The organism is Paraburkholderia sediminicola (genome assembly GCF_046027825.1).
In the GTDB taxonomy this organism is placed as follows: domain Bacteria; phylum Pseudomonadota; class Gammaproteobacteria; order Burkholderiales; family Burkholderiaceae; genus Paraburkholderia; species Paraburkholderia sediminicola_D.
Map to the genome: position 1 here is coordinate 1 of NZ_JAQQDU010000044.1, position 57114 is coordinate 57114.

The 57114-nt window shown below is 61.5% G+C and carries 51 protein-coding genes (1 of these 51 only partly in view); 27 read left to right on the forward strand and 24 right to left on the reverse strand.

The features are described 5' to 3' along the window. Positions 1-135 precede the first annotated feature (135 nt). The gene (locus PQQ96_RS23000) at positions 136-1008 is read left to right on the forward strand and encodes a DUF5677 domain-containing protein (protein ID WP_408296966.1); all 873 of its coding nucleotides are present in this window, start codon (positions 136-138) and stop codon (positions 1006-1008) included. Between the two features lie 226 nt (positions 1009-1234). Here the strand turns inward: PQQ96_RS23000 and PQQ96_RS23005 are convergent, their stop codons facing one another. From PQQ96_RS23005 to PQQ96_RS23015, 3 genes are all read right to left on the reverse strand, one after another. After that, positions 1235-1936 carry an HAD family hydrolase gene (locus PQQ96_RS23005; protein ID WP_408296968.1) on the reverse strand — a complete coding sequence of 234 codons (702 nt, stop codon included), beginning with the start codon at positions 1934-1936 and terminating at the stop codon, positions 1235-1237. A gap of 123 nt (positions 1937-2059) precedes the next feature. After that, positions 2060-2374: a hypothetical protein gene (locus PQQ96_RS23010; RefSeq protein ID WP_408296969.1), complete on the reverse strand. Its 315-nt coding sequence runs from the start codon at positions 2372-2374 to the stop codon at positions 2060-2062. A gap of 105 nt (positions 2375-2479) precedes the next feature. Further along, positions 2480-3049 (reverse strand): carboxymuconolactone decarboxylase family protein, encoded by a 570-nt coding sequence (locus tag PQQ96_RS23015; protein WP_408296971.1) that lies wholly within the window; start codon positions 3047-3049, stop codon positions 2480-2482. A gap of 63 nt (positions 3050-3112) precedes the next feature. Here PQQ96_RS23015 and PQQ96_RS23020 point away from each other — a divergent pair, with 63 nt between their 5' ends. Continuing rightward, positions 3113-3427: a winged helix-turn-helix transcriptional regulator gene (locus PQQ96_RS23020; protein WP_408296973.1), complete on the forward strand. Its 315-nt coding sequence runs from the start codon at positions 3113-3115 to the stop codon at positions 3425-3427. A gap of 126 nt (positions 3428-3553) precedes the next feature. Here PQQ96_RS23020 and PQQ96_RS23025 read toward each other — a convergent pair whose 3' ends face one another. From PQQ96_RS23025 to PQQ96_RS23035, 3 genes are all read right to left on the reverse strand, one after another. Further along, on the reverse strand, positions 3554-3946 hold the full coding sequence (locus tag PQQ96_RS23025; protein WP_408296975.1) for an RcnB family protein: 393 nt from the start codon (positions 3944-3946) through the stop codon (positions 3554-3556). Positions 3947-4234: 288 nt separating this feature from the next. Beyond that, entirely contained in the window at positions 4235-5875 is a 1641-nt protein-coding gene (gene groL / locus PQQ96_RS23030) for a chaperonin GroEL (protein ID WP_408296977.1), read from the reverse strand. Positions 5876-5893: 18 nt separating this feature from the next. Beyond that, positions 5894-6184 carry a co-chaperone GroES gene (locus tag PQQ96_RS23035; protein ID WP_007177123.1) on the reverse strand — a complete coding sequence of 97 codons (291 nt, stop codon included), beginning with the start codon at positions 6182-6184 and terminating at the stop codon, positions 5894-5896. A 290-nt stretch (positions 6185-6474) separates the two neighbouring features. On the opposite strand from PQQ96_RS23035, the gene PQQ96_RS23040 reads away from it, so the two are divergent. Then, a complete protein-coding gene (locus PQQ96_RS23040; protein WP_408296979.1) occupies positions 6475-7692 on the forward strand; it encodes an acyl-CoA dehydrogenase family protein in 1218 nt (405 codons plus the stop codon). 53 nt (positions 7693-7745) lie between these two features. Then, positions 7746-8090, forward strand: coding sequence for a DUF3088 domain-containing protein (locus tag PQQ96_RS23045; protein WP_408296981.1), 345 nt, complete (start codon positions 7746-7748; stop codon positions 8088-8090). A gap of 102 nt (positions 8091-8192) precedes the next feature. Here the strand turns inward: PQQ96_RS23045 and PQQ96_RS23050 are convergent, their stop codons facing one another. After that, positions 8193-9422 carry a porin gene (locus PQQ96_RS23050; protein WP_494478206.1) on the reverse strand — a complete coding sequence of 410 codons (1230 nt, stop codon included), beginning with the start codon at positions 9420-9422 and terminating at the stop codon, positions 8193-8195. 311 nt (positions 9423-9733) lie between these two features. Between PQQ96_RS23050 and PQQ96_RS23055 the strand changes: the two genes are divergently transcribed. The 5 genes from PQQ96_RS23055 (at position 9734) to PQQ96_RS23075 (ending at position 16941) form a co-directional block, all read left to right on the forward strand. Further along, positions 9734-11368: an ABC transporter substrate-binding protein gene (locus PQQ96_RS23055; RefSeq protein WP_408296984.1), complete on the forward strand. Its 1635-nt coding sequence runs from the start codon at positions 9734-9736 to the stop codon at positions 11366-11368. 187 nt (positions 11369-11555) lie between these two features. After that, positions 11556-13160: an ABC transporter substrate-binding protein gene (locus tag PQQ96_RS23060; protein WP_408296985.1), complete on the forward strand. Its 1605-nt coding sequence runs from the start codon at positions 11556-11558 to the stop codon at positions 13158-13160. A gap of 13 nt (positions 13161-13173) precedes the next feature. Next, the gene (locus tag PQQ96_RS23065; RefSeq protein WP_408296987.1) at positions 13174-14154 is read left to right on the forward strand and encodes an ABC transporter permease; all 981 of its coding nucleotides are present in this window, start codon (positions 13174-13176) and stop codon (positions 14152-14154) included. A 43-nt stretch (positions 14155-14197) separates the two neighbouring features. Then, positions 14198-15169: an ABC transporter permease gene (locus tag PQQ96_RS23070; protein WP_408296989.1), complete on the forward strand. Its 972-nt coding sequence runs from the start codon at positions 14198-14200 to the stop codon at positions 15167-15169. A gap of 32 nt (positions 15170-15201) precedes the next feature. Then, positions 15202-16941 carry an ABC transporter ATP-binding protein gene (locus tag PQQ96_RS23075; RefSeq protein ID WP_408296991.1) on the forward strand — a complete coding sequence of 580 codons (1740 nt, stop codon included), beginning with the start codon at positions 15202-15204 and terminating at the stop codon, positions 16939-16941. A gap of 131 nt (positions 16942-17072) precedes the next feature. Here PQQ96_RS23075 and PQQ96_RS23080 read toward each other — a convergent pair whose 3' ends face one another. The 13 genes from PQQ96_RS23080 to PQQ96_RS23140 all read right to left on the reverse strand — a co-directional run bounded on the left by PQQ96_RS23080 (position 17073) and on the right by PQQ96_RS23140 (position 33103). Then, on the reverse strand, positions 17073-18599 hold the full coding sequence (locus tag PQQ96_RS23080; RefSeq protein ID WP_408296993.1) for an amidase: 1527 nt from the start codon (positions 18597-18599) through the stop codon (positions 17073-17075). Between the two features lie 25 nt (positions 18600-18624). Continuing rightward, a complete protein-coding gene (locus PQQ96_RS23085; RefSeq protein ID WP_408296995.1) occupies positions 18625-20259 on the reverse strand; it encodes an ABC transporter substrate-binding protein in 1635 nt (544 codons plus the stop codon). 2 nt (positions 20260-20261) lie between these two features. Further along, on the reverse strand, positions 20262-21311 hold the full coding sequence (locus tag PQQ96_RS23090) for an aldo/keto reductase (RefSeq protein WP_408296997.1): 1050 nt from the start codon (positions 21309-21311) through the stop codon (positions 20262-20264). A 38-nt stretch (positions 21312-21349) separates the two neighbouring features. Beyond that, positions 21350-22969: an ABC transporter substrate-binding protein gene (locus PQQ96_RS23095; protein WP_408296999.1), complete on the reverse strand. Its 1620-nt coding sequence runs from the start codon at positions 22967-22969 to the stop codon at positions 21350-21352. A gap of 41 nt (positions 22970-23010) precedes the next feature. Beyond that, entirely contained in the window at positions 23011-24072 is a 1062-nt protein-coding gene (locus PQQ96_RS23100) for an ABC transporter substrate-binding protein (protein WP_408297001.1), read from the reverse strand. Between the two features lie 27 nt (positions 24073-24099). After that, complete coding sequence (locus PQQ96_RS23105; protein ID WP_408297067.1) at positions 24100-25305, reverse strand: LLM class flavin-dependent oxidoreductase; 1206 nt, start codon at positions 25303-25305, stop codon at positions 24100-24102. 312 nt (positions 25306-25617) lie between these two features. Continuing rightward, positions 25618-26859 carry an SfnB family sulfur acquisition oxidoreductase gene (locus PQQ96_RS23110; RefSeq protein ID WP_408297003.1) on the reverse strand — a complete coding sequence of 414 codons (1242 nt, stop codon included), beginning with the start codon at positions 26857-26859 and terminating at the stop codon, positions 25618-25620. Between the two features lie 47 nt (positions 26860-26906). Beyond that, positions 26907-27854 (reverse strand): TauD/TfdA dioxygenase family protein, encoded by a 948-nt coding sequence (locus PQQ96_RS23115; RefSeq protein WP_408297005.1) that lies wholly within the window; start codon positions 27852-27854, stop codon positions 26907-26909. A 32-nt stretch (positions 27855-27886) separates the two neighbouring features. Beyond that, positions 27887-29263, reverse strand: a complete 1377-nt coding sequence (locus tag PQQ96_RS23120; protein ID WP_408297007.1) for an LLM class flavin-dependent oxidoreductase — start codon at positions 29261-29263, stop codon at positions 27887-27889. Positions 29264-29309: 46 nt separating this feature from the next. Continuing rightward, entirely contained in the window at positions 29310-30176 is an 867-nt protein-coding gene (locus PQQ96_RS23125; RefSeq protein WP_408297009.1) for an ABC transporter ATP-binding protein, read from the reverse strand. A gap of 64 nt (positions 30177-30240) precedes the next feature. Continuing rightward, positions 30241-31122 carry an ABC transporter permease gene (locus PQQ96_RS23130; RefSeq protein WP_408297011.1) on the reverse strand — a complete coding sequence of 294 codons (882 nt, stop codon included), beginning with the start codon at positions 31120-31122 and terminating at the stop codon, positions 30241-30243. A gap of 42 nt (positions 31123-31164) precedes the next feature. Beyond that, a complete protein-coding gene (locus PQQ96_RS23135) occupies positions 31165-32019 on the reverse strand; it encodes an ABC transporter permease (protein WP_408297013.1) in 855 nt (284 codons plus the stop codon). 16 nt (positions 32020-32035) lie between these two features. Then, positions 32036-33103: an ABC transporter substrate-binding protein gene (locus PQQ96_RS23140; RefSeq protein WP_408297015.1), complete on the reverse strand. Its 1068-nt coding sequence runs from the start codon at positions 33101-33103 to the stop codon at positions 32036-32038. A gap of 277 nt (positions 33104-33380) precedes the next feature. Between PQQ96_RS23140 and PQQ96_RS23145 the strand changes: the two genes are divergently transcribed. From PQQ96_RS23145 to PQQ96_RS23175, 7 genes are all read left to right on the forward strand, one after another. After that, complete coding sequence (locus PQQ96_RS23145; RefSeq protein WP_408297017.1) at positions 33381-34880, forward strand: MFS transporter; 1500 nt, start codon at positions 33381-33383, stop codon at positions 34878-34880. A 236-nt stretch (positions 34881-35116) separates the two neighbouring features. After that, a complete protein-coding gene (locus PQQ96_RS23150; protein WP_408297019.1) occupies positions 35117-36565 on the forward strand; it encodes a SidA/IucD/PvdA family monooxygenase in 1449 nt (482 codons plus the stop codon). 60 nt (positions 36566-36625) lie between these two features. Next, positions 36626-37684: an ABC transporter permease gene (locus PQQ96_RS23155; protein ID WP_408297020.1), complete on the forward strand. Its 1059-nt coding sequence runs from the start codon at positions 36626-36628 to the stop codon at positions 37682-37684. Then, positions 37678-38508, forward strand: coding sequence for an ABC transporter ATP-binding protein (locus tag PQQ96_RS23160; RefSeq protein WP_408297021.1), 831 nt, complete (start codon positions 37678-37680; stop codon positions 38506-38508). Before PQQ96_RS23155 ends, PQQ96_RS23160 begins: the two co-directional genes overlap by 7 nt. 41 nt (positions 38509-38549) lie before the next feature. After that, positions 38550-39590 carry an ABC transporter substrate-binding protein gene (locus tag PQQ96_RS23165; RefSeq protein ID WP_408297022.1) on the forward strand — a complete coding sequence of 347 codons (1041 nt, stop codon included), beginning with the start codon at positions 38550-38552 and terminating at the stop codon, positions 39588-39590. 116 nt (positions 39591-39706) lie between these two features. Then, entirely contained in the window at positions 39707-40975 is a 1269-nt protein-coding gene (soxC, locus tag PQQ96_RS23170) for a sulfite dehydrogenase (RefSeq protein WP_408297024.1), read from the forward strand. Then, on the forward strand, positions 40968-41546 hold the full coding sequence (locus PQQ96_RS23175; protein ID WP_408297026.1) for a c-type cytochrome: 579 nt from the start codon (positions 40968-40970) through the stop codon (positions 41544-41546). Before soxC ends, PQQ96_RS23175 begins: the two co-directional genes overlap by 8 nt. Positions 41547-41741: 195 nt before the next feature. Here the strand turns inward: PQQ96_RS23175 and PQQ96_RS23180 are convergent, their stop codons facing one another. Then, positions 41742-42668, reverse strand: a complete 927-nt coding sequence (locus tag PQQ96_RS23180) for a LysR family transcriptional regulator (protein ID WP_408297028.1) — start codon at positions 42666-42668, stop codon at positions 41742-41744. Positions 42669-43112: 444 nt separating this feature from the next. Here PQQ96_RS23180 and PQQ96_RS23185 point away from each other — a divergent pair, with 444 nt between their 5' ends. From PQQ96_RS23185 to PQQ96_RS23195, 3 genes are all read left to right on the forward strand, one after another. Beyond that, complete coding sequence (locus PQQ96_RS23185) at positions 43113-44333, forward strand: amidohydrolase (protein ID WP_408297030.1); 1221 nt, start codon at positions 43113-43115, stop codon at positions 44331-44333. A gap of 101 nt (positions 44334-44434) precedes the next feature. Further along, positions 44435-45853, forward strand: a complete 1419-nt coding sequence (locus PQQ96_RS23190) for a purine-cytosine permease family protein (protein WP_408297032.1) — start codon at positions 44435-44437, stop codon at positions 45851-45853. A 131-nt stretch (positions 45854-45984) separates the two neighbouring features. Continuing rightward, entirely contained in the window at positions 45985-47127 is a 1143-nt protein-coding gene (locus tag PQQ96_RS23195; protein WP_408297034.1) for a porin, read from the forward strand. Between the two features lie 84 nt (positions 47128-47211). Here the strand turns inward: PQQ96_RS23195 and PQQ96_RS23200 are convergent, their stop codons facing one another. Then, positions 47212-47736, reverse strand: a complete 525-nt coding sequence (locus tag PQQ96_RS23200) for a GlcG/HbpS family heme-binding protein (protein WP_408297036.1) — start codon at positions 47734-47736, stop codon at positions 47212-47214. Positions 47737-47991: 255 nt separating this feature from the next. On the opposite strand from PQQ96_RS23200, the gene PQQ96_RS23205 reads away from it, so the two are divergent. The 4 genes from PQQ96_RS23205 (at position 47992) to PQQ96_RS23220 (ending at position 50764) form a co-directional block, all read left to right on the forward strand. After that, positions 47992-48285, forward strand: coding sequence for a GYD domain-containing protein (locus tag PQQ96_RS23205; protein WP_408297038.1), 294 nt, complete (start codon positions 47992-47994; stop codon positions 48283-48285). 62 nt (positions 48286-48347) lie between these two features. Beyond that, the gene (locus PQQ96_RS23210) at positions 48348-48557 is read left to right on the forward strand and encodes a hypothetical protein (RefSeq protein ID WP_408297039.1); all 210 of its coding nucleotides are present in this window, start codon (positions 48348-48350) and stop codon (positions 48555-48557) included. An 81-nt stretch (positions 48558-48638) separates the two neighbouring features. Then, the gene (glnA, locus tag PQQ96_RS23215) at positions 48639-50144 is read left to right on the forward strand and encodes a type I glutamate--ammonia ligase (protein ID WP_408297041.1); all 1506 of its coding nucleotides are present in this window, start codon (positions 48639-48641) and stop codon (positions 50142-50144) included. Between the two features lie 149 nt (positions 50145-50293). Next, positions 50294-50764 (forward strand): universal stress protein, encoded by a 471-nt coding sequence (locus tag PQQ96_RS23220; protein WP_408297042.1) that lies wholly within the window; start codon positions 50294-50296, stop codon positions 50762-50764. Positions 50765-50834: 70 nt separating this feature from the next. On the opposite strand, the gene PQQ96_RS23225 is transcribed toward PQQ96_RS23220, so the two are convergent. Then, a complete protein-coding gene (locus PQQ96_RS23225) occupies positions 50835-51146 on the reverse strand; it encodes a hypothetical protein (protein ID WP_408297044.1) in 312 nt (103 codons plus the stop codon). Between the two features lie 348 nt (positions 51147-51494). Here PQQ96_RS23225 and PQQ96_RS23230 point away from each other — a divergent pair, with 348 nt between their 5' ends. Further along, positions 51495-52871 (forward strand): tetratricopeptide repeat protein, encoded by a 1377-nt coding sequence (locus tag PQQ96_RS23230; RefSeq protein WP_408297046.1) that lies wholly within the window; start codon positions 51495-51497, stop codon positions 52869-52871. Next, positions 52868-53962 (forward strand): 3-phosphoserine/phosphohydroxythreonine transaminase, encoded by a 1095-nt coding sequence (serC, locus tag PQQ96_RS23235; protein WP_408297048.1) that lies wholly within the window; start codon positions 52868-52870, stop codon positions 53960-53962. Before PQQ96_RS23230 ends, serC begins: the two co-directional genes overlap by 4 nt. Before the next feature lie 51 nt (positions 53963-54013). Here serC and PQQ96_RS23240 read toward each other — a convergent pair whose 3' ends face one another. Beyond that, entirely contained in the window at positions 54014-54784 is a 771-nt protein-coding gene (locus PQQ96_RS23240) for an AraC family transcriptional regulator (RefSeq protein ID WP_408297069.1), read from the reverse strand. A gap of 176 nt (positions 54785-54960) precedes the next feature. On the opposite strand from PQQ96_RS23240, the gene PQQ96_RS23245 reads away from it, so the two are divergent. Both PQQ96_RS23245 and PQQ96_RS23250 read left to right on the forward strand, forming a co-directional pair. Further along, complete coding sequence (locus tag PQQ96_RS23245; RefSeq protein ID WP_408297050.1) at positions 54961-56403, forward strand: efflux transporter outer membrane subunit; 1443 nt, start codon at positions 54961-54963, stop codon at positions 56401-56403. 60 nt (positions 56404-56463) lie between these two features. After that, positions 56464-57114 carry the 5' portion of an HlyD family secretion protein gene (locus PQQ96_RS23250; protein ID WP_408297051.1) on the forward strand. The gene runs 492 nt beyond the window's last position, so the window shows 651 of its 1143 coding nt (coding positions 1-651); it begins with the start codon at positions 56464-56466; its stop codon lies beyond the right edge, outside the window.

Consider the following 57114-nt stretch of genomic DNA (forward strand, 5'->3'; position numbering starts at 1 on the left):
GGCCGCCAGGAGGAGACCTGGGCAATCTGCGTACACACCGAATAGTGCTTGTGGTCAGTGAGTCCGTGCTAGACGTTAGACTGCGTTATTCTCGTCACTCTAATGTACTGTCTTGGCTCACGCAGAATGTCCAGCATGACGACCAATCACATCACCGCATTTCGCAAAGCCTTCAAGATCGACAAGACTCTCAACCTCAGCGAAGCCGCACCGTTGATTGAGGCAATATACGACGCTCAGAGCGAGGCGTACGCGGCGGTTTGGGGCATCGACTGGGACACCCCAGCGGTTGGTTTTCGGGCGCAGACGCTGTTTAATCTGCTCTCCCGCACGTACGAGCATGCGCAGGCAATGCTGGTCGCCAGTGTAACGGGGTCACCTGCTAGCTCAGAAGTCCTGGGTCGCACCGTCATTGAGGGCGCCATCAACGTGACCTACCTTGCTGCGAAAGGGAATCCAGGAATGCTGCTCAACTTTCTTCATTCGTGGGTATCCGAGCACAACAAGAAGCTCACCGACTGGAAGCAGCTAATCGCAGATCGAGCTCCGCCTGAAGTGCTCGATCGCATCGATATCCGTCAGAGCCTGCTTGAACCGCTAACCAGGTACATTGAAGGCGCCGAAGCCCACTGCGGGTTGGCAGCGGAGCGATCCAGCTCCCCTTGGCCAAAGCAATTGTTCCAGCGATTTCAGGCTTTGGGTCGCGAGGAGGCCTACTTCGAGTGCTACCACCGCCTCAGTGGTGCATTTCATCTAACCGGCGAGGACACGATCAACTACCTCATTTCCCAGGAGATGCCGCAAGATATGCAAGTGCGCATGGGAAGGGAGGCTTGGGCTTACTCCCGAATGATGACGATGTTCTCGAGCCTGTTTTTCCTCGATGCCGCCGAGGCATGTGCTCAAGCCTTCGGTGGCACGATTCCGTCCCTCGATGCGCATCACATACGTATCGTGCGAGAAATCGCGAAGATCGCCCCAGCCGCCGGTGTACCCAACGCCGCGTAGGTGCGTCTTTCGGGTGAACAAGGGTGTTCGAGCGCAAATTTCGAACGTCTGAATCCCGCCAAAGCGGTCAACCAAGAAAATGCATCGAACGGCTGCTTCTTGGCCGAACCGAGCCGAATGACCACGGTCGCTGCTCGACCCGCTCCAGTCCTTGGTCCGCTCCAGAGCGGCCACTCATATGCCGCATTCCCCGTCTCCTCCATCACTTCAGATCTTCCGGATAGCGTCACGGGCGGTGCCCATCAGCGACTGAAACCCCAGCGCGTTCCGATCCGCGTACCAACTGGGCCAGTTCGCCGACATGCGCCTTGACGCAACGCTCGCCTCTCGCGGACCAATGTTCGGCCGACATTGTGCCGGTCAATACGCCAACAAAACTCACACCAGCAGCCCGCGCCGCTTCGGCATCAACAGGATGGTCACCGACATACATGGCTGAAGCGGCTGGCACGCGCAGATGCGTCAATGCCAGCACAAGCGCGTCGGGGTGGGGTTTGCGGCGCTGCACGTCCTCTCCACCGACGATCAGATCCACCAGCGGGCGCAAGCGGGCGGCGTCCAGGATCGACTCAATGCGGTAGCGGAACTTGCTCGACACGATCGCCACATTGATACCCTGGCCCCGCAACTGTTCGAATAGATCAGGTACTTCCCGATAGATCTGGGTCGATGAGACCATGACTTCATCGGCCCGCTCGACAAACAGACGTGCGAATTCATCAGCGCGTTCTGTCTCTCCGTTTCCGGTCAGCGTTTGAAACATTCCCTGTAAGGTTAGGCCAATAACGGAGTGGATTCGTTCGCGTTCGGCTTCCGTGATTCCCATCGCTCGTAATGCGTACCGTGTACATTCCACGATTCCGTTAGAGGAGTCAGCCAACGTCAGATCGAAGTCGAACATGATGGCTTTGACGTGTCCACCTGCCATTAAAAGGCTCCCGGTTTTAGTTGAGACAGCGAAGGGTTTCCGCAGCACAGCGGACAAGATTTTATTCGGACGAAGGTATGCGTTTGCGTTGCTGTTGCGAGCATCGGAACGTAAAGATCCAGCTTACTCATCAGAGAGAATTTCGTGGGTAACGTTATCAACCACGACGGGGCTCTCAAAGTACGTGACCGAGGGATCTGCACCGTACGTCTCCCGCGCGGATGCTCTCCAACTCTCGGTGTACATCGCCTCAGCTTCGGCGCGGGAGTTCCAGAGATAGACTCCGCCGGCCGCGCTCCCGTCTTGCGACAGGACATAACACTTACGGAGAAGCCCGGCTACGCCCCGATACTTCGGGGCCTTGCTCAGGAAAAGGCTTCGTGCCTCTTCACGTGTGATCGGCTTTGACAACTTGAACGACGTGATGACGGTGATCATCGGAGCGCTCCCTCCGTTGTGAAAACTGTTAGGAATCTTGCTCCTGTTTTTAAAATCTGCGAGCGCGCCTGAGTTGCCGTGTGCTCTTGCCGCTCGGCGGACAGATCATTGCGGCTCTCGGGTCGCCACGCGTAGAGGAAAGCGCATCGCATAAGATTCGAGCGGCAATCGCAGTGCGTTGGTGAGATAGCTTACGGTTCGATAGAAGCCCGCCAGCATCAACATCTCAAGGATCGTTTCCTCAGCGAAGTGTGCGCGCAACGCCTGCCATGCGTCTTCGTCGACACCGCAGTCACGATGCAGTGCATCGCATATTTGCAGGACAGCTGAGTCTTCGGCCGACCAGCATTCGTCTTGAGGGGTGCCGTGTACCAGCGCCTCGATCTGCCCAGCCGAAAAACCGGCGCGTTCGCCAAAGAACGCCATGTGCACACCCCACTCGTACTCGGATCGACACAGCGCGGTGGTCCGATCGATGATCAACTCGCGTTGCCGCAGCGTCAGGTGGCCACGATCCAGCAAGCTGGCAGCGAAGAATTTGCCAAACAGGCGTTCGTCGCGAGCCATCGTCGTGAAGAGGCTAAGCGGCGGCACGCCAGGCGGCATGATCTTCTCCAGGGTCTCCTGGACGGCTGGCGCGAAGGGCGGCTGAGCGGGCGAGATACGAGCGGGCATGTCGAATCCTTGTGCTATATTTTCAATAGCAAATCCTAGTCACAACGCTATGAAAAGTAAAGCATGAAGATACCGAAAGTTGGTACGCCGGTGCGCGGGTCAACGACGGGCCGTCCCATCATGGTCGCGCTCGATCTGCTGGGGCGACGGGCGGCGCTACGTATCCTGTGGGAATTGCGGGGCGAGCCGCTGACGTTTCGCGCACTGCTGGAAGCAGCCGACACCAATCCCAGCTTGCTCAATACCCGGCTTAAGGAATTGCGGGAGGCGGGGCTCATCGATCATGCGGGGCAGGGATACTGTCTGACCGAGGCAGGGGTGGCGTTACGGATGGCGTTACGGCCGCTAAACGATTGGGCGGAGAGCTGGTGCAAGTGATGCCGGACGGGCGCCGTCTCACTCTGCAGCAGCGCAAAGGCCCGCAACTGCGGGCCGCCGCGCCCACAATCCTCAGAACGAAGATCGCTTGTCAGTACGGAAAGCAATCGCTTCCGGTTCGGTTGGTTACTGCGCGTTAAGCAGGACGTTTGCGATCACACCGGTCGCGATGGCGGCGAGTACATAGTCGCCGTTCACGCCTACCCATTGATATCCGCGCGGTGGCGCTTGCAGGCCGTGTTCGTGCCAGTTGTCGACAACGTAATTACGATCCCGGTACTCTGCCGGAAGCCGCTCCCCCTTGTGCCAATCGTTGTGGGGAACAGGGCCGCCCGGGCCGCCCAACGACGCTTCGTGCGGCGCAGGGCCGCGACCATGCTGGTTGTTGTGCCCCGGATTGGGTCTGTGTTGCGGGGGCTGGCCGCCGCCGTGATTGTCCTCGTGTTGCTGCGCGAAAACGGCAACGGGTGTGCCGAGTAACGACATGATCAAAAGCGGTGCGACGATGCTCGACTTCATGGCCTTGCCTCCGAAAGAATGACAGGGTGATGACTGTTCGGCGTTCGAGGATCTGTCTGCCTCGAAGCACGTGCTGCATTTTGACTGTCCAGCTACGCGACGTCGTTTGCCTATGATCGTTCGCGACGTCTGCGCTGGCAAATAATGTCATAAGAACGTTAGTTCGCCAAAACCGCGCGTGACTGCTTCACTTTTGATCGGAGGGAATGGAATGGAACTGCACGCCGCCATGCTGCCGAAAAGCATGCCGGCGTGCGTGACCAGCTAAAGCGCTGACGCCTGGAATGCCTAGAAATCCAGTCCTGGCCCACCTGCGCCCGGACCGCCAGGCTGGCCTGCTGCCGGCGCATCCTTCGGTGCTTCATGCACTGTGGCATCGGTGGTCAACAACAGACCCGCCACCGAGGCCGCGTTTTGCAGTGCCGTACGCGTGACTTTGGTCGGATCGAGCACGCCCGACTCGACGAGGTCGCCGTATTGGCCGGTCTGCGCGTTGTAGCCAAAGTTGCCCGTACCCTCGGCCACTTTCGCGACCACCACGCTGCCTTCTTCACCGGCGTTGGTCACGATCTGGCGCAGCGGCTCTTCGAGCGCACGCAGTACGATCTTGATGCCCGCGTCCTGATCGGCATTCACGCCTTTGAGTCCGCTAATGGCCTGCTTCACGCGAATCAGCGCGACGCCACCGCCTGGCACGATACCTTCTTCGACAGCAGCGCGCGTGGCATGCAGCGCGTCGTCGACGCGGTCTTTCTTTTCCTTGACTTCGATCTCGGTTGCGCCGCCCACCTTGATGACCGCCACACCGCCCGCCAGCTTCGCGACGCGTTCCTGCAGCTTCTCGCGGTCGTAGTCGGAGGTCGCTTCTTCGATCTGGGTGCGGATCTGCTTTACACGCGCTTCGATGTTCTTGCTGTCGCCGGCGCCGTCGATGACGGTCGTGTTCTCCTTGCCCACCTCGATGCGCTTGGCTTGACCGAGCTCCGTGAGGGTTGCTTTCTCGAGCGACAGCCCGGTTTCCTCAGCGATGACTTGACCGCCAGTCAGGATCGCGATGTCTTCGAGCAGGGCCTTACGGCGGTCACCGAAGCCCGGCGCCTTGACCGCGACGGTCTTCAGAATGCCGCGAATGTTGTTCACCACGAGCGTGGCCAGCGCTTCGCCTTCGACGTCTTCCGCGATGATCAGAAGCGGGCGGCCGGCTTTGGCGACCTGCTCCAGAATCGGCAGCAGATCACGGATGTTCGACACCTTCTTGTCGTGCAGCAGCACGAACGGGTTATCGAGCACGGCAACCTGTTTGTCCTGATCGTTGATGAAGTACGGCGACAGGTAGCCACGGTCGAATTGCAGACCTTCGACCACGTCGAGTTCATCGTCGAGCGACTTGCCGTCTTCAACGGTAATGACGCCTTCCTTGCCGACCCGGTCGATCGCTTCAGCAATGCGTTGGCCGATCGACTCTTCGCCGTTGGCCGAGATCGTCGCGACCTGGGCGATTTCCTTGCTGGTCGTGGTCGGCTTGCTGATCTTCTTGAGCTCTTCGATCGCGGCAATCACGGCTTTATCGATGCCGCGCTTCAGATCCAGCGGATTGAGGCCGGCCGCGACGTATTTCTGACCTTCACGTACGATGGCTTGCGCGAGCACCGTAGCGGTGGTGGTGCCGTCACCGGCGGCGTCGCTGGTGCGCGAGGCGACTTCCTTCACGAGCTGCGCGCCGATGTTCTGCACGCGGTCCGACAATTCGATTTCCTTAGCAACCGAGACGCCATCTTTGGTCACGATGGGTGAACCGAAGCTGCGCTCCAGCACGACATTGCGGCCCTTCGGACCGAGCGTGACCTTGACCGCATTGGCCAGAATGTTGACGCCTTCGACCAGTTTCGAGCGGGCGACGTCGCTAAAAATAATTTCTTTTGCTGCCATGATTTGACGCTCCGTTCGTTATTGAGTGACGACTGCTACGACATCTTCTTCGCGCAGCACGAGCAATTCGTTGCCGTCGACTTTGACTGATTGCCCGGCGTATTTGCCGAACAACACACGCTCGCCGACTTTCAGGTCGGGCTCGATACGCTTGCCGTCGCTATCGCGCTTGCCTGGTCCAATGGCGATCACTTCACCCTGGTCCGGTTTTTCCGCGGCGCTTTCAGGAATCACGATGCCTGAAGCAGTTTTGGTTTCCTGGTCGAGACGCTTGACGATCAAGCGGTCATGCAAGGGACGTAGGCTCATGGTTCGATTTCCGCGATTGAATTTTGGCACTCGTCGGTGGTGAGTGCTGACCAGAATCGAGTATAGAAAGATGCCGCGCGACGCTCCAATAACGGATTCATCGATCGTTATCGGCGAATGGCATTTCAGAAACGCGCATATCCATAGCTGGAATTGCTGGTTTTACGCTGCCTGCCGCGTCCCTATACTGGTCCGTCGCATCGGCACGTCCCATGGGGACGCCGGTTCATGCTCCCAGTGCATATCGCCGGATCAAATCTGATCCGGGCGCTTTTACAAGGAATGAAGGCATGCAGGTCTCTCAGGAAAGCGCAGCGCGTGCGCGGCTTCAGGCGGCACTCACCGCGTTGCCGGCGCTCGCCAAAGCGATCGGCGAAGATGCCGCGCAACGCGAGGTGCGGCGCGAATTGCCGTTTGACCGTTTCGCCTTGTTTCGCGAATCGGGGCTGGGTGTGCTCCGTTTTCCGGTCGAGTGGGGTGGCCTCGGCGGTTCGCTGGAAGATCTCTTCCATGTGATCGCCACGCTGGCTGCGGAAGAGTCCAATGTCGCGCACGCATTGCGGATTCATTTCGATCTGACCGAGCAGTTGGTGCTGTCACCGCGTTCTGCCTTCAACGACACGCAGATCGAGCGCGTACGGGAAGGGACGATCTTCGGCGGCGCGTCGACAGAACTCGGCACATCCAGGCCCGGTGAAATCGTCACCAAGCTGGTGCGCGACGGTGAGCACTTTCGCGTAACGGGTAAAAAGTACTATTCGACCGGCACGGCATTCTCCGACTATGCGCGTATCAACGTGCAGGACGAGAATGATGAGAAGGTATCGATCGTTATCCCGGTGTCCCGTGAAGGCCTGCAGGTACTCGACGACTGGGACGGGATGGGGCAACGCATGACGGCGAGCGGCAGTCTCGTGCTCGACAATGTGCAGGTATTGGCCCATGAAATCGCGACACGCGGCTATACGAGTCTCGCAGGCCGCCATGGCAGCGCGGTGCGGCAGTTGCATCTGGTCACGGTGGCGGCAGGTATCGTGCGCAACATTCTGGCGGACGCGCGACGCTACGTGACGCAACACGGGCGCCCGGTGCTGCATAGCCCGGCGCCCTCGGCACGCGAGGATGGTTTTGTGCAGCAGGTGGTGGGCGATCTAGCGGCGCACAGCCTGTCGATTGACGCGCTGGTGGCGCAAAATGCGCGCACCCTGGACCGTTCGGCAAATGCAATCCGCAGCGGCGCAGCCAACGCGGAAGAGCTTGTGCTGGAAGGGGCATTGGCGACCGCCAAAACTCAACTGGTGGTCAGCAAGCTGGCGCTCTATGCAGGCGAGCGCCTGTTTGAAGTCGGCGGGGCCTCGGCCACCGGGCGGGCTCACAATTTCGACCGTCACTGGCGCAACCTGCGTACGATCTTCAGCCACAACCCATTGCTGCATAAAGCACGCGTGATCGGCGACTACGAGCTGAACGGCGTGACCACACATCTGACTGAAGGGCGCGTTTTCTGAAGATCCGGAACAACGCCGCGATCCATTCACCCATCATTCAATCACTGAGCACTATGAGCCGAGACCTGTTATTGCTGCTGGAACCGGGCTTTACCGATCCGAACCATCCCGGTGAGCGCTTTATTTGCCCGGATGGCGCACCTATCGAAGGTTTGCTGGCGAGCGACCCGGCGCTCAACTCTCGCCTGGAGATTCGCCGCTTGCCGTTCCCGCGTCCGCGCGCCGCGGTCGTGGCGGCGCTCGACGCTGAGCACCAGAGTCTGCCGGTGTTGATTCTCGGCGACGAACAGCCTGCGCCTGCTGATGCGCAGACGCTGGGTGAAAAGCGCTTCGTGACGGACACGCGACGGATACTCGACCTGCTCGCGCAGCGTCACGGTTTCCCTAAGGTCCATTGACGACGTGACTGCGCGAAGGGTGCCTGCTGATCCAGGCGCGCAGCGTCACGCGGCTCAGAAGCAACGGGCACCCGATCCCAATCCCGATCGGGTGCGCCTGCGTCAGAACAGATGCTTGATGCCCGCCGAGACGGCCACCTGTTTGCTGGTGGCGGACGGTGTGAGATACCCGATCGCAGCGACCGCGGGCCGGCCCAGCGAGTCCGTACCGCTGGCGTGCTGGTAGGCGCCGGTCAAATACAGATCGGTGGCTTTGGATAGCGAGTACGCAGTCGTGAGATTCAATTGCTCGTACTTCGCGCTGTCCTTGCCGCCGACACTTCCTCCCTCCGTATAGTCGAACGATGTGCCGAAGCGCAGGAACGGCGTTGCCTGATAGCGCAAGCTTGCACTCACGGTACTGAGCGTCGTCGAGCCGCTGTAGTTGAGCGGATTGAGCGACCCATTCGAGCCTAGTCCGCGGAACTGCGTATTCGAGTAGGCCGCGCCGAAGATCGCACCGCCGCTCGTATAGGTCGCCGCAACCGAAACGGTCTGCTGCGTGTGTGCCGATGCGAAGCCGGCGATCGCCGGATTGGCCTCGGGGACGGTGGCCGACCCGGCGGAACCCAGGTTGTTGCCCGTGGCGCTCGCATTCGCGTTGGTGCCGTAGAGCGACGTATTCGGATTGCGTGCATTGACGATCGACGCAGCGAACGCGAATGCGCCGCCGGTGTAGCTGGCGCCCGTGGACCATAGCTGGTTCTGCGTGACATTGCCGGCCACGCCGCCGACGCTGTACAGCGCGCCGAAACGGAACCCGTTGAAAGAATCCGACAGGTACTTGATCGAATTGTTAATGCGGTGCGTGAAGTTCAGATTGTCATAGTCGGCCGGATGGATCGAAAGGTTGCCCCCAAACCAGATGTAGAGCAATGGCGATACGAACTCCACCGATGTATCGCCCTGACGTCCCAACGTGAACGTACCGTAGCGGTCGGCGCTGACACCCACCCAGGCCTGGCGGCCGAACTCCGTACCCCCTTGTCCTATCGTGCCATTGCTCACGCTGAAGCCGTTTTCGAGCTGGAACACGGCCTTCAATCCACCGCCCAGATCCTCCACGCCTTTCAGGCCCCAGCGGCTCGACGACAGGCCGGATGAACCGCTATCGAACTGCGACACCTGGGCGCCACCCTGAGGTTTGCCGGATGCGGACGTTGCAGCGGTTTGTGTGTTGTTCGTATAGGTGAGGTTGCCTGTGACGATCCCATACAGCGTGACGCTGCTTTGAGCACTTGCTGTGCCGGCCATTAAAGATGAAACGCCAAAAGCGAAAAGCAGTTTTTTCATAGTTGTTGAAATCAATGTTGAGAGAGCGCGAGAGAAGTGATAGTTGAGGGTAGAAGTGAAGCGACCAGTAACGATAAGCAAAACGAATTTATTGAACAAACAAGAAAATTCGATATGGATATCGGCTGTTTCCCTCGGATATGCGCTCAAACATCGATCTTCAAACGATAACGACAACCATCGGCAATAGATATGCAATCCTCAATTGATTCGTTCTTTTGTCGCGTAGTGGTTGATATCTTGCGGCGCATCCGATAGACATTGCGGCGCTTTTCCTGTCGGCATCGCGCTCGCATCCGCAGGGAGTACGCATGAGTCATCGCAGAGGATTTCATTCCGGACGTCGTCACGCGTTGCTGGGGTTCGCAGGCGGTGCGGCCGGTATCGCGCTCGGCCCATTCGCCCCTTTGGCACATGCCACAGTCCAGGACAGCACGGTGTCGCCGCGACGCGGCGGCCGGCTGACGGTACTGGTGAATCCGGAGCCGAACGCACTGGTCAACTTCGCCACCACGGCGGGCGCGGAACAGAGGATCAGCCCCAAGGTCACCGAAGGTTTGCTGGCCTATGACTTCAACGTGCAGCCGCGTCCGCAACTTGCCACCGCCTGGTCGATCAGTCCCGACGGTTTGCAATACACCTTCAAGCTGCGAGAGGGCGTGCGCTGGCACGACGGCCAGCCGTTCACGTCGAAGGACGTGGTGGTGTCGATCGGGTTGCTGAAGCAGTATCACTCGCGCGGCCGCTCGACCTTCGCCAACGTGGTGGAAGTGCAGACGCCCGACCCGCACACGGCGTTGCTGAAGTTATCGAAACCCGCACCGTATCTGATCTATGCGCTTGCTGCGTCGGAGTCGCCGATCGTGCCCGCGCACCTCTACGGCAGCGGCAATCCGTTGGAGAATCCCCATAACATCGACCCGATCGGAACGGGACCCTATCGGTTCAAGCGTTGGGAGCGGGGCAGTCATGTGGTGTTCGTGCGCAATCCTGACTACTGGGACGCGCCCAAGCCGTACATCGACGAGCTGGTCGTGCGCTTCATCGGCGATCCGGCCGCGCGTGCCGTTGCACTTGAAACGGGCGAGCTGGATCTGGCCGGCGAGAATCCGGTGCCGTTGGTCGATATTCAGCGCCTGGCCGCTCTGCCGCATCTGGCGCTGGAAACGCGCGGCTATAGCTACAACGCCGCGCAAACACAGTTGCAGTTCAATCTCGACAACCCTTATCTGTCGAAGCAAAAGGTGCGTCAGGCGATTGCGCACAGCATCGACCGGCAGGCCATCCTGAAGTCGGTGTGGTATGGCTACGGGATTGTTGCGCCATCACCGATCAGTCCGCTGTTGACCCAGTTCTATGATCCGAACGTGCCGACCTTGCCGTACGACCTTGGCAAAGCCGGACAACTGCTCGACGAGGCGGGTTTGCCACGTCAGGCCAACGGCTTTCGTTTTCCGTTGACGATCGATTTCAACCCGTACGACGCGACTTTCGCCCGCCTTGCCGAATATTTACGGCAGACATTGCGTCGCGTGGGGATCGAGTCGACCGTACGCTCGCAGGATTTTGGCGCCTACGTAAAGCGGATCTACACCGATCGTGATTTCGATCTGGACGCCAACTTTCTCGGCAATACTTTTGATCCGACCGTGGGTGTGCAGCGGCTTTACTGGTCGCGTAACTTCAAGAAAGAGGTGGCGTTCTCCAATGCGTCGCACTATGACAGCCCTGAGGTCGACCACCTGCTCGAAGCCGCTGCTGTGGAGAACGATCCGCGTACGCGAATCGACTATTTCAGGAAATTCCAGCAGGTGGTGGCGCGCGATCTGCCGATCGTCAATCTTGTCACGCTCCAGCAGGTGACCCTCTACAACCGGCGTGTGCACAACCATACGGTGACCGCGGACGGTCTGGGTGGAAATCTGGCCGACGTGTTTATTGCGTGAGGTAACGATCCAGAACAGTGCATGGCCCTTCCTCCGCATTGTGCTTTGCATATGCATAACGATTGGTTCGTTTGCTGCCGCAGCGGCTTTATCGTGAGCGCTGCGGCAGCCGTATTGCCGAAAAAATCATGAAGGCATTTCACTCGACCGCGACGGGTCGACTCATCGGCAAAAGGAACGGGATCACATGGCAGGGCTGAATCGACGCGAATTTCTGATTTCATCGGGCACAGCGCTCGCGGCGGCCGGTATGCCCGGACTGACGTTCGCACAAGGCGACACGGCTGGGCCGAAGCGGGGCGGTACGCTCAATATGCTAATCAATCCGGAGCCGCCGGTGCTCGTGTCGATCTTTCAGACCACGGGTCCGGCACTGGTTGCGAGTTCCAAGGTGCTTGAAGGCTTGCTCGCCTACGACTTCGATTTGCGGCCCAAGCCGCAGTTGGCCACCGCATGGACCGTCAGCCTGGACGGCTTGAAGTACACATTCACACTGCGGCAGAACGTCAAATGGCACGATGGGCAGCCGTTCACCTCAGCCGATGTCGCGTTCTCGATCGACTTGCTCAAGGCGGTGCATCCGCGCGGCCGCAGCACGTTCGCCAACGTGACGCGTGTGGCCATGCCGGACGCACGGACGGCGGTGATCGAACTGTCGAAGCCGGCGCCGTATCTGTTGAAGGCGCTGTCCGCGGGCGAATCGCCGATCGTTCCCGAGCACCTGTATGCCTCGGGCGATCCGCTTTCTAATCCGCACAACAATGCGCCGATCGGCACGGGGCCGTTCCGTTTCAAATCGTGGACGCGCGGCGCCAATATCGTCTACGAACGCAATCCGGACTATTGGGACGCGGGCAAACCGTACATCGACGGCCTCGTGTTCAAGGTCATTCCCGACGCTGCCGCGCGTTCCGCCGCATTCGAAACGGGCGCGCTCGAACTGGGCGGCGAGAATCCGGTGCCGCTCACCGATCTGCCGCGCCTTACGCAATTGCCGCAACTGGCCGTTGAAACGCGCGGCTATCGCTTTCTGGAACCGCTCGCCGAAATCGACTTCAATCTCGAGCACCCGATTCTCAAAGATCTGCGCGTGCGCCAGGCGATCGCGCACGCCGTCAATCCGCAGGTTGTACAGCGCACGGTGGCGTATGGCTATGCCGATCTGTCACCCACGCCGATCACGCCGGGGTCACCATATCACGACGCAAAGCTCACGCCGTATGCGTTCGATATCGGCAACGCCGAGAAGCTGCTCGATGCAGCGGGTTATCCACGCAAGGACGGCGGCGTGCGCTTCAGTCTGACGCACGATTTCCTGCCGTATGGCGACATGTACCGCCGCCAGGCGGACTACGTGAAGTCGGCGCTGGCGCGAGTGGGTATCGACGTCACGGTGCGCTCGCAGGATTTGCCGGCGTTCCTGAAGCGGGTGTATGCGGATCGCCAGTTCGATTTCACCAGTATCGGCGTCAACACGCTGTTCGATCCGAGCGTGGGGGTGCAGCGCCTCTACTGGTCGAAGAATATCCGCCCTGGTGTGCCGTTTTCGAACGCGCCGCACTACAGCAACCCCGAAGTTGACCGGCTGCTGGAAAGCGCGTCGATCGAAACCGACGAAAGCAAACGCGTCGTGCTGTACCAGCAGTTCCAGCAGATCGTCTATCGCGACCTGCCGATTCTCAACCTGGTCGCGCCACGCATGGTCACGCTCGCGAACCGTCGCGTTCACAACCATACGGTTTCCGCGCAGGGCCTCGAAGGCAATCTCGCGGATGTCTATCTGAGCGCATGACAGGAGAGACACGATGAGTCGACGTTTGCGTTTCGGTGCGATTCTTCGGCGTACCGCGTGGCAGGCGCTGCCTACGGTGATCGGCATCGTGATCCTGAATTTCTTCCTGCTCAAGCTGATGCCGGGCGACGCCGCCGATGTGCTGGCCGGCGAATCCGGCTCGGCAACGGCCGAGACCATGCAGGTGCTGCGCGCGAAGTTCGGGCTCGATCAGCCGGTTCTTCATCAGTTGTGGTCGTACCTCGCGCATCTGTCGCATTTCAGCCTGGGTTATTCACCGCGTTACGACATGCCGGTGATGCAGCTGATCCTGTCGCGCCTGCCGAATACGCTCTTGCTGATGGGCGTCGCATTGTCGTTCGCGATCGTGGCGGGCGTGGTGCTCGGCGCGGTGATGGCGCATTGGGCCGGCAAGTGGCCCGACCGGGTGCTGTCCGTGCTGGCCTTGCTGTTCTATTCGACACCGGGTTTCTGGATCGGCCTGCTGGCGATCGTGTTGTTCTCGGTGCATCTGGGCTGGCTGCCGAGCGGGGGCAACATCACGCTCGGTGTGCAACTGCATGGGTTCGCCTTTTTCGCCGATGCAGCCAAACATGTCCTCCTGCCTGCCGCGACGCTGGCGACATTCTTTGTCGCGATCTATGCGCGGCTCACGCGGGCTGCGATGCTGGAGGTACAACGCCAGGACTTTGTGCGGACCGCGCAGGCCAAGGGCTTGCATCCGTGGCGCGTGACGGTGCGCCATGTATTGCGCAACGCTCTGATGCCGCTCACGACGATCATCGGCATTCACTTCGGCACGCTGTTAGGTGGCGCCGCGGTGACCGAAACGGTGTTCAGCTGGCCGGGTCTCGGGCGTCTCGCGCTCGACGCCGTGATGGCGCGCGATTTCAGTGTGCTGCTCGGCGTTCTGCTGCTGTCGTCGCTGCTCGTGATCGTCGCTAATGTTCTGGTCGATCTGCTGCAGGCATGGCTCGATCCGCGCGTGGCGTGAAGGCGTTCACGCTTACGCCGACCTGTTTTTCTAGAGGGATGAAATGGCTTCCGACTCTTCCAATCTGATTGCCACGCCGCCCGAGCCGACGACGTCGCCGTGGCGGCGCCAATTGGCCGGCACGCTGTTCGGTCAGCGACGCGCCAACTCGGCGGATGCATCCGGATCGCGCGGCACCGGACGTGGCGTCTGGCGCGCACTGTTGCGCAATCCGTCCGCACTCGCCGGGCTCGTGTTGCTAGCGGCCTTTATCGCGCTCGCACTCAGCGCGGGGCACCTGTTTCCGAGCGATCCGCTCGATATGGTGGCGGCGCCTTTCGAATGGCCGGGCGCCGACCCGCAATACTGGCTTGGCACCGATTCGCTAGGACGCGATGTGGCCGCGGGTATCGCGCACGGCACGCGCGTGTCGCTGCTGATCGGCGCAGCGTCGGCCGGCATCGGTCTGGTGATCGGCACGCTGGTCGGCGCGACAGGGGGATTCTTCGGGGGCGTGATTGACGATCTGCTGGTGCGCGTGACCGAACTCTTCCAGACAGTACCGTCGTTTCTGCTGGTGATCGTGATTGTGGCGATCGGCCGGCCGAGTGTGACGATCATCGCACTCGCGATCGGCATTGCCTCATGGCCCACCGTCGCGCGGATCGTGCGGGCGGAATTTCGCACGCTGCGTCAGTCGGATTTCGTGCTTGCCGCACGCAGCCAGGGATTCAGCAACGCGCGCATCATTTTCGGGGAGATTTTGCCGAACGCGTTGCCGCCGGTGATCGTTACCGCATCGGTGATGGTGGCGAGCGCGATGCTGATCGAGTCGTCGCTGTCGTTTCTCGGCATGGGCGATCCGAACGTGGTGAGCTGGGGCGGCATGATCGGCGCCGGCCGCGATTCGCTGCGCACCGCATGGTATCTGACCGCTGTTCCCGGCGCGGCGATCGTGCTGGCGGTGCTTGCGCTGAACCTGCTCGGCGACGGCTTGAACGACGCGCTCAATCCGCGCTTGCGCGAACGAGCCTGACACATTAGCTGACAACGTACAGAGGATGCATTGTGGCAAACCTGCTTGAAGTACGCGACTTGCGCGTCAGTTTCGGCGCGCATGAAGCCGTGCGTGGCCTGAGCTTCGATATCGCGCAAGGCGAGACGCTCGCGCTGGTCGGCGAATCGGGTTGCGGCAAGTCAGCGACGGCGCTGTCGTTGATGCAACTCGTGCCGAAGCCGGGACGCGTGACAGGGAGCCTGCGTTTTGACGGTCGTGAACTGCTCGATTTGCCGGCGCGCGAGATTCGGGCAATTCGTGGCCAGCAGATATCGATGATCTTCCAGGAGCCGATGACGTCGCTCAATCCGGTGCTGTCGATCGGCGCGCAGATCGTCGAGACGTTGCGGCAGCATGAGCGCCTGTCTAGAGCCGCCGCATGGAAGCGTGCGGTTGAGCTGCTCGAACTGGTGCAGATTCCCGAGCCGCAGCGGCGCGTATTCGATTTTCCGCATGAGCTGTCCGGCGGTCAGCGGCAGCGCGTGATGATCGCAATGGCGGTGGCTTGCCGGCCGCGTCTGTTGATCGCCGACGAGCCGACCACGGCGCTCGACGTCACGATTCAGGCGCGCATTCTCGACCTGCTCGACGGTTTGCGGCGCGAGTTGTCGATGTCCTTGCTGTTGATCACGCATGACCTTGGCATTGTCGCGAGCCACGCGGATCGTGTCGCGGTCATGCTGGCGGGTGAGAAGGTGGAGGAGGCACCGGTGGCACGCCTCTTCACGCAACCGCAGCATCCCTACACGCGCGGTTTGCTGGGCGCGTCGCTGAACCTTGCGGACGATCTGCACTATCGCGGCTGGAAGTTGCCGGAGATCCGCCACTGTATCGGCGAAGATGGGAAGCCGAGCTTTGCCGTGGTGCCGCGTTCGGTGCGCACGGGCCTATACGTTGCGGATGCGGATGCGGATGCGGATGCGGATGCGGATGCCGCGTTGCGTGGAGCTGCGGCCGCCGAAGCGCCACTGCTCGCGCTGCACGAGGTGCAGATCGACTATCCGCAACGTCATGGGAAAACCACGCTGCATGCCGTCGACGGCGTGTCGCTGCAGATAGCCCGCGGCGAGACGGTCGGCCTTGTCGGCGAATCCGGTTGCGGAAAATCGACGCTGTCCAAAGCGATCCTGCAGCTCGTGCCGACAGCGGGCGGTGAGATCCGCTTGCGCGGGACCGATCTCGTGCCGCTGGGCGAGCGCGAACTGCGGCCGCTACGGCGTCACGTGCAAATGGTGTTTCAGGACCCGTACGCGTCGCTCAATCCGCGCCGCACGGTGGCGGAGATTCTCGATACGGTGCTGGTGGTGAACGGCATTGGCAACGCGCAACAGCGCCGCTCACGTATCGCCACCATGCTCGATCGGGTCGGTTTGCCGAGCTCCTCGCTTGGCCGCTTTCCACACGAGTTCTCAGGTGGCCAACGGCAACGCATCGGGATTGCGCGGGCGCTGGTGCTCGAACCCGATCTGCTGATCTGCGATGAGCCGGTGTCCGCACTCGACGTGTCGATTCAGGCGCAGATCCTCAATCTGCTGGTCGATCTGAAGCGCGATCTCGGGCTCGCGTATCTGTTCATCTCGCACGACCTCTCGGTGGTGCGCTATATCGCCGATCGCGTGCACGTGATGCAGGCCGGACGGATTGTCGAGAGCGGACACCATCGGGACATCTGGCGCGCGCCCCAGCATCCGTACACGCGCACGCTGCTCGACGCGATTCCAGGCAAGACTTTCGACGCGCAGGCGGCGTAGTCCGCCGGCGTCATTGCTTCGAGCGCCAGGGCATTGGTCAGTTTGTAGCCGCTGAAGATCGCGAGATACCTTGAATCGCGGCGTAATCGACATTGCCGAGTGCGCCGCGATGCCTGCGCCGATTCGCGCGCTTATCGGACCGCACCCGCTTCATAACCGGGTGGCACGAGAAAGCCGCCATAGGCTTCTTTCAGCAGACGCGCGAACGCAATCGGCGTACGGTCTTCAAGCCACGGGCCGACGGCTTGCGCACTGACCGGCAAACCGTCGTCGTCGAGGCCGAGCGGGAAACTGGTGGCCGGCAATCCGGGCAGCACGGGCAGGCCGGCCCAATAGAAAAAGTCGAGGAAGCGCACCTGGTGCACGCCGTCTTCGTAGGCCACCGGATAGGTGCGCGCGTCTTTCGGCTCCTGATGGTTGTGACGAAACGCGGGCACAGGTGCGATCGGCGTCACGACCACGTCGAACGATTCGAAAAGCCGTTCCCATTGATGACGCAATGCATGGCGTTGTTCGTCGGCTTTGAGCCAGTCACGATGCGCAAGCGTGGGTGCGCGCAACCAGGCGGCGTCGGCGCTCTGATCGTCCGGTGCGAGTTCGGCGAGCCGTTGCCGGGCCGTTTCGCTTTGCGCAGGCGGCTCGGCAAGCGACGAACCGAGCAGCGTCCTGTACAGCGGATGCGTGCGCGCCAGGTCGGGCAGCAGACCGGCGGGCAGATCGGCAGGGTGGCTCACCTGCGCGCCTTGCGTGCGCAGACGCTCGACCACACGCTCAGTCACGAGCCGTTCCGACACGCTGCGTTCGGTACCGGGCCAGGTGTCGATGACGAGCACGCGGAAATCGGCGAGACGCGCATGGCGTGCGGGCGGCAGGGTCACGCGCCACGCCTTGGCCGTCAGCGGATCGCGATTGAGCAGCAGATCCAGCGCGAGTTCCAGATCGCCCGCGCTGCGGGCCAGGGGGCCGGCCACGCTCAGATCGCGTGCGGAAAAGCGTCCCGGCGGCGCGCCGGCACCTCGTAGCGATACCAGGCCGTAGCTGGGTTTGTGACCGTAGACCCCGGTAAAGTGCGCCGGAATGCGGATCGACCCACCGATATCGGAGCCGAGTTCCAGCGCGACGTAGCCTGCCCCAAGCGCCGCCGAAGAGCCACCCGACGAACCGCCAGGCGTCCGTTCGAGGTCCCAGGGATTACGCGTCAAGCCGTAGACCTCGTTGTAGCTTTGCAGGTCCGTCAGGCCAATCGGTACGTTTGTCTTGCCGATAATCACCGCGCCGGCTTCACGCAGCGCGGCGACCGCGAGCGAATCGCGCTCGGCGCGATTCGCCGCGAAAGCGGGGTTGCCGACGCTGGTAACGAGTCCCGCCACATCGAACGACTCTTTCACTGTGACCGGCACGCCGAGCAATGGGCGCCGCTCGCCACGCGCCAACGCGGCATCGGCCTCGCGTGCCGCGGCGCGCGCCGCTTCGTGGTCGTGCGCGACCACGGCATTCAACTCGCGATCGAAACGGGCAATCCGCGCGAGGCTGTGTTCCAGCAGGTCGACGGCTGACACGCGGCCATCGGCTAGCGCTTGTGCCTGCTCTCTCGCACTCTCGAAAGTCAATGCGTCGAGAACGGTGGACCTTGGGGCATCCAGTTGATGTGCGGTCATGATTGGAGGATCTCGTGTCGACGGGTCAGGTTTTGGGTTCGATCCAGGTATCGGAGAAATCGCCGGCCGTGAGATCGATGCTGTTGTTCAGGTTGTGAACCCTTGCGTGATAGACCTGCAACGCGGACGGCACCGTGACGAGCGGCAGCACCGGCAGATCGCGGCCGACGATCTGCTGGATCTGCCGGAAGGCAGCCGCGCGGCGCGTCTCATCCGTCTCGACCGCTGCCTCGCGAAACAGATCGTCGACTTGAGAATTCTGGTAGTGGGAGGCGTTGATCCAGATGAGCGGATGCTTGACGCCATCCGACCAGTAGATGCGTTGAACGCCGACGGTTGGGTCGTAAAGACGGCCGAGTCCGTTCAGGTTCAGATCGAATTCGCGCGCCGTATAGGCCCGGCGCAAATACGTCGGCAGGTCGCCGTCGAGAATCGTTCCCTTGATGCCGATGCGCGATAGCGCGGCGCGCAGATACTCGGCGGCGCGTCGAAAATCGGCGCCGCTGATGTAGTTGATCTCGAGTGCGAAGCGCTGCCCGTCGGCCTGTTTCGGATAGCCCGCTTCGTCGAGCAGACGGTTTGCGACACTGAGATCGAATGGATAGTGAAACGTGCTGTCGTCGTAATAGCTCGACAGCACGGCCGGGATAGGCGAGTCGACCACGCTCGAGCGTTTGTAGAAGACGTTGTCCCTGATGAAATTGCGGTCGACGGCATGCGCGATCGCCTTGCGCACTTCCGGCTTGGCGAGAGTCGGGTTCTCGAGATTGAACTCGAGGAAGGCCGCGTTGTTCAGGTACGCGTCATAGCTGTCGTCGATTTTCAATTGCGGCAGTTTCGCGAGGCGGCCGAGGTCGGCAAGCCCCACATTTGTCGCGGCGTCGACTTCGCCTGTTTCGAGCGCGGCGGAAATGGATGCCTGGTCGGGCACGATGCGGTAAATCACGCGGTCGAGGTGCGGTTTGCCCGGTCGCCAGTAGTTGGGGTTCTTGCGCAGGCTGACGTAACTGCCGCGCACCCATTTGTCGAAGATGAAGGGGCCGGTGCCGATCGGCGCGGTGAGATTCGGACTGGTCAGCGGATCGCCGTCACCGTAGCGGTGCTGCGGCACGATCGGCAATTCCGCCGACGACAACGCCTTGATCAGATAGGGCGTGGGCTTGCCGAGCACCACGACGGCCGTCAGCGGATCCGGCGTGTCGACCCGTTCGACATTGGCGAGCGTGATGCGGCCACGGGGGCCGAGGCGCTTTTGCGTGAGAATCGAGTAGCGGACGTCGGCCGAGGTGAAGTTCTCGCCGTCATGCCACGTCACACCAGGCCGAAGCTTGAAGGTGTACTGGAGACCGTCCGGGCTGATGCTCCATGCCACCGCCAGTAACGGCTGCGGTCTGAACTGCGCGGCGTAGCGTAACAGCCCCTCGGTGATTTTGGCGCTGATGTTGCGGATGACCGTGTTGGTGTCGAGCAGGGACACCAGTGACGGCGGCTCCTGTTGAACCGCATAGGTCAGGGTGCCGCCTTGCGACGGTGTTGCGCTCTGGCTGGTTGAAGCCGGGGTGGCGGTGGCCGCACTCGCGAAGCTCGGCCAGGCAGCCGTTGTGCCGGCGGACAGGAAGGCCAGCGAGGTCTGCAGGAAATTGCGCCGGTCGAATGTCATGGCTATCCCTGCTGAACGGCCGCTAGCGCATCCTGGGATGCGCCATGCCGTGCAAGCCGCCCAAAGAACGGATGGCCTGGATCGTTGAAGCCCGGTGTCGACGGATGGCCGCTGGTCACGAGCGAGTCGACGAATGCTTCGTCTTCAGACGTCAACTGATAACGCAGCGCCGGCAGATAGTCCTGCCATTGCGCTTCGGTACGTGGGCCACCGATCGTCGAACTGATGTAGCGGCTATTGAGCACCCAGGCGAGCGCAAATTGCCCAGCCGAAAGACCCCGCGCTTCGGCATGCTCGCGCACGCGCCGCGCCAGTTCGAGCGATTCAGGACGCCATTCGGTCTGCTGCAGGCGGCGGTCGCTGCGGCCCGCACGCGTGTCGGCAGCGGGCGTCGCGCCCGGTTCGTACTTACCGGTCAGCACGCCGCGCGCCAGCGGACTATACGAAATCACGCCGAGCCCGTAGCGATGCGCGGCAGTCAGTTGCTCGGCTTCCGCCTGGCGATTGGCGATGTTGTAGAGCGGTTGGCTCGCCACCGGCGCATCCAGTCCGAGCGCCTGGGCGGTATGGCTGAACTCGGCGATCTTCCACGCGCGATGATTCGACAGCCCGTAGTAGCGTAGTTTGCCTGCCTGGATCAAATCGTTGAGCGCACGCACGGTCTCTTCGACCGGCGTCTCGTGATCTTCGCGATGAATGTAGAGCAGATCGATGTAGTCGGTATTCAGACGCTTGAGGCTCGCGTCGACGGCCCGCACGATATGTTTGCGCGACGCACCGCGTGCGTTGATATCGTTGCTATCGAGCGGATTGGCGAACTTGGTGGCGAGCACCCAGCGCTCGCGTTGCGCGGCGATGCTGCGGCCGACCACGCGCTCGGATTCGCCTTTACCGTAGACGTCCGCGGTATCGATCGAATTGACGCCTTGCTCGTGGGCCTGATCGATGATGCGGGCGGAGGTTGCTTCGTCGGTCGGGCCGCCGAACATCATTGTGCCGAGCGTTAGCGTCGAGACCTTGATGCCGCTGCGGCCGAGTTGTCTGTATTCCATATGAATCGGGTTCCGTGAGAATGTGAATCGAAAGAGGGTTAACGTTGCAGCCACACGTCGGCGAAACTTGCCGAGACACCGTCGGGCGAGGTCGTATGGTTGTGCACCGCGCGCGAATAGACGGTCAGGTACTGCGGTGCCACGAGATTGATGTCCGGCAGATCGCGTTCGAGAATGCGCTGAATCTGCGAGAACAATTGCTTGCGCTTCGCTTCATCGGTTTCTTCGGCGACTTGCGCGAACAACTGATCGATCTCGGGATTGCTGTAATGGGAGCCGTTGGTAAAAGGCACGCCGCGCCGGAAGTTGCTGGTCGTGTAGAGACGGGCCACGCCGACCACCGGATCGAACAGATTGCTCATGCCGTTGATGCTGAAATCGAAATCGCGGTCGGTGTAGATGCGCTTCAGGTACGCCGGCAGATCCTGGCTGCGCACCGTGACGGCGATACCGGCGCGTGCCAGGGCGGATTTGACGTAAGCCGCGGTGCGCGCGGGCAGATCGCTGATGGGTAACGGATCGACCGTCAGGGCGAAACGCGTGCCGTCGGCTTTGCGCGGATAGCCAGCTTCGTCGAGCAATGCGTTGGCGCGTTCAACATTGAACGGATAGGGTGTGGGCACCGGATCGTAGTAGGGGTTTGACGGAATGATCGGGCTCGCGAGCGGCGTCGCATAGCCGTAGTAGATGACCTTGCGGATCACTTCGCGATCCAGCGCCGATGCGATCGCCTGACGTACTTTCGGATTCTTCAGCACCGGGTTGTCAAGGTTGAACTCGATGCGCGCCACGCCTGCCTGGAATTCGTAGCCGCGTGTCTCGAGCCCAAGCTTCGGGTTGCCTTTCAGGCGTTCGAGATCGGACAAGGGAACGGGCGAATCGCCGCTCAGATCCACGGAGCCATCTTCGAAGGCGACGGTGCGGGCGGCTGGATCGTTGATGACCTTGACGACAATGCGGTCGAGCCACGGCTTGCCTTTGTCCCAGTAGTCATCATTGCGCACGTATTCGATATAGCTGCCGCGCACCCATTTGACGAAACGAAATGGCCCGGTGCCGATCGGTGCGTTATTGGCGGGATTGGTCAACACGTCGGTGCCGTCGTAGATATGCTTCGGCACGATTGGCGTTTCCGACGAAGAAAACGCCTTGATCAGATAGGGCGCCGGTTTCGACAGGGTAATGACGACGGTATAGGGGTCCGGCGTCGCGACGTCGGTGACATTGGCGAAGGTGGTCTTCGCACGCGGATGGACCTGCCTGAGCGTCTGGATCGAATATGCGACGTCGGCGGACGTGAAGGGCTTGCCGTCGTGCCATTTCACGCCATGGCGCAGATGGAAAACGTATTTGCGGCTGTCGTCGCTGACTTCCCACGAAGTGGCGAGCGACGGCTTGGGTTGGAACTTGAAGTCGTACTCGAGCAGCCCTTCGACGACTTTCGGGCTGACCTTCAACACGTTGGTCGCGGTGGTGGCCAGATCGACCAGCGCGGTCGGCTCCGGCGTGACGATGAAATTGAGCGTGCCGCCGCGGGTCTGTGCCTGCGCAGGCAGACCCGACAGCGCGATGACGAGCGTGACCGCCCATCCGAGCGCTGTGCTGAAAATGCGCTTGCGGTGGCGGCGCAACGCCGCCAGCGATGTGACATCGGTCATCGTTGAGTGGTAGGAGAGAAGAAGAGGGATGCGAAGCCGGTTCAGACCGTGGAAGGCGTCAGCGCGTGGCGCCGTACAAGCGCGGCCCGCAGGGGCGCCGGGTCCACCCATGCGTCGAAATCGAAGTCCGACGGAATGAAGCCCCACGTGAACAGAAAGTGTTTGAAGTTGGCGAGGGCGGCGAGCGCTTGCGGATCGAGTCCGATCGTCAGTTGCCGATGCAGGCCACCTGGGTAGGCACGCTCGACCCAATGCTCGGCGCTGCGCGTTTCGCGCGCAACGTACTGCGCCACCTCGGTCGGGTGACGATTGGCCCACTCGCCGGTGTCCAGCGTGCGCGCCAGAACTCGCTCGACCAGATCCGGACGCTCGCGCAGCAGTTGCGCATCCACGGTCAGCGGGCGCGGTGTGCCGTTATTCGCGTGCAGCGCACGATTGGGCTGCGCGCTGATGTCGACGAGGATCCTGGCGTTGAGCAGGTTCGTCATATCGAGGCCCGTCGCACCTTTGACGAAGACGACGTCGGCTTCTCCGCGCAGCAGTGCCTCGGCCTCACGCGTGAATTCGTGCGAGCGTTGCGCGTCGAGCCAATCGGCGAGCGGCGCATCGGCGGCAGGTTTGGCGTCTTCAAGGCTGCGCGGCGTGTGCGGCAAATCGACCAGATCGATGTCTTCGAGTTGCACCCCCAGCGCGCCGAGTAGCGAGGAGAAACCGCGCAGCGCGGTCGCGCGATGAAAATCGACCACGCTTGCACGGGTGTTGAGCGGGAATCCGAAGCGGCGTCCGGCAAGAGATTCAGGGCTCGCGTCCAGTTGCCTGTCCAGCGTGATCAGCGCCTGGAATTCGTCCACCCAGCTCACGCCGATCAGGCGCGTGTCGCTGCCTTGGGCGCGGGCCCAGAGCGCGGGAATGTTGCCGCCCTGACGGAACGACCATGGCTGCGTATGCGTGAAATGCGAGCGGCGAATCTGCACGTCGTCGGCATCCTGCAGCGCCTTGACATCGATTCCGTCGACGGCGAATTCCTCCTCCAGCCAGCCTTTCTGCACGGTGATGCCGAAGGGCGTGGGGGCGGGGCAGCGCGTGTACCAAAGTCGGCTCATACGATCACCTTGTTGTTTTGAGTGCCATCAGTACCGCAAGCCGGCTTCGCGCAAGAGTGGCAGCACGCGCTCACCGAAGAAATCGAGGTCCGGCTGAAAATCGAAGAAGCTCAATTGCACGCCGTCGACACCCGCCTGATGCAAACGCACGATGTAATCGGCAATCTGCTGCGGCGAGCCGACGATCGAGATGTTGCCGCCCACTGCGCGCGAGGCCGCTTGGCTGCGCTGTTCCGCGTTGCCCCGCCATGCATGGGCGTCGCTATCGAAGCGATGGAAACTGCCTTCGTCGCCGTGCGCGACGATCGCGTCGTGATATGCGCGTGCTTCTGCCTCTGTCTCGCGGCAGATCACCATCGGATTGATCAGCGTACGGATCTTGCGGCCGTGCTTCGCTGCCGCGGCCTTCACGCGCGCCGTGTGAGCGGGCAACGCGGTCAATGCACCTTCGATCTCCGAGCCGGCGGGGCTCGTGATGAACACGATGTCCGAGTAACGGGCGGCGAAGTCGATGCCGGCATCGGAGCCGGTCGCATTCACGAGTAAGGGACGCCCATAACGCGGTTTCGGCGTGACAAAGGCCTTGTCCAGTTTCCACGAGGAGAGTTCGGGCGCGAAGCTGAAGTTCTCCGGTTGCGCCCACAGTTGCTGAACGGCGTCGAGAAACTCGGCAGCGAGTTCGTAGCGCCGGTCATGTTCGATACGGTGCCAGCCGAACATTTCATGCTCGATAGCACGATGACCGGTGACGACGTTGATGCCCCAACGACCTTTCGAAATGTGATCGAGTGTCGCGGTGAACTTGGCGAAATGCAGCGGATGCCACGGGCCGTAAAGCACATGGCTGGTCGCCACCAGAATGATGCGTTCGGTACGCGCGGTCATCGCGGCGAGCGACATGAACGAATCGAGCGCCTCACCGTTGAATACGCCGCCGTAGCCGCCTTTCGGCAACCATTGCGACAACGCGAAGACGAGATCGAAGCCGAACGCTTCGGCCTTTTGCACGAGTGCCAGGTTGTAGTCGAATGACCAGTCGGTGCTGCGGGGGAGCGTCGAGGCGCTCCAGCCGCCTGCCTGGATCGGCAGGAACAGTCCGAGCAGCAGGGGCTCCTCCAATGCGCGTGATACCGGGCTATCGGCGAACGTGGCAGGCGAGCGAACGGGAACGAAGGGTGAGGCGTCACGCGTCGCGTCGGCGGAAGTCGTGGGCGCGGCCGAGGACGCAGCCAGAGTTGAATGAGTCACAGTGAGTATCCGTGCCGATCGGCATGAAAGGGCGTGTGTTCGATGAAGCCGCCTCGGAAATCGCTGCGCGCGAGTCAGTCAACAGCTGGCGCGCACGATGCGAGGACTTAAGTGTCTGCAGTAAATCACGCGAGAGTTGGCGATGCCAAACAACTAATTCTGCTATTTATTCGAGGTGCAAACCATGCGGCGCTATGCGCGCTGTAACGTGATTGCCGCGCGCCATAACGCCGATTCCGCTTCGCGGTTCGTGACGATGCCGGCCGATCGGGTCTTCGTATTTCCGGCTACGGGTGGTCAGGTCTGTCCGCTATTTGGCGGTCTGACGCCGTTGAGATAGAAATTGCCGACGGCGGCGTATTTCCAGCGCACCGGATCATGCAGCGTGTGAACGCGTGCATTGCGCCAATGCCGGTCGAGATTGAACGACGGATGCGTCGAGCGTGTGCCCGCCAGTTCGAACAGCTTGTTGCTAGCCTCGATGGCGATTTCCGTCGTCAACGCCTTAGCCTCGGCAACGGCGATCGAGGCCTTCGCAATCGAATCGGGCTGGGGGGCGGCGAGGCATCGGTCGATCTCGCGGCCGGCGCGGTCCATCATCGCTTCGGCCGCGTGCAGTTTGGTCTTCAATTCGCCCAACTGGAAGACGACATAGGGATCGGAGTGAATCGGTCCTGTCGGCGGGGTGAAAGGGGTTGACGCGCGCTGCCGGATAAAGGCGATCGTCGCGTCGATTGCCGCGCGTGCGATACCCGCATCGATACCGACGTGACTGATCTGTGTGATGGCGTTTTGCGGCCATTCTTCGTAGCTTCGGTAGATCGGCAGGACGTTGAGGGAGGGTACCCATACGTTATCGAAGGTGACCGTTCCGCTCGCGGTGGTCTTCTGACCGAAACTCTCCCAGTCGTCGACGATGTTGATGCCCGGATGGCCAGCAGGCACGATCGCCACGATGCGGCGGCCTAGTTCATCCTGACCGATGGTCGAGACGTAGTCGGCAAACAATGCGCCGGTTGCATAGAGCTTGCGGCCGGACAGGCGGTAGCCATCGCCGTCCGGCGTAATGCTCATTCTGGGGCCGGGAACCGGCTGAGGACCCGCATCGACATTGGCGTTGCCGAAGCGCGCACCTCGGAGGATCGCACCGAGAAAATGGGCGCGTTGTTGTTCGGTGCCGGTTTTCCAGAGCCAGAACACGGCGCTGTTGTGGTTCTGCTGGATTTGCGCGATCGACGGATCGGCCGCGGCAAGAATCGCGAACACGCGCCCGACCGTGACATAGGAGACCTGGGCGCCGCCGTAGGCCCTGGGCACGGTCATCGCCCAAAGCCCCGCTTGCGAACAGGCATCCAGTTCCTCGAACGGTAACGTGCGTTCCAGATCGCGGCGCGCGGCATCCACGGCGAAGCGGTTGGCGAGATTCTGCGCGACGCCGATCGCCTCATCGTCGGATGTGATGATGTGCGCGGGGGGATAGGAGCGAGGTGCGGCCGCCGTGTTGTCGGCGGCCGCAACGGGTGCGGCCTGCAGAGTCATCAGTAGCTCCGGGAGACCCGGTAGGGAGGGGATTAGGGGCGTCGTACTCAGTTCAACGCGACTGCCGCGGCGGCACTCACCGGCGAGCCTTCGATCGCCACCGACTGTGCACCGTCCGGCCCAACGGGCACGTCGCCGACCAGCGTCGTGCGATACAGTTGCCGGTCGAAGTCGAGATCGAAAATATCGGTGGGCGCGAGGTGAGCCGTGGCGCGGTTGTCCCAGAAGGCGACGCTGCCTGCCTCCCATTTGAAGCGCACGGTGAACTCGGGCCGTGTCGCATGTTCCCAGAGCAGTTCGAGCAGCACCTGGCTTTCGCGTGGCGTCACGCCGACGATCGATTTCAGGAAACTCGGGCTGACATAGAGCGCCCGTTCACCGGTTTCCGGATGCACTCTGACGAGCGGGTGTTCGGTGACGAGAATGCGTTGCTCGACGGCTTTGACGAACGCATCCGTTCCGCTTGCGCCGGGTGGGGGCGTGAAGCGATGCAGCCCTCGCAGGCCGTCGACAAAGCTGCGCAAAGGAGAGGAAAGCTTCTGATAGGCAGCCACCAGACTGGTCCATTGCGTATCGCCGCCGTACGGCGGAATCGTCACGCCGCGCAGGATCGACGCCCAGGGCGGATTGACTGCGGCTGTCACGTCCGTATGCCAACCGGTCCATGGGCGTTGCAGCGCTTGTCCCTCGAAACGCGTCGCCTTGCGGTACTTCGAGATCGAATAGACCTCCGGATAACCGTCGACGTGGCCGAACACCGGATGTCCCAAGGTCAGCTCGCCGAACTGCGCCGAGAACGCGACGTGCTGCTCGTGCGTCAGGAACTGTTCGCGAAAGAACACGACACGCCATTTCAGAAGCGCCGCACGAATCTCCGCGACCTGGCGTGCGTCCAGTTTCTGCGTGAGATCGACACCGTGAATTTCAGCGCCGATATGCGCGGAAAGTGGGTTGACCTGAATCGACTGTGTTTCCTGCAATGCGGCTGCGCTCATGCGAGACTCCTGACGAAAGAGAACGTGTTGCGTCAATATCCGGCCACGGCGGGCACCTGGTTTGTCACGGCGGTATAGCGGTTGGCAGGTCGCGGCAGCCCGAGATTTTCGCGCAGCGTGCGCCCCTCGTATTCGGTGCGGAAAAGCCCACGCCGTTGCAACTCCGGCACCACCAGGTCGGCGAACTCGGTCAACCCGCCGGGCAACCATGGCGACATGATGTTGAAACCATCGGCGCCTTCTTCTTCGAACCACTGTTGCAACTGGTCTGCGATGCTTTGCGGCGTGCCGACCACCTGCTGATGGCCGCGCGCACCGGCAATGCGCAGATACAGATCGCGAATGGTCAGGTTCTCGCGCCGCGCGAGATCGAACAGCAGGCGTTGGCGGCTCTTGCCGCCGTTGGTTTCCGGCAATTCGGGCAGCGGCCCGTCGACGGGGTACTGGGACAGGTCCACGCCGCCCGACATGTTCGATAGCAGCGACAGACCGACAGTCGGATGAATCAGGTCCTGCAGCGCGGCGAATTTCGCGTCGGCCTCTTCCTGCGTGCGGCCGATAATCGGAAAAATGCCCGGCATGATCTTCAGATTATCCGGCGCGCGGCCGTATTTTGCGAGACGGCCCTTGATGTCGCGATAGAACGACTGTGCTTCGTCGAGCGTCTGATGCGCAACGAAGATCACCTCTGCGGTTTGCGCCGCGAGGTCACGTCCGGCCTCCGACGCGCCGGCCTGCACAACCACCGGCCAGCCCTGCGGCGAACGCGCGACGTTCAGCGGCCCGCGCACCTTGAAGTGCTTGCCGGCGTGGCCGAGCACGTGCAGCTTGTCCGGGTCGAAGTAGACGCCGCTTTCCTTGTCGCGGATAAACGCATCGTCTTCCCAGCTATCCCATAGGCCTGCCACCACATCGTAGAACTCGCGCGCGCGTTCATAGCGGACGGCGTGCTCCGGGTGGCGTTCGAAACTGAAATTGAGTGCCTCGGATTCGGTGCTCGACGTGACGAGATTCCAGCCCGAACGCCCGCCGCTCAGATGATCGAGTGAGGCGAATTTGCGCGCCAGGTTGTACGGCTCGTTGAACGTGGTGGAGACTGTCGCGATCAGGCCGACGTGTTTCGTCACGACCGAAAGCGCGGACAGCAGCGTCAACGGTTCGAAGTGATCGGCGCGCGCGGTGCGGGATAGCGCGGGCAGATTCGTGTCGCGTACGCTGACGCTGTCGGCGAAGAAAACCGCGTCGAATTTGGCGCGCTCCGCGATCTGTGCAAGTTCCGCATAGTGTGCGAAGTCGAGTCCGCCGCTTGCGTGCGCATCCGGGTGTCGCCATGCGGCGATATGGTGGCCTGTCTCCATCAGGAAAGCGCCCAGTTTGATCTGCCGCTTCTGCTGATTTTCACCGCTCATCGTTTGCTCCGTGAAGGGTTTGTATGTATGGGGATTGCGGCGGACGTCACCACGCGAGCCGCCATTCCGTGATCGGGGGACTCGCCACTGGAATGCGCGTGCCACCGGGTGGCGTATCGTCCCCACGAGCTCCGCGGCGCTCGCCGTCCTGTTCGGCGAAATCGGCCAGCACTTCGTCGCGCAAACGAATGAAACGGGGATCGTTGCGCTCGCGTGGACGCGGCAAGGCGACGTCGACGATCCGTTTGATGCGGCCCGGCCGTGGCGCCATCGTGACAACGCGGTCGCCGAGGTAGAGCGCTTCATCCACGTCGTGCGTGACCAGAATCATCGTGATGCGTTCGTGTTTCCAGATGCGTTGCAATTCGTTTTGCAAGCGGCCGCGCGTGAGTGCATCGAGAGCGCCGAACGGTTCGTCGAGCAGCAGCACGCGCGGGCGGTTCACGAGACCGCGCGCGATCGCCACGCGCTGCGCCATGCCGCCCGACAACTGATGCGGATACGCATTTTCGAAGCCGTTCAGGCCGACGAGTTCGATGTGCTGCGCGACCGCGTCGCGTTTTTCGCGCGCCGACAGTGGCGCGTTACGCAGCGCGGCGAGAATGTTTTGCGACGCGGTGAGCCATGGAAACAGGCGGTGATCCTGAAACACGATCCCACGTTCGAGCGACGTATCGCGGACCTTCTCTCCGGCGACGACGATATCGCCGGTGTAGTCGGTATCCAGTCCCGCGATCAGCCGCAGCAGGGTCGACTTGCCGCAACCGCTCGATCCGAGCACGCTGACGAATTCGCCGGGACGCACCCGCAGGCTGATGTCGTCGAGTACCGCGAGCGACGCACCGCCTTGCTGCGCATAGCGCTTGCTGACGTGGAGAATGTCGATGCTTTCGGAAAGGGCGGAAGAAGCCATGAGCGGACCTTGATCTGGTTTCAGTGCAAATTCAGTGCGTAGTCGATGACTATCGGATGCGTGTTTATCGCGCGGCCACCTGCGAACGGCGTGCAAAGATCGCCCGTTCCATCGTGCGCGCCAGCGCGTTCAACGCCCAACCGGTGACACCGATCACGATCACGCCGAACAGCACGAGATCCATGCGGAACTGCTCGCTGCCGTCGATCAGCGTGTTACCGATGCCGCTGCCGGCGACCAGCAGATATTCGGCGCCGAGCGTGGCGAGCCACGAATAGATCAGTGCGAGGTAGATGCCTGTGAAGATCGACGGCAACGCGGCCGGCAGAATCACGGCGCGGATGAGTTGCCATCGTGTGTAACGAAACGCGCGCGCGACTTCGATATAGGCGCGCGGTACCGCATGAATACCGTCGCACGTATGGGCTGCGACCGGCAGCAACGCGGCGAGTGAGAGGAACACGACTTTTGCCGCATCGCCGAGACCGAACCACACTGAGATCAAGGGGATCCACGCGAACAGCGAGATCTGCTTGAACGTGTCGAAGCTCGGGCCGATCATGCGTGTGGCGAGCCGCGAGAAGCCGAGCACGCTGCCGAGCAGCAGGCCGGCTAACGTGCCAATCACGAAGCCGCTCGCTTCGCGAGCAAGCGATGCGGAGAGGGCCTTGAGCAGCGCGCCGCTGACGATCTGCTGCCAGGCGGTGGCCAGCACCTGCGCGGGGCTGACCAGCAAGCCGCTTTTGACCACGTGCGCCTCCGAGACGGCCCACCAGATTGCAATGGCGACGATCGGCAAGACAGCGCCGCGCCAGTCGACGCGTGCGAGCAGCGGCCTGCGCGGCCGAGCCGCGCGCTGGAAGGAGGCGGGAACGTTGCCGCAGTCACAGGACGCATCGGCCGGCTGCTTCGATCCGGCGGGGCGCTTGAACGGAGCAAGACTCATCGTAAAGACCTCATAAGCGGAGCGTGGCAGCGATTCGCGCCATTACTCGCGAAACGCAGACGGTTGACCGCGTCGCAAACGCGCTTCGAGTGCGTCGAGTGCACGATTCATCGCGTAACCGATGGCACCGACCACGACCACCGACGCCATCACCAGGTCGAGCTGAAACAACTGCCGCCCGTAGACGATCAGATAGCCGAGCCCTTCGGACGACGCCACCAGTTCGACTACTACCAGTGCGAGCCAGGCCTTGGTGAAGGCGAGCCGCACGCCGGTGGCAAGCGTCGGCACGGCAGCGGGCAGGACAAGATAGAAAATTCTTTGCCAGCCGTTGTATTCGAATACGCGTGCGACCTCATCGAGCGAGGCGGGTGTCTGGCGGAATCCTTGCAGCGTGCTCAACGTCACAGGAACGAGCGCGGCATGCGCGATCAGAATGTATTTAAGTGGCTCGCCGACCCCGACGAGCAGCAGCAGAAACGGCAGCCAGCCGAGCACCGGGATCTGCACGATCGCATTGAAGCTTGGCAACACGTAGGCTTCGAAAGTGCGCGACAGACCGAGCGCCGCGCCCAGCACAAAACCGAGCAAGGTGCCCGCAGCGAAGCCGAGCAGCACGCGTTGCAGACTGATCAGCGTGTTGCTTGCGAGATCGCCGCTTCGCGCTAGCTCGACCAGGGTGTCGAACACACGCTCGGGCGGTGGCAGGATCTGCGGTGCAATCCAGCCGCGCTCGCAGCCCACCGCCCACAAGGCGAGCAGGACCGCGGGCAAGACCCACGGCGCGAGCCGCCAGGCGAGGGCGCGCAATCGCGCATTGCGATAGAGCGGCGTGCGAGGCGCTGCGGCAGCGTGGCCGAGCCGTTCGCGGTCGACATGGAGTGCGGTTTCGCTCATCGTGATCGCTCCCGTTTTAGCTGAGCGGCTTGCCGGCAGCGTCGTAGCGCGTCCAGTAGTGGTCGAGTTTTTGTGCGCGCAACGCGTTGTCGAGATACTTTGTCTCGAACCAGCTATCGACCTCGACCGGTTGACGGATCAGTTTGAGTTTCAGCGCATCCGCCGCGACCGCTTTATAGCGCGCGACGATGAACGGGTCGATCAAGGGCGAGTTACGTTCTTTCAGACTTTGATTCGCATACTCGGCCTGCCACGAGGAATAGGGCACGCCGCTTTTGGCCCACAGCTTGAAGAGCGCATCGCGGTTCGCTTCATCGGACGACCATTGCGCGCCCTGGACGAACACGTTGACGACGCGTTGCACGATATCCGGATGCGCGTGATCGAAATCGTCGAGCACCAGCAGATGCGCTTGACGCGTGAACTGCGGCCCGTCGTTCTGCGATTCGTAGACGATTTTCGCGAGACCCTGATCGCGCAGCTTGTACAGGTGGTAGTCGTTGAACGACGCGTCGATTCCCTTGGACGCCAGCGCGGCGAGCGAGCTGGCGGTGTCGAGGTTGATCACGCGGAGATCGCGTTCGTCGAGCTGATTAGCGGCGAGCGCGTTGTCGGCGACGAGTTGCAGATTGGTGCCGCGAAAGATCGAGACGCGCCGGCCTTTAAGGTCTTTTATCGAGCGGACGTCCGAATCCGGCGGCACTGCAATCTTGATACCGGTGCGCACGCCCGAGGCAAGCAGCAGGTGGGTTTTCAGCCCGTTGGCGCGGGCCAGCACCGCGGGCAGGTCGCCCTGGAAGGCGAAGTCGAGCGATTTATCGGCGATTGCTTCGTTGACTGCGGGGCCGGCGCCTTTGAAGAACAGCCATTCCACCTTGATGCCGTCGGCGGCGAATTCTTTTTCGAGCGACTGCTGCAATTGCACGGTTGCGGCTGGCGATCCGCCAAAGGAAGGGGGATCGCCTGTGCCCTGCTGCGCGACGCCGATCCGGATCACCGTCGGCTTGTCCGCATAGGCGTGAACCGCGGCGAGCGACAGGGTCGCCACGGCGAAGAATGATTTCAGCAGACGAAAATAGCGCATGCGGCGATACCAGTCGAATGAAGGAAGTGGGGTGCGAATGCTTAGGCGGGGTGATAACCGGCACTACACGTTAGATTCGCCTGCGCTCGAATCCAACCAATCATTGCTGATAAGAAAATATGCAGTAGTTCGAACCACGCGACCTTGAAGGCGTCGCGCGGCACCAGTGTGGTGCAAGTGCGCGATTCCCGATTTGCATAGATAAATTCGTCGTTTTACCGACATGGATTGCATCGCTACCATGCGACGCTTCAGCCATTCATGCGAACGCGAGATCATGTCCACCGTTGCTTTTCCCTCTACCGTCGCCGAGCGGCAAGCGTCTGCCCGTGCCGCAGCGCCTCCCACCGTCATCCGTAGTGCTCAGGATGTTTCGCGCATCGTCAACGCAGGCGCCGCAAAGGGGAGTAATGCACGGATCGTGATTGCGATTGCCCTCGGTGGCGTCTTTCTCGATGCTTACGACCTGACGTCGCTCGCTTACGGGATCAAGGACATCGCGCGCCAGTTTTCGCTGTCGCCGGTTCAGGTGGGATTCGTCTCGTCGGCGATTACATTCGGCGCGATCCTGGGCGCACTGTTCGGTGGGTATCTGACTGATCGCATCGGCCGTTATCGAGTGTTTATGGCCGACATGCTGTTCTTCGTCGTTGCGGCGATCGCTGCGGGTCTCGCGCCGAATGCATGGGTGCTCGGTGGCGCACGCTTTCTAATGGGTTTCGGCGTCGGTCTCGATCTGCCGGTGGCGATGGCGTTTCTTGCCGAGTTCTCGCGGGTCGCGGGCAAGGGCAACAAGGCGGCCAGTGTCGCCGCGTGGTGCCCCGCATGGTATGCGGCCACGAGCACGTGCTATCTGCTGATACTCGGGCTGTATGCGATTCTGCCGGAGCATCAGCTTGGCTGGTTATGGCGTCTGACGCTCGCGTTCGGTGCGGTGCCGGCCATCGTGATCATTCTCGTGCGCAGCCGCTATATCAGCGAATCGCCTGTTTGGGCAGCGAATCAGGGCGATCTCGACGAAGCCGCTCGCATTCTGAAGCGCTCATACGGCGTCGATGCGGTAGTTGAACGAAGCGCGACGCCGGTCAAGGCGCCGCGCACGGCATCGTGGCGTAACTACGGCGTGCTGTTCAACGCGACTTACCGGCGCCGCACGATTCTTGCTGCGGTGATCGGCAGTGCCTCTTCGTTCGGCTACAACGCGATCATCTTCGGCCTGCCGGTGATCATTACCAGCTTCTTTCATCAGGGGCCGCTCACGACGATCATCGCCGCGCTCGCGCTGAATCTGGCCTTTGCGTTCGTGGGTGGGCTGATCGGCGTGTACACCGCGCCGACCGTCGGTGCGTGGAAGATGACGGTGCTCGGGCACGCGCTGCAGTTCGCCTCGCTGATCGGGCTCGCGCTGATCGGCAAACCGGGCAGCGGCGCGCTCGTCGTGGTTGCGATCCTGTTGCTCGGCGGCTATCTGTTCGGGCAAGGTTTCGGACCGGGCTCCCATTCGATGACATATGCGTCGCTCAGCTACCCGACCTCGCTGCGCGGAATCGGCGTGGGTTTCAATCAGACGTTGGTGCGTTCCGCGTCGACGGTCTCGCTGTTTCTGTTCCCGGTTCTGGCCGCTGCATTCGGTACGAAGGTCTTCTGGGTGATCGCGATCGCACCGCTGAGCTCGTTGCTCGTGCTGTTGGCGATCCGCTGGGAGCCGTCGGGTTATGACATCGACGCCGAAGACTACGAGGAGCCGCAGGTCAGGGCAAACGCGGCGCCGGTCTAGCGTAGTCAACGATTGCTAGCTGCGCGCTCGACCCATGGCAGCGTGACGTGACAGGTGCTGGCCCGTTCGCCGACGCTTTGCCTAACTGACGTGACGCGCCACAAAACAAATAAGCAAAGCGAAATTTGTTGGTTTGGGTAAGCCTGCGGCGCCGCGATACTTGATTATCCGATGGCCGTGCCATCCGAATTCGACGTATCCGCCTGCCGTTCAACTTCCTGGCCGAATCCGACACCATGACGCAATTGACTCACCCCGATCAGCATGCGCTCGACACACTGCGGCTGCTCGGCCCGGCACCTGAGAACTGGGTCCCAGCGCGCGAGGGCATTGACCACAACGTGGTGATCGTCGGCGGCGGACAAACCGGCGCGGCGTTCGCCTTCGCACTGAGGCGCGCCGGCATCGGTCAGGTCAGTGTGATCGACGCCGCACCTGACGAAGGCCAATCGGGTGTCTGGTTGAATCGCGCCCGTATGAACAAACTCCGCACGCCGAAGTCATTGGTGGGTCCGGAGGTGGGGCTGCCGGGACTGAGCTTTCAGGCGTGGTATGAAGCGCGCTTCGGCGCCGCATCGTATGCGGACATCGACCGGATTCCACGCACGCGCTGGGCGGAATACCTTGCGTGGTACCGGCATTTCCTCGAGATTCCGATTCGCTATGGCACACGGCTCACGCGGATCGAACCCGCGGGTGAGCATTTTCGTTTGCATCTGGAAGTGCGCGACGGCGCCACGGTTCGGAGCGTCGTGGAGACGGCGCGCAAGATCGTCCTCGGCAACGGTGTAGCAGGCAATGGCGGTCCGAACATTCCCAATGTGCTGAAAAGCCTTCCGCCGACACTGCTTGCCCACACCTCCGAGGCGATCGACTTTGCGGCGCTGCGCGGCAAATCCGTGGCGGTGATCGGTGGCGCGGCATCCGCATTCGATGCCGCGGGAACGGCGCTTGACGCCGGAGCAGGACAGGTGCATCTGTTCGCGCGGCGCGAGCGGATTGCGTCGGTGCCGGTGACCCGCGCACGCGCCTATCCCGGTGCATACGACAACTATTTCCATTTGCCTGACGCGATTCGCTGGTCGCAGGCGCGGCGCTTCCGCCGTGCCGGTTCGACGCCGCCCATCGACGCCGTGGAGCGCGTTACACGCTTTCCGAACTTTCATCTGCATCCCGGTGCTCAGTGGTCGCACGCCAGCGTGAGAGACGGGCGCATCGAGACGGATGTGACGGGGGAGTCGTTTGCGTTCGATTTCGTCATTGCCGGCACGGGCTACGTCGTCGATCCTGCGATCCGGCCGGAACTGGCGCAGATCGCCGGGCATATCCGCCTTTGGCGCGACCAATACGTGCCTGCCGCAAGCGATAGCGACGAAGCGCTTGGTTCCCATCCGTATCTCGGCGCCGCGCTCGAATACCTCGAGAAGGTCGAGGGCGACGCACCTTATCTGAAGCATATCCACGTCTACAACCCGGCGGCCTTCGTCAGCTTCGGATTGCCGGTTGGCGACGTGCCGAGCATGAAGCGCGACATTCCCGCCGTCGTGCAGCGAATCAGCCGCGATCTGTTTCTCGCCGATCTGGACGCGCATGAAGCGCGCATTCATGGCGACATTGCTGCCGATTTCGACGAATCAATCTACGCACAGCGCGTCTGGCAGCGCGACAGGGTCGACGCCGTTTGAGGTGGGCCACGAGAAGCACGCGGTCACGATAACGCTACAAAGCAGGAGGCTGGAACCGCTATGTCCACTCAGTTCGAATCGATCTCGACACGCGCCCCGGCCATCGGCGCGGACCCGGATGACGTCAATCGCGCTCCAACACGGCGTGGGTTTTCACGCGGCGTTCTGACTGCGGGCCTCGCTGCGATAGCGTGGTTCGGCAGCGTGGCGCTGACCGAATGGTGGCGAAGTGCGGACGACTGGCCGTACACGAAAGAATTCATCGCGCTCAAACTGGTGCTCGCGGCATTCGCTGTCGCGACGGCGGTCGCGGGATGGCGCAACCCGTCCACCCAGGCGACGACGCCCACGCGCACCAGCGCATGGCTTGGGGCCATGCCGTGGCTGCTCGCGCTGGCGCTTGGCGTGAGCGCATGGGAAGTCGTGACAGCGCAACTCGAATGGCTGCCGCGGCCCTTCTTCGCGCCACCGCAAGCGCTAATCGGCGTCTATGCCGACGACTACCCGCGGCTGGGTTCGAGCGTCGTGCATTCGTTTGGACTACTCGCCTATGGCTACGTGCTGGGCGCGGCTGCGGGTTTCGTGACGGGCGTGAGCATCGGCTGGTCACAAGCGGTGAGCTACTGGGTCCATCCGGTCCTGCGGTTGATCGGACCGCTACCGGCTACCGCGTGGTTGCCGCTGGCGTTCTTCTTCTTTCCATCGAGCTTTAGCGCCAGTGTGTTCCTGATCGCGCTGGCGACGGCTTTTCCGGTTGCCGTTCTGACGTGGTCGGGTGTGGCCGGCGTCAACTCGGCCTACTACGACATCGCACGCACGCTCGGCGCGAGACCCGGTTTTCTGATCCTGCGTGTGGCGATTCCCGCGGCGCTGCCGTCGGTGTTCGTCGGCCTGTTCATGGGGCTTGGCGCATCGTTCTCGGTGTTGATCGTCGCGGAGATGATGGGCGTGAAGGCGGGACTCGGCTGGTACCTGCAATGGGCACAGGGCTGGGCGGCCTATTCGAATATGTATGCTGCGCTGCTCGTGATGGCGCTGATGTGCTCGGGTCTGATCACGTTGCTGTTCCGCCTGCGTGACCGCTTGCTGGCGTGGCAAAAAGGATTGCTCAAATGGTAGCCGTACCCGAAGTGCTGAATCAGACCGCCGCCGCGGCGCCGGTTCGTGATGGCGCGCGCATCGACGTGCGTCACGTCAGCCATCAATTTTCGTTGCACGGCGCGGCATTGCCGGTGCTGCAGGACGTTAGTTTCGCGGTCGAGCCGGGCGAGTTCGTCGCGCTTCTTGGCCCGAGCGGCTGTGGGAAGTCCACCTTGCTGCGTCTTGTAGCGGGGCTCGACACGCCGACCCAGGGCAGCGTGCAGGCCGATGGCGTGGCGATTACGGGCCCTGATCCATCGCGCGTGGTGGTGTTCCAGGATCCGACCTTGTATCCGTGGCGCACGGTGCGCGGCAACGTCGGGATCGGTCCGCAGGCGCAGCGCAGACGCTTTGCGCGGCGTAACGGTCCGCAAGAGGAACGCGTGAACCAGCGGATCGACGCCGCACTGAAACTGGTCGGTCTCAGTGAATTCGCGGAAGCGTTTCCGCATCAACTGTCGGGTGGCATGGCGCAGCGCGTCGCGCTGGCCCGCGCGCTCGTCAACGATCCGGCGCTGCTGGTGTTGGACGAGCCGTTCGGCAAACTCGACTCCCTCACACGGATCCGCATGCAGGGCGAACTGGCGCGGCTCTGGCAGGACGCGCGCTTTTCCGTGCTGCTGGTGACCCACGACGTGGAAGAGGCTCTGTTGCTCGCCAGGCGCGTGATCGTCTTCAGCGAGCGGCCGGCGCGCGTGGTCGCCGAAGTGCGCAACGACGCGCCGTATCCACGCCATCGCGACGATCCGAAACTGGTGGCGCTACGCCGTGAAGTGCTCGCCCAGCTCGGACTCGACACCTGAACGAATAGAACAATCGATAACGACCTGAGGAACAGTCAACCATGAATCCCTACGATGAATCTCCGCTGAGCGAGGCCCGCCGCGCGTGGTTGCGCAAGACGGCCTGGACCGCGGGCGCTGCGGCGCTCGGCGGTGCGTGGCTGGGTGTGTCGGGCTCGCTTGCTATTGCCCAATCGCCGCAGGCACCGCTCAAGCTGCTCAAGCTTTCCTGGAACGCGGGCGCGATCTGTACCGCGCCTGTGGCCGTTGCGGTGAAGCAGGGCTTTTTCGAGCGGCACGGCTTGCAGGTGGAACTCGTGAATTTTTCGGGTTCGACGGACCAGTTGCTTGAGGCGATCGCGACGGGCAAGTCGGATGCGGGTGTCGGCATGGCACTGCGCTGGATCAAACCGCTGGAGCAGGGCTTCGATGTGAAACTGACCGCGGGGATTCATGGCGGTTGCATGCGTTTGCTGGCCACGCGCGCGTCGGGCATCGTCGATGTGGCGGGATTGAAGGGCCGCACGATCGGCGTCAGCGATATGGCGAGTCCGACCAAAAATTTCTTCGCCATCGTGTTGAAGAAGATCGGCGTCGATCCGGAGCGCGATGTGAACTGGCGTCAGTATCCGGCGAATCTGTTGGGCGAGGCGCTGAAGAAAGGCGAAGTTCAGGCGATCGCGGATGGCGACCCGAACATCTGGACGATCCGCGAATCCGATCGCCTGGTGGAAGTGTCGAACAATCTGTGCGGCGAATATCAGACGCGTTCGTGCTGCGTGCTGGGCGTGCGCGGTTCGCTGGTCCGAAAGGACCGCGCTACCGCACAGGCCTTGACGCAGGCGTTGCTCGAAGCAACCGAGTGGACTGCCAATCATCCGGCCGATGCGGCGGCGATTTTCTCGGTCTATACGCCGTCTGCCGACGTGGGCCAATTGACGGCGATGCTCAAGAGCCATACCGATCGTCATCATCCGGTCGGCGAGGCGTTCAAGAAGGAGATCTCGCTGTATGCCGACGACCTGAAGGCGGTGGGCGTGCTCAACAGCGGGACCGATTCCAATCGTCTCGCGGATAGGGTGTTCTCGAACGTGCTGGCTTAACGGCGAACCCTGTCCGGCTGATATGCGGTCCGCGTCGATCGATAGTCGAATTTATCGTTTGGCCGTGACAGCAGGCATCGTTACGCTATTTGGCTTGCCTAAGATGCGCCGACGCCATGATGAACCCGCACAACTCTCCGCCGTCGCGCGGCCGCCGTCGACTCCTGGGGCGTCTGGCAGCCGGCGGCCTGGTTGCTTCCCACGCCGCCACTGCAAGCGAATTGCTCAAGCCCCTCACGGTGGCGCCATCGAGCCGTGTGCCGGGCGCGCCCATTCTCGAGCATCCGTACGGCGTGCCTTCGCTGCACGAGGCGGATGTCGTACGACGGAGCGCGCGTGCATGGCCGCTGCCTGGTGCGGCTTCTTCCATGACGCCGCTGGCCGATCTGCACGGCACGCTCACGCCGAATGGTTTGGTCTACGAACGTCATCACGGCGGGGTGCCCGACATCGATCCCGATCAGCATCGGCTGGCGATTCACGGCCTCGTGCGCAGCCCGAAGCTGTTCACGATGGACGACCTGCTGCGCCTGCCGTCCGAATCGCGAATCCATTTCCTCGAATGTTCCGGTAATACCAGCAACGAATGGAACGGCCCGAGCGGCCAGCCGGTGCAATTCACGCATGGTTTGCTGTCGTGCTGCGAATGGACCGGTGTGCGCTTATCTACTTTGCTGGAGGAGGTGGGCGGTGTAACGGCGTCCGGCAACGCAGCAGGCGGTGGCTGGTTGCTGGCGGAAGGCGCGGACGCTGCTGCGATGACGCGCAGTCTGCCGCTCGAACGGATACTCGACCGTGCGCTCGTGGTCTACGCGCAAAACGGCGAACGCCTGCGCCCAGAAAATGGTTATCCGTTGCGTCTGATCGTCCCCGGTTTTGAAGGCAATACGAACGTCAAGTGGCTGCGTCGGCTGAAGGTGGTCGATGCGCCGCTGCAAACGCGCGAGGAAACGTCGAAATACACCAGCCTGCTCGCGAACGGCACCGCGCGTCAGTTTGCGTTCGAGATGGACGCGAAATCGGTGATTACGCGGCCGTCACCAGGGCATCGCCTCACCACGCAAGGTTATTACCCGATTACCGGTCTGGCCTGGTCCGGACGCGGGACGATCCGCAAAGTGGAGGTGTCGACCGATGGCGGTGCGACGTGGCGTCTCGCCCGCCTTGACGGCGTGATCCGCGATCGCGCGCTCACGCGCTTTCAGGCGGACTGGCGTTGGGATGGTGGCGCCGCCGCGATTCTCTCGCGCGCCACCGATTCGACCGGCTATGTGCAACCGACGCGTGCCGAACTCGTGGCCGCGCGCGGTCTGAATTCGCAATACCACTACAACGCGATCCAGCAATGGCGCGTCGATGCCAGCGGTGAGGTGCGTAATGCGTGATGGCCGCTCGAAGCGTACGCCGGCGCGAGTGGTAATGGCCGCGTTGCTGCCGCTTACAGTGCTGGCATCATGTTCGTCGATCGCACCGGACGGGCCGAACGCCGGGGCGGCTCACGATATCGGCACGCCGCTTGCCGAGCAGGACCTTGCCCCCTGGAACATCGACGTCGCGCCGGATGGCCACGGCCTGCCTGCGGGCAGCGGCGATGTCGCCACCGGCGCGCATATATTTGCGGCGAAATGCGCGGCGTGCCACGGCGCGCAGGGCCAGGGCGGTCTCGGCGATCCGCTGGTAGGCGGGCAGGGCACGCTCGCGAGCGCGAAGCCGAAGCGCACCGTGGGCAGCTACTGGCCCTATGCGACAACGCTATTCGACTATATCCGCCGCGCGATGCCTTACAATGCGCCCGAATCGCTGTCCGCCGACGAGGTGTACGCGCTCAGCGCATTCTTGCTCAACCAGAACGGCATCGTGCCGGCGACTACGCGGCTCGACGCGGCCTCGCTGCCGCGTGTGGTGATGCCTAATCATGACGGCTTCGTGGCCGATCCGCGTCCGGGACGATTGTGAGGGTGAGGCGCTCGCGCTAATGTCCGTAGGGTCGTGGCCGCACTTTAAGTGTATGGGTTGAGTAGATGTCCATTGCCGGTCAAGTTTCCGGTGACAGGAGTGAGGGTCTTTCGCAATGTCGAGCGATTTCGTGGTCGTCTTGCGTTCCGTAGAGAAAGCTAAAAAGCGCAGTTCGGTGCTATCCGTTCAAGGTGACTAATCGATTTTCGCTTCAATTTCTGTTGCAGCGTAGTCTGCAAAGATAGACTCGGCTAGCGCTTTCGCCCGTGCCACAGCGGGTGAAAGCGTTCGCGCCGCGAGGGTCACTGAACCCAACCGGGCAGCACGTTCGAGAGGCGGATCCAGCGGTACTTCGACCAGTGCGCCGCGCTGAATCGCGCTTCGGAATACAGACCGGTTGCCAAATACGACCACCCTTGCGCCGACGGCCGCGGCTTCAACGTCGCGGAAATCATCGCTCCGGAATGAAATGACAGACGCGATGGACCGTTCGAAATACTCGCAAAGGTCAGCCATTGCCCACGGTGACAACTCAATGGAACCTATTCGGTGACTCAGAAGCTCGTCACGAGCCACGACCGATCGCGCTGCGAGGGGGTGGTCCGGGGCACAGAAAAATCCACTGGACCAGCGAGGCAGCGGACTTAGATGCAGATCGCTTCGGTCCTCCAGCAGCGCGATGTCTCCGAAGAATATGTCAACCTGCTCGTCAAGAAGCAGGCGCAACAGGGCATCCCGGCCACCTCTCTTTATGCTCACATGCACCCTGGGCGCATGCATCAGGAAATAGTCAAGGAGCGGCTGGGTCAACAGGATCGCGGGCGTTGCGCCGAGGCCGATCGATAGTTCGCCATATTCGCCGAGTTGCATGAGAGCAAGATCGCGTTGCAGCTCGTTCGCTTCCAGAACGATTCTGCGTGCTCTCTCCGTAAAAACCTTACCGAACGGCGTCAACGACACGCCGCTGGGACTGCGATCAAAAAGCGCAATGCCCAGTTCGGCCTCAATTGACTGAATGCTGCGAGACAACGCGGGCTGACTCAGGTTCACGTCGATGCTGGCGCGACTGAATGTCAGGTGTTGTGCCAGGCTCAACACATGACGAAGTTTCCGGATATCCACGAGTGTCTTTTACAAAGTAACGAAAGGTGTGAACTGGGCACTGCCGTGCAACTGACGACCGGGACGTCCTACCTTTCTGTCAATCCGACTGTGGTACATGGGCGCGTGCCACACAGGCTTGAGATCCCTGTCCCATGGTGAACATATATATCACGATACCGGCGAGCCACGAATCCGCGCTGGACCGAACGCTGGTTCGACGCGCGCCGCCCCAGGGGTAACTCCCTACGGGAACGCGACGCACACCTCGCGATGAGCTAATGCCCGTTGGACAAGGCTATGCGGACTGTGCATAGGCTGTCTGGATATTCGCATTGGCCACGCCCAATTTCTCCACATAGCATGCTTCACCAGAAAGGACGACATTCACGCCCTGCTCGCACGGACGCTGGCTAACACCGCGACCTGCCGAGCCGGGCATTCCTCAGAAAGAGAGCACAAAGCATGCATATCAGCCCGCGAATTCAAACACTAGCTCCCGATATGAGAGCATGGCGGCACATGATTCACAGCAAGCCGGAGATCGCATTCCGGGAGCACGGCACAGCCGAGTTTGTTGCGACGCTTCTGCGCAGTTTCGGTGTCGAGGTTCATGCGGGAATCGGACAGACCGGCGTTGTGGGCATTATCCACGGCAGACTCGGCGATGGGCCGACTATCGCGCTTCGTGCTGACATGGACGCGCTGCCAATGAATGAACAGGGGCGGCCGGTTTACCGCTCCGTTTTTGAGGGCGTGTTTCATGGCTGTGGTCACGACGGACATGTGTCCATTCTCCTGGGAACAGCTCGCTACCTTGCCGCGAACCTGTCGTTTCGTGGCAAGGTCGTGTTGATATTCCAGCCAGCGGAAGAGATCGTTCGCGGTAGTCAGGCGATGCTGGACGATGGTCTGCTCGAGCGATTCCCGTTTGATGAAATATATAGCCTGCACAACGACCCGATGTTGCCGCCGCACAAGATCGGTGTGCGCGCGGGAGCGCAGCAAGCCTCTTCCGACTTCTTCACAATCCGCGTCAAGGGCGTAGGGACGCATGCGGGGATGCCGCACCTCGGCGTGGATCCCATTACGATTGGCGCGACCCTGGTCTCTTCGCTGCAGACCATCGTCAGCCGGTCAGTCAACCCGCTAGAAAGCGTAGTGATTACCATAGCGCGCTTCCACGCAGGCGATGCTCCCAACGTGATTCCACACGAGGCCGTGCTGGATGGAACGGTCCGGGCGTTGTCTGCCGCCTCGCGGAAACTCGCCATCGAGCGCATTCACGATATCTGTAAGGGTCTCGAGCTCGCTAATCGTACGCAGATCGATATTGAATACTCGAATAGCACACCGCCGATCATTAATAGCGAAGGTCCCGTGGCATGCGTGATCTCAGCAGCCCATGAAGTGGTCGGAAAACACAATGTCGTCGAGAGCATTGCCCCCCTAATGGCGGGCGACGATGTGGCGAACTTCCTCGAGGCCCGCCCGGGGTGCCACTTCCTGCTCGGGCAAGGTGGGCGCATGTGTCACCACCCGGAATATGACTTCAACGACGACGTGGCGCCGATAGGCGTTGCCATGTTCGTAGCCGTACTTCGCTCAAGGCTCGGTGTAGAGATCGAGGATCAGGTCGCAGCAGAATCAGTCGACGAAGGCGCGCACGAAACAACGGGATTTTGAAGAGCACGACCGGCACGGTTGGCAAGGACCCGGGTCTCGTTCGAGCACCGTTCAATCCGTTTCGAAATGAATTCTGACAAAAGCATTACATGGAGACAAGCATGGCGACTTCAGATTCCCCTTCCAGGAAAGGGGTGTTGATAGAGCGGCGCTCAATTGACTATATCCCGGACAATGAACGGCACGGCAGCCCTCTGAGCCAATTTACCCTTTGGATCAGCGCCAACCTCACCGTTACCTGTGCGGTCACGGGCGCACTTACCGTCGTACTGGGCGGCGATGTGTTCTGGTCGCTGGTCGGCCTGTTCATTGGCCAGTTGATAGGCGGCGTGGTGATGGCGCTTCACGGCGCTCAGGGACCGCAGATTGGTTTGCCGCAGATGATCTTGAGCCGTGTCCAGTTCGGCGTGTACGGCGCGATCATTCCGCTGGTGCTTGTCTGCATCATGTACATCGGCTTTCTGACGGGCGGGACGGTTCTGACGGGGCAGGCCGTTGGTCAACTGCTACATGTGAGCACCACGAACGCCATTTTGATTCTCGGCGCGCTTGTAACGATGCTGGCGTTGTTTGGCTATAAGACCATTCACGCAATGGGGCGCGTCTACAGTGTGGTGGGCGGCCTAACCTTCGTTTATCTGTTCGTTAGCCTCCTGCACGGACACGAGGTATCGACATTGTTGGGCACCCGGCACTTCACATGGCCAACGTTTCTCTTTGCCGTGTCGCTATCGGCCTCCTGGCAAATCTCGTACGGTCCGTACGTGGCGGATTATTCCCGTTACCTGCCGAAATCAACTTCCCCGTTGGTCACCTTCCTTGCCGTTGGCATTGGCTCAGTGCTGGGATCCCAGTTCGCTATGACTTTTGGCGTGTTTGCCGCAGCCATTGCAGGGGCTCAATTCGCGGGTCACGAAGTGACCTTCATGGTGGGGCTTGGCTCGGCTGGTGCTATTGCGGCGGTGCTTTACCTCGCGATCACGCTTGGGAAGCTCATTGCGTCAACGCTTTGCGTGTATGGAAGCGTCATGTCAGTCGCCACAATTACAACCGCACTAAACGGCAAGCAGGTCATTGGAAGAGGGGCGCGCCTCGTGATGATACTTGCGGTCGTCGTGACATATACAGGCCTCGCGCTTGCGGCCAATCACAGTTTCCTTAGAACATTTACCGAATTCATTTTGTTCCTTTTAGCGTTTTTCACACCGTGGAGCGCTATCAATCTGGTCGACTACTACTGTGTTTCGAGAGAGTACGTTGACATTCCGGCACTGTCCGATGTGAATGGTCGCTACGGGAAGTGGAACATTCCTGGCATTGCGGTCTACGTAATCGGTGTGGTGGTGCAGATTCCTTTCCTTTCAAGCGAGTTTTACACCGGGCCGCTATTCAATCTGCTCGGTGGCGTCGACATCTCGTGGATTGTCGGCATCGTGATACCCGGAGCAATCTACTACTGGGTCACGCGAACGCACCGTGTCGGTCACGCCGAGCGAACCATACGAGTAGATAGCCTCTAAGCCGAAGTCTCCCTGATAGGTGCGTCGCTGTCGGAAGCTGCCTCTTGCGCATTGACGCAATGAGGCACGCCGAGGGCGTCGGCACGTCCATCGTCTTCCCTGAAGTTCCTTTTTTTGAACCGGAATAAGAAATGAAACGCCATGTACTGCTAGGTGGCTTTATGGGTGTATTTGCGCTCACGGGGCATGCGCAATCGAGCATCGCGCTTTATGGTCTGATCGACAACGGCATTTTCTATTCAACGAATCAGGGCGGCAATCATGCGCTTCAATTTGTTGCCTCACCTACCGAAACGAGCGTATGGGGCTTACGCGGCGCGGAGGACCTCGGTGGCGGAAATAAGGTCATTTTCAAACTGGGATCTGCCTTCTCCACTGCCAACGGGACAACATGGCCGAGTGGCCGTCTATTTGGGGACTACGCGTGGGTGGGCCTCAGCAACAGCACGACCGGCACGTTGAAGATGGGGCGCATGCTGGACTCCGTTGGAGACTACCTGGGGGATTTCGCAGCGGGAGGGAATTGGGGCGGCGTCCTTTACGCACATCCGCTCGATAACGATAACCTCTGGGGGACTTATATGGTGAACAACGCCATCAAGTATCAGAGTACCAGTCTGGCGGGTCTGGAGTTCGGCGGCATGTACGCGTTTAGCAATAAGTCGGCTGCAACTTCAGGCTCGGGATCTGGCTTTGCGGACAACCGATTGTGGGCAGCCGGTGTGGCGTATTCGGCGGGGCCGGTGAGGCTCGCGGCGGTGTACGAGCAGCTCGATAATTCAGGCGACGACGTGCCTGGCTCGTATGGCGCGGTGGATGTCGCTGATGCAAACTTCACGGCCGCAAGGCAACGGATCTTTGGGGTAGGTGCTAGCTATGCGCTTGATCACATTGATCTGAGCGCCAACGTCACGCGAACCGTTCTTTCCTCACCCACCGGTGAGTGGCAGAACACCCAGTTCACAGGGGCAGATTCAATGAGCTTCAACAACTACGAAATCAATGCTGTCTACCATGCGACGGCTTCGCTGGATCTGAAGGGTGCGTATACCTATACCACTGCGAGCGTTAGCGGGAGATCGCCGCACTGGAACCAGCTTGGCCTGCTGGCTGAATATGCCCTGTCTAAACGAACAAGTCTGTATGCGGATGGTGTCTATCAGCGGGTTCATGGGGACGGTTCGCAGTTTTCGTATGCCCAGATCAATAGTCTTTCCCCAGCCTCAGGCGACTCGCAGGCATTGCTCGGCGTGGGAATAAAGCACCGATTCTAGGGGCCATCCATTAGCAGCCCTGAACTCGAGGCGTTGCCTTGATGACCCCTGGCCCTTCACGGCGCCGCCGACAGCGGCGTCGCACTATTTGATCGTATCAGCGGCCACCTTGCACACAGCAGCGTCCTGATCGCCTGTGCCGCCGCTACAACCGATCGCGCCGACAAGCTTGCCTGCTTCTACGAGAGGAAATCCTCCCGGCGATGCCACCAGCCCCGGATCTAGCGTGGTCACATAGGCATGTCCGGCCTCAAACTGGTTGTAGAAGGCCCGGGTTTCGCGACGAAATCGTGCTGACGTGCGCGCTTTGTTCTGCGATATCGCGATCGACGCATACTGCGCACCGTCCATTCGTTCGAACGCGAGGAGTTCGCCGTGCGTGTCGACGACCGCAATGTTCATTTTCCAGTCGTGTTTCTTCGCTTCGGCTTCCGCAATCGCGAGCAGCCTCTTCGCGATGTCCAGACCAATCGGCGTGCCGTAGGGAATATCGAATGGCATCTTGTCGGGCGTTCCGCCCGCGGACGGATGTGAGGCCGGGGTTTGCGCCGTTGCAGCGGTCGCCACGACGAGGCAGGTTGCGCACGCGATCTGGACGAGGTTTTGCATCGCACCATCTCCTGACAGTTGGCCCGATAGTTGCCAACGTAGCGCGAGGAGGGTCGGCACGCAAGGTCATTTGATCATCACGAATACAAGGCGATTTGCCACAACCCATGAAGCCAAACGCCCGGTAGCGCGCGCTTCCATTGCCTACACTCAGGTTACGCGCAGAACGCTTTCAGGCAATCCGATCGCAGTAGCGTTCGCGGTCGAGCTTGCGCGTGTGAATCCCGACTCGTATTAATCGTAAGGGGAATCGTCATGGCGACTTATGTGGTTCTTGCACAATTCACCGATCAAGGTATACGCACCATCAAAAACAGCCCGCAGCGGGCCGGTCAAGCGGCGGAACTGGCCAAAACCTTTGGCTGTGAGATGAAACAGATCTACTGGACAGTGGGCAAGTACGACATTGTCACGGTCATCGACGCGCCGGATGAGCAAAGCTTCGCAGCTTTTGGCTACGCGCTGGGGTCCGCAGGCAATGTCCGCACGCAAACGCTTCGTGCATTCACGAAGGACGAATGCAGTGCGATTATCGGCAAACTTCCATAAAACTGTCAGTCATCCGGTACGCAAGCCGTTTTCTTTCCGCGACGCTTTCTCAGGAGGTCACGATGAACACACAGGCAAACGACAGCGAAGACGTACGTGCATTCGTTCAAACAGCCGAGCAGGCTGGCGAGTATGTCTGGGTCATTACGCTGGTCGATTTCGGGGCACGAAAGGTCAAGCGGGCAATGGTTTCGGACGACACATTCGCCATGCGCGCGGCGGCTCAGGACGCTGGCGAAGCCCATCTGAAGGCGCTGGCGCAAGACCGCTAGCGAGGCGGCAGGCGCCTTGTTTTCGCTTGCGGACCGACTAAAGTTGGACCAAAGGCAGTGTGCCGCGAGAGGAGGAAGCTCATGTCCACTACGCCACAAGCTTCGGCATCGCCTCTCGCGGTGTCCGTCGAAGCAGGCCGATTCCATGTCACTCGACCAGCAAGCGGGAACGATGTGATCGACCTCGTGCGAAGAAATAATATCCAGATCGTCGATCTGAAGTTCACGGACTTACCTGGACTCTGGCAGCACTTCTCGATCACGCTTCCTGAAGTTCACCCGGACCTGTTCAGCGCTGGAATCGGCTTCGACGGTTCGTCGATCCGCGGCTTTCAGGAGATCCACGAATCGGACATGCTGCTCAGACCCGATCCGGCGACCGCTTTCATCGATCCGGTTTGCAGCACACCGACTCTGTCGATGATCTGCGACGTGGTCGACCCGGTTTTGCAACAGCCGTATTCACGCGACCCACGCTACGTGGCGAAAAAGGCGGAGAACTATCTACGCCAGACCGGTATTGCGACCACCTGCTATGTCGGGCCCGAACTCGAGTTCTTCGTTTTCGACTCCATCCGCTTTGGTCAGGACCAGCACTGCGGTTTCTACTATGTCGAGTCGTCCGAGGGCGACTGGAACACAGGCCGTGATGAGGGCGCTTACGGCGGCGGCAATCTCGGCTACAAGCAGCGCTACAAGGAAGGTTATTTCCCGGTGCCGCCTCACGACACGCTGCAGGAAATCCGCTCGGAGATCGCGTTGACGCTGGAGCAGGCCGGCGTGCAGATTGAAGTGCATCACCATGAGGTTGCGACAGCCGGCCAGAATGAAATCGACATGCGGTTTGCCACGCTCACGCGCATGGCCGACAACGTGATGATCTACAAGTACGTTTGCAAGAACGTGGCACGCCGGCACGGAAAAGTGGCCACGTTCATGCCCAAGCCGCTGTTTGCCGACAACGCGAGCGGCATGCATTGTCACCAGAGCCTGTGGCAGGACGACAAGAATCTCTTCTACGACGTGAACGGTTGGGCGCTGACTTCCGACCTGTGCCGCTGGTACATCGGCGGCTTGCTGCAACACGCCCCCGCGCTGATGGCCTTTTGCGCTCCGACCACCAATTCATACAAGCGGCTGGTCCCGGGGTACGAGGCGCCCGTCAATCTGGCGATGTCGCAGCGCAACCGTTCGGCCGCGGCGCGCATCCCGATGTATTCGGATTCGCCCAACGCGCGGCGCGTGGAGTTCCGCTGCCCGGACCCGTCGGCCAATGCGTACCTGGCTTTCGCGGCGATGCTGATGGCCGGGCTCGATGGGATTGAGAACCGGACCGATCCGGGCGATCCGCTCGACCGGAACATCTACGACCTGCCGCCCGAAGAGGCTCTCAACATCCGGCAGGTTCCGGGCTCACTCGACGCGGCGCTCGCGGCGCTGGAGGCGGATAACGCGTTTCTGCGCAAAGGCGATGTTTTCACCGAAGACGTGATTCAGACCTGGATCGAATACAAGCGCGAACGCGAGATCGACCCGATCAAACTGCGCCCCCATCCCTGGGAGTTCTATCTGTATTTCGATACTTAAAAGTAGTATGGGAACTGGCTATTCGCGGCACTGCGCCAGGGTGACTATACTCAAAGAGGCCGCCTCTGATTCAGGTTCACCGGGTTCAGGTGGGAGAGGCGCCGGGCAGGATTTCAACGCGAATCGGCCAGGTCGCGGGGGAGAGATGTATGTTCAAGCATCTACTGGTGCCGACCGACGGTTCGGCGCTTTCTGAGGCCGCCATTCAGATGACGATAAAGCTCGCGGTGGAAAGCGGCGCCAGAATCACAGGACTGCATGTCATCCCGGAGTTTCATGTCCTCGCCTATGGCACCGAGATGATCGCGGACAACGAGGATCGCATCATTCAGACCGCCCGGCAGCGTGCGGACGACTACCTGGGGATTGTCAAAAAAGCGGCTGCGCAAGCGGGTGTCGAGTGCAATACAGTTTCCACGAGTCGCGCCCATCCGTATGAGGCGATTATCAGCGTTGCGGCAGAACAGAACTGCGATCTCATTGTTATGGCGTCCCACGGTCGAAGCGGCATGCGGGCGCTTTTGCTTGGCAGCGAGACCCAGAAGGTCCTGACGCACACTCGCATTCCGGTCCTCGTCGTCCGGCAGTCGACGCCAACCGGGTTACCTCCAGGGAAATAACCCGGCCGGTGGCCGAGCGAGGGGCGCTAGCCCGCACGCGTGCGCCGGTGACCTGGCCGTGAGCGAACCGTTACGCGGTGGTGTTGATGTTGCTGCCCAGTGCTACACCGTTGAGGGTGTAGGTCGGCGTCGATCCGTTAGGCGTGGTGGTTGTGGTGGAATCCGTTTGCGACAGGAGACTGTCGGTGTCGGTCGACGATGACGTGCTTGCCGTCGAGCTCAAGGACGATGCAGCACTTGCGTGATGGCCGTGGTGGCCGCCATGCACGCGCTTTTCGGTCGGCGGCGTCTGACCGGGCAGGTTACTGGCAGCGCTTTGAGCGGAATTACCCTGAACTGTCGGGTAGATGTTTCCAACGGATGTAATGCCGGAAATAGACATGTTGCTCCTCGGGGATGAATCGACGGGTGGCCGCGCCGTCCAGCGGTTCGCGATCGATTGTCGCGAACGGTGCAAGCATGCGTCGGTTGACCCCCTGGTTCAATGCACAAACGTAATCATCACCCGATTTCGTATTACGAGAAGTTACGTTACGTGGTCTTCGTAACGGCCGGTAAATCTTTGAATTCAGGTCCCTATCAGCACGGCGGGAATGCGCTGCTATGCTGCCTTCCTTCGTCCCGTCTGGTCAGTTTTTACCTGTGCAAGCAGGCAAGCGGACCGTCTTAATCTTCGCTTCATCTGGCTGCAAGCATTGCGTCAGGTTTCCGCATGCGGCGGTCATCAATCATGTCCATCGATCGTCTTTTTCCCCTGGCGTCCTCGCACCATCAAGCGGGACAGCTTGACCTCGCCGAAAGCCATTACCGTGATGCGATCGGTATGGATCCGGACCACTGGGACGCTCGCTTTGGCCTCGCACAGGTATTGATCCGGCTGGATCGGTTCGACGAAGCCATCGGCTGGCTCACGCAGTTGCTGAACAGCGCCGGCGACCAGGTTGCGGTGTATCGACAGCTTGGCCTCGCCGAGGCGTGTGCGGGCCGACGGCAACGCGCGCTCGATTATTTCGAGCGTGTCCTTGAACACGATCCCAACGATCCCGCGATCCTGCATATCGTGGCAAATTTCCAGCAGGCGTTAGGCCGCGATGCCGAGGCGGACGCAAGCTATCGCCGTGCGCTGAAATTGAAGCCGCTCATCACGGTCCCAGCCGTCGTCGCATCACCGCATTTCCGTGTGCTGTTTGTGTTCGGACCCAACGCAGGCAATACGCCCATTGAGTATCTGATCGAGCAGGCGCGCTTCGAAAGCAATGTCATCACGCTGCTGCTGGATATGGACTACGACGTCGATCGGCTGCGCATCTATGCGGACGTGGTCGTCAATCTGATTTCCGACGTGGATCGGGGGCAGGCTTTCCTCGGACCCGCGCAAGCATTTGTAGACAGTGTTGGTCGTCCCGTCATCAATCCCCCGCAAGCCATTGCAGAGACGAATCGCGAGTCGGTTGCGCGGCGTCTCGCGGAAGTACCGGGCTGCAGCGTTCCGCAAACGCGTCGCTATCCAGCAGCCGGGTTGCGCGAATTGCTGTCGTGCGCCTCGCCGCCTACGTTGCCGTTTCCGCTGCTGGTGAGGCCGGCAGGCACACACGGCGGGGACGACTTCGAGAGGGTGGAGGATCGCGCGCAATTGCTGGTCTTCCTGAACCGGCACGACGCAGGCAGCTACTACCTCACGCCGTTTGTCGACTACCGGTCCACCGACGGCTATTTCCGCAAGTACCGCTTCGTCTGTGTCGGCGACGAGATCCTGCCGTACCACCTCGCCATTGACGACAAATGGAAGGTCCACCATGTCACGACCAGTATGGCGAACCATACGTGGATGCAGGCTGAAGAGCAGGCGTTCCTCGATGATCCGTGGCGCGTCTTCGGCGTAGCGCAGCGCGCGGCGCTGCAGTCGATTCGTGACGCGATGGGATTGGCGTATTTCGGCATCGATTGTGCGCTTGACTGTGATGGCGCGGTTGTCGTGTTCGAAGCCAATGCGAGCATGCTGGTTCATGGTAACAACAGTCAGTTCCCCTACAAGAAGGAAGCGGTGGAGCGCATCAGGCAGGCGTTTCACGCCTTGCTCGAAAGACGCGCCCTGGAGGCAAAGTGAAGTCCAATGCATTGAATTTTTCCGGCGGTCCCGGCGCGCTTCCCGAGACGGTGCTGGAGCAGACGCGCGAGGCGATTACCGCCGTGCCGGAAACGGGCATCTCCGTGCTCGGCATGAGTCATCGCTCGGACTGGTTCCGCTCGATACTGAACGAAGCCGAACAGAACGTGCGCGCGTTGCTCGGACTCTCCGACGACTACGCCGTGACATTCCAGCAGGGTGGCAGTAGTTTGCAGTTCGCGACGATTCCGATGAATTTCGCCGGGAAGGGATTCGCCCCGCCCGAATACGTGACGTCCGGCTACTGGAGCGGCCGGGCGACCGCGGAGGCGGCTAAAATGACGGAGCGCAAGGTTGCGTGGGACGGCCACACGACCGGCTTCCGGGAATTGCCCGCCCTCGATAAGCTGGACATCTCCCGCTCTGCCGCCTATTTGCACTACGTGTCGAACGAGACCGTGGAAGGCTTGCAATTCCCTGTGTGGGAAGGCGCCACGCAAGTCCCGCTGATTGCGGACATGTCGTCCGATTTTCTGTCGAAGGTTTTCCGGCCTGACGATTACTCGATGATCTATGCCCACGCCCAGAAGAACCTGGGGCCAGCGGGGGTGACGGTTGCGATCGTCAAGCGTTCGCTGCTTGAGCGCATACCTGATGGTCTGCCCGCGATCCTCGATTTTCGCACCCACGTATCGCACGGTTCGAACTACAACACGCCGCCCGTGTTCGCGATCTATGTGCTGACGTTGATTACGCGCTGGCTACGCTTCGATATCGGCGGTCTGCAGGCGATGCAAGACATCAACGAAAGGAAGGCGGGGCGGCTGTATGACACGCTCGACGCTTTGGAGGGCGCAGTGAGTGTTCACGCAGACCGTCGCTGGCGCTCGCAGATGAACGTGTCGTTCACCTTCGGCGATGCGCGGCTCGACGATGCGTTTGTGGCCATGGCGCGTGAACAGGGCATGGTTGGGCTGGAGGGGCACCGTTCGATTGGTGGATTGCGTGCGTCGCTATACAACGCCGTGACCGAACAGGCCGTGGATATTCTGGCGAATGCACTTACGGAATTCAGTCTGCGACGGGCTTGAATAGCAATACTGTTTGGACACACCGTAGCGTTCCGGTGCCTTGAAGACGTCTCATTTGAAGTACTCGCTGGGCGCGACCCCCAGCACCTTGCGAAACATCGCCGTGAATGCACTAGGGCTGTCGTAGCCGTGTTCAAGGGCGACATCGAGCACCGATGCGCCGGTTGCCAGTTGCGGAAGGCTCAGCAGGACCCGTGTGTGACGGCACCACGAACCATGCGTCATGCCCGTCTCGCGCTGGAATGCCCGGGCGAACGTGCGTGCATTCATGTTGGCCCGTTGCGCCCAACCCTGCAAGGTCGCATCGAGCGACGGCTGCGCAATCAGTTCAGCGCACAGTTCGACGAGCGCAGGATGACGTGGCATCGGCACATGCAATAGCAGAGGTTCGGCAGCGCAGATCTCATCGAGGATCAACTCCAGCACGCGCCGTTCCCGTCCACCGTATCCGGCGGCCGGCCGGATGCCGACCGCGGTCACGATCAACTCACGCAGCAGCGCGCTCACCAGGATCACCCTGCAGCTGTCCGGCAAGGTGTCGCGCGCGTTGGCTGCCACGTAGACCGTGCGTATCTGTACATCGTTGGCGATTTCGATTTCATGGAGTACGTCGCCAGGCACCCACACTGCGCGGCCCGTCGGCACGATGCAGCTACCGGCGGCCGAACGCACAATCATCACACCCGAGATGGCGTAGATCAATTGAGCGCTGCTGTGCGCGTGTGGCGGAAACGTGGTGCCGGCGGGTTGATCCGTGGCGAGCACGGTGACGGGCGCGACTTCAAGTGCCTTCTGGCTTTCGAAAAAACCGAAGCTGTCCATTTCGCGATGATGCATGGCAATTCTTCGAGCGATGACCGGATCGCAGGACTCTACCATCTGTCCTCTGATTCCACAGCCGGGCATTTGTCATGGTTCCTTCGGGCTCTTTCTGCATCGCCTCTCTCACCGCTAAGTCTCTCTTTCGTCCCGCCACGAGGCGTCGACCGCGCGTGCGCGTGCCACGTCGCTTCACCCACGTGCCGCTGCGCATGGCCTGCGTTGCAGCATTGGCGCTGCTTGGCTCAGCGTGTTCGCTTGAGGCGCCGTACCGTGCGCCACAGGTGTCGGCTGCAGCGTCCGCGCCGTTCATCTCCGCGGAACATGCGCCTGTCGCACAACAGCCTTTGCCTGACGATTGGTGGCGTCTTTATCAGGACCCCGTGCTTGACGGTCTGATTCAGCAGGCACTCGAGCAGAACCGCGATCTGGCGGTCGCGGCCGCGCGTCTCGCGCAGTCGCAAGCGGTGCTCAATGAAACCGGCGCCGCGAGGCTGCCCGATACGCAGCTTGCACTCGGCGGCAACTACGGTAAGCAGAACGCCGATCAGATCGTCGCCGCCGCGCGGCGCGAGTCGGCTGATACGCGTTGGGCTTACGCGCCTTCGCTGGCGGTCTCGTACGAAGTCGATCTGTGGGGGCGCGTGCGCCATCTCGTCGAAGCGTCGCAAGCCGATGCTGACGCGATGCAGGCGGCATCGGACGCGGTCCGCGTCGCCGTCGTCGCATCGACAACCGACGCGTATATGCACGTGTGCGCCTACGGCGAACAGATCGACGTGGCTAACCGTTCGCTCGGGATCGGCCAACGCGTGGTGGACCTGACCACCCGGCAACGCAATCGCGGGCTGGTGTCCGATCTCGAGGTCACGCGCGCGAGCGGGTTTCTCGACGAAACGCGGGCGACACTGCCGACGCTCGAGGGCAAGCGTCGCGCGGCGCTGTTCGAACTGGCCGTGTTGCTGGGCCGCCCGCCTGGCGAGTTTCCCCATGCCGCCGAGCAGTGCCGTGTCGCGCCGGTGCTTAACGCGCCGTTCCCGGTTGGCGACGGCGCCGCCTTGCTGCGCCGTCGTCCCGACCTGCGCGAGGCGGAACGCAGGCTGGCAGCCGCCGACGCCCGGGTCGGCGTCGCGCGTGCCGATCTGTATCCGTCGATCGTGCTGGGCGGCTCGGTGAACTTCCTGTCGACGACCGGCAGCCTCGCATCGCTCGGCGATCAGTACGCGGTGGCCTGGGGCGTGGGGCCGTTGATCAGCTGGCGCTTTCCCAACATGGCGGTGAGCCGCGCGCGGCTGGCGCAGGCCAAGGCCGGCAACACGGAAGCGCTCGCCCAGTTCGAGCGCAACGTGCTCACGGCGTTGAAGGAAACCGAACAGGCATTGACCTTCTACGGCGCGCAGTGGGAACGCCAACGCGCGTTGCAGGCTGCCCGCGCGAACGACGCCCGCGCTTTCCATCTTGCCGAACTGAATTACCAGGCGGGGGCGCTGGACTTCCTCGATGTGCTCGATGCGGAGCGGAGTCTCGTTGCGGGCGATGCGGCGCTCGCTGTGTCGACTGAAGCACTCGCGTCGGATCAGATCGCCGTGTTCAAGGCACTCGGTGGCGGCTGGCAGCACTAGCCCATTCGCCCATCGCGCTGCCGCGCCGCGTGTCCGTTAATTTCTCATCAAGGTCTTGATATGAGTACCACTGTCGTTCCAGGAAAGACTTCGCCGTTTAGCAGAAAAACCCTTGCGCTGGCGGGCACGGCGATCGCCGTCATCGCGCTTGCCGTGCTGGGCGTTCGCTGGTGGACCGTCGGCCGTTTTATCGAAAGCACCGACGACGCCTATGTCCGCGCGGATGTGGTAACGGTCAGTTCGCGCGTGCCCGGCTATGTGATGACCGTCGACGTTGAAGACAATCAGCCGGTGCACCAAGGGGATGTACTCGCGCACATCGACAGCGCGGACTACGCGGCTAAAGTCGCAAGGGCTCAGGCGACCGTTGATACGGCGCTCGCGACCCTGCACGCGGAGCAGGCGAACATTGCCACGCTCGACGCGCAGATCGCCCAGCAACGCAGCGTGATGGACGCCGCGCAGGCGGATGTTGCCGCGGCGCGGGCAGGCGCGAACCGCCGCAAGTCGGACGCCGAACGCTACCGGCAGTTAGCGGCGGAACAGGCGTCGAGCGCGCAGCGCTGGGAACAGGCGCATGCCGACGCACTCACGGCCGACGCCGCGCTTGCCAAGGCCGACGCGACCGTACAGATCCAGCGCGGCCAGCAAACCGTGCTGGAGAAGCGCCGGACTCAAGGCATGGCGGCCATCGAGCAGGCGCAAGCGCAG

Excerpts from the sequence above, each read along its gene's own strand:
- PQQ96_RS23000 (WP_408296966.1), top strand. The coding sequence starts at position 136 with ATGACGACCAATCACATCACCGCATTTCGCAAAGCCTTCAAGATCGAC.
- PQQ96_RS23005 (WP_408296968.1), bottom strand. The coding sequence starts at position 1,936 with ATGGCAGGTGGACACGTCAAAGCCATCATGTTCGACTTCGATCTGACG.
- PQQ96_RS23010 (WP_408296969.1), bottom strand. The coding sequence starts at position 2,374 with ATGATCACCGTCATCACGTCGTTCAAGTTGTCAAAGCCGATCACACGT.
- PQQ96_RS23015 (WP_408296971.1), bottom strand. The coding sequence starts at position 3,049 with ATGCCCGCTCGTATCTCGCCCGCTCAGCCGCCCTTCGCGCCAGCCGTC.
- PQQ96_RS23020 (WP_408296973.1), top strand. The coding sequence starts at position 3,113 with ATGAAGATACCGAAAGTTGGTACGCCGGTGCGCGGGTCAACGACGGGC.
- PQQ96_RS23025 (WP_408296975.1), bottom strand. The coding sequence starts at position 3,946 with ATGAAGTCGAGCATCGTCGCACCGCTTTTGATCATGTCGTTACTCGGC.
- groL (WP_408296977.1), bottom strand. The coding sequence starts at position 5,875 with ATGGCAGCAAAAGAAATTATTTTTAGCGACGTCGCCCGCTCGAAACTG.
- PQQ96_RS23035 (WP_007177123.1), bottom strand. The coding sequence starts at position 6,184 with ATGAGCCTACGTCCCTTGCATGACCGCTTGATCGTCAAGCGTCTCGAC.
- PQQ96_RS23040 (WP_408296979.1), top strand. The coding sequence starts at position 6,475 with ATGCAGGTCTCTCAGGAAAGCGCAGCGCGTGCGCGGCTTCAGGCGGCA.
- PQQ96_RS23045 (WP_408296981.1), top strand. The coding sequence starts at position 7,746 with ATGAGCCGAGACCTGTTATTGCTGCTGGAACCGGGCTTTACCGATCCG.
- PQQ96_RS23050 (WP_494478206.1), bottom strand. The coding sequence starts at position 9,422 with ATGAAAAAACTGCTTTTCGCTTTTGGCGTTTCATCTTTAATGGCCGGC.
- PQQ96_RS23055 (WP_408296984.1), top strand. The coding sequence starts at position 9,734 with ATGAGTCATCGCAGAGGATTTCATTCCGGACGTCGTCACGCGTTGCTG.
- PQQ96_RS23060 (WP_408296985.1), top strand. The coding sequence starts at position 11,556 with ATGGCAGGGCTGAATCGACGCGAATTTCTGATTTCATCGGGCACAGCG.
- PQQ96_RS23065 (WP_408296987.1), top strand. The coding sequence starts at position 13,174 with ATGAGTCGACGTTTGCGTTTCGGTGCGATTCTTCGGCGTACCGCGTGG.
- PQQ96_RS23070 (WP_408296989.1), top strand. The coding sequence starts at position 14,198 with ATGGCTTCCGACTCTTCCAATCTGATTGCCACGCCGCCCGAGCCGACG.
- PQQ96_RS23080 (WP_408296993.1), bottom strand. The coding sequence starts at position 18,599 with ATGACCGCACATCAACTGGATGCCCCAAGGTCCACCGTTCTCGACGCA.
- PQQ96_RS23085 (WP_408296995.1), bottom strand. The coding sequence starts at position 20,259 with ATGACATTCGACCGGCGCAATTTCCTGCAGACCTCGCTGGCCTTCCTG.
- PQQ96_RS23090 (WP_408296997.1), bottom strand. The coding sequence starts at position 21,311 with ATGGAATACAGACAACTCGGCCGCAGCGGCATCAAGGTCTCGACGCTA.
- PQQ96_RS23095 (WP_408296999.1), bottom strand. The coding sequence starts at position 22,969 with ATGACCGATGTCACATCGCTGGCGGCGTTGCGCCGCCACCGCAAGCGC.
- PQQ96_RS23100 (WP_408297001.1), bottom strand. The coding sequence starts at position 24,072 with ATGAGCCGACTTTGGTACACGCGCTGCCCCGCCCCCACGCCCTTCGGC.
- PQQ96_RS23110 (WP_408297003.1), bottom strand. The coding sequence starts at position 26,859 with ATGACTCTGCAGGCCGCACCCGTTGCGGCCGCCGACAACACGGCGGCC.
- PQQ96_RS23115 (WP_408297005.1), bottom strand. The coding sequence starts at position 27,854 with ATGAGCGCAGCCGCATTGCAGGAAACACAGTCGATTCAGGTCAACCCA.
- PQQ96_RS23120 (WP_408297007.1), bottom strand. The coding sequence starts at position 29,263 with ATGAGCGGTGAAAATCAGCAGAAGCGGCAGATCAAACTGGGCGCTTTC.
- PQQ96_RS23125 (WP_408297009.1), bottom strand. The coding sequence starts at position 30,176 with ATGGCTTCTTCCGCCCTTTCCGAAAGCATCGACATTCTCCACGTCAGC.
- PQQ96_RS23130 (WP_408297011.1), bottom strand. The coding sequence starts at position 31,122 with ATGAGTCTTGCTCCGTTCAAGCGCCCCGCCGGATCGAAGCAGCCGGCC.
- PQQ96_RS23135 (WP_408297013.1), bottom strand. The coding sequence starts at position 32,019 with ATGAGCGAAACCGCACTCCATGTCGACCGCGAACGGCTCGGCCACGCT.
- PQQ96_RS23140 (WP_408297015.1), bottom strand. The coding sequence starts at position 33,103 with ATGCGCTATTTTCGTCTGCTGAAATCATTCTTCGCCGTGGCGACCCTG.
- PQQ96_RS23145 (WP_408297017.1), top strand. The coding sequence starts at position 33,381 with ATGTCCACCGTTGCTTTTCCCTCTACCGTCGCCGAGCGGCAAGCGTCT.
- PQQ96_RS23150 (WP_408297019.1), top strand. The coding sequence starts at position 35,117 with ATGACGCAATTGACTCACCCCGATCAGCATGCGCTCGACACACTGCGG.
- PQQ96_RS23155 (WP_408297020.1), top strand. The coding sequence starts at position 36,626 with ATGTCCACTCAGTTCGAATCGATCTCGACACGCGCCCCGGCCATCGGC.
- PQQ96_RS23160 (WP_408297021.1), top strand. The coding sequence starts at position 37,678 with ATGGTAGCCGTACCCGAAGTGCTGAATCAGACCGCCGCCGCGGCGCCG.
- PQQ96_RS23165 (WP_408297022.1), top strand. The coding sequence starts at position 38,550 with ATGAATCCCTACGATGAATCTCCGCTGAGCGAGGCCCGCCGCGCGTGG.
- soxC (WP_408297024.1), top strand. The coding sequence starts at position 39,707 with ATGATGAACCCGCACAACTCTCCGCCGTCGCGCGGCCGCCGTCGACTC.
- PQQ96_RS23175 (WP_408297026.1), top strand. The coding sequence starts at position 40,968 with ATGCGTGATGGCCGCTCGAAGCGTACGCCGGCGCGAGTGGTAATGGCC.
- PQQ96_RS23185 (WP_408297030.1), top strand. The coding sequence starts at position 43,113 with ATGCATATCAGCCCGCGAATTCAAACACTAGCTCCCGATATGAGAGCA.
- PQQ96_RS23190 (WP_408297032.1), top strand. The coding sequence starts at position 44,435 with ATGGCGACTTCAGATTCCCCTTCCAGGAAAGGGGTGTTGATAGAGCGG.
- PQQ96_RS23195 (WP_408297034.1), top strand. The coding sequence starts at position 45,985 with ATGAAACGCCATGTACTGCTAGGTGGCTTTATGGGTGTATTTGCGCTC.
- PQQ96_RS23200 (WP_408297036.1), bottom strand. The coding sequence starts at position 47,736 with ATGCAAAACCTCGTCCAGATCGCGTGCGCAACCTGCCTCGTCGTGGCG.
- PQQ96_RS23205 (WP_408297038.1), top strand. The coding sequence starts at position 47,992 with ATGGCGACTTATGTGGTTCTTGCACAATTCACCGATCAAGGTATACGC.
- PQQ96_RS23210 (WP_408297039.1), top strand. The coding sequence starts at position 48,348 with ATGAACACACAGGCAAACGACAGCGAAGACGTACGTGCATTCGTTCAA.
- glnA (WP_408297041.1), top strand. The coding sequence starts at position 48,639 with ATGTCCACTACGCCACAAGCTTCGGCATCGCCTCTCGCGGTGTCCGTC.
- PQQ96_RS23220 (WP_408297042.1), top strand. The coding sequence starts at position 50,294 with ATGTTCAAGCATCTACTGGTGCCGACCGACGGTTCGGCGCTTTCTGAG.
- PQQ96_RS23225 (WP_408297044.1), bottom strand. The coding sequence starts at position 51,146 with ATGTCTATTTCCGGCATTACATCCGTTGGAAACATCTACCCGACAGTT.
- PQQ96_RS23230 (WP_408297046.1), top strand. The coding sequence starts at position 51,495 with ATGTCCATCGATCGTCTTTTTCCCCTGGCGTCCTCGCACCATCAAGCG.
- PQQ96_RS23240 (WP_408297069.1), bottom strand. The coding sequence starts at position 54,784 with ATGGACAGCTTCGGTTTTTTCGAAAGCCAGAAGGCACTTGAAGTCGCG.